This is a genomic window from Cupriavidus malaysiensis, from assembly GCF_001854325.1.
Classification (GTDB): Bacteria; Pseudomonadota; Gammaproteobacteria; order Burkholderiales; family Burkholderiaceae; genus Cupriavidus; species Cupriavidus malaysiensis.
In genome coordinates, this window is the sequence record NZ_CP017755.1 from 3,278,501 (window position 1) to 3,334,310 (window position 55,810).

The following is a 55,810-nucleotide window of genomic DNA, read 5'->3' on the forward strand; positions in this document are numbered from 1 at the left end:
GGCGGCGGCATCGGGCGCGATATCGCCCTGGCCATGGCCGCCGAGGGCGCCAAGGTGGTGGTCAACGACATCGGCACCTCGACCAACGGCGAAGGCCAGGATGCCGGTCCCGCGCAGCGCGTGGTCGAAGAGATCCAGGCCGCCGGCGGCCAGGCGGTGGCCAACACGGACAGCGTGTCGGAAGCCAACAGCGCGGCCCGCATCATCGCCTGCGCCGTGGACACCTTCGGCCGCGTCGACGGCGTGGTGAACAACGCCGGCATCCTGCGCGACCGCTTCTTCCACAAGATGAGCGTGGACGAATGGGACGCCGTGCTCAAGGTGCACCTGTACGGCAGCTACTACATGAGCCGCGCCGCCGCCAACCACTTCAAGGAGCAGGAGGGCGGCGCCTTCGTGCACATGACCTCGACCTCGGGCCTGATCGGCAACCTGGGCCAGGCCAACTACAGCGCCGCCAAGCTCGGCCTGGTGGCGCTGTCCAAGAGCATCGCGCTGGACATGCAGAAGTTCAACGTGCGCTCCAACTGCATCGCGCCGTTCGCCTGGAGCCGCATGATCGGCTCGATCCCCACCGACACGCCCGAGCAGCAGGCGCGCGTGGCCAAGATCCAGCAGATGACGCCCAACAAGATCGCGCCGCTGGCCGTCTACCTGCTCTCCGACGCTGCCCGCGAGGTCAATGCCCAGGTCTTTGCCGTGCGCAACAACGAGATCTTCGTCATGAGCCAGCCGCGCCCGCTGCGCTCCGTGCACCGCAGCGAAGGCTGGACGCCCGGCTTCATCGCGGAACACGGCATGCCGGCGCTCAAGGCCGCCTTCGTGCCGATGGAGCGCTCGGGCGACGTGTTCTGCTGGGATCCGGTCTGAGCCGACGCGAGCGGCAGGAACCACCCGGCAGCACCCGCAGCACCCGCAGCACCCGCAGCACCCGCAGCACCCGCAGAACCCGCAGAACCCGCAGAACCCGCAGAACCCGCAGAACCCGCAGAGCCCGCCAGCAGCACCAACGATCCGAGCCAGCGACCAGGAGGAGACACCCATGGCCATCCGCTACGACCACCTCAAGCAGCGCGCCTTCGCGCCCATCCGCCAGCACTACGCCGAGCGCGACACCATGCTGTACGCGCTCAGCCTGGGCCTGGGCAGCGACCCGCTGGACGAGGCCGCCCTGCCCTTCGTGTTCGAGGGCAAGGCCGGCGGCCTGCGCGCCCTGCCCACCCAGGCCGTGGTGCTCGGCTATCCGGGCTTCTGGGCGCGCGAGGCCGACACCGGCATCGACTGGGTCAAGCTGCTGCACGGCGAGCAGCGCATGCGCCTGCACCGCCCGCTGCCGGCCAGCGCCGACATCGTCGGCCACAACCGCATCACCCACCTGAGCGACAAGGGCGAGGGCAAGGGCGCCATCATGGTGACCGAGCGGCGCCTGGAAACCGCGCAGGGCGAACTGCTCGCCACCGTGCAGCAGGTCTCCTTCCTGCGCGGCGACGGCGGCTACAGCCTGCGCGACGGCGGCCAGCCCAGCGACGCGCCGCTGCCGGCGCTGCAGCCCGTGCCCGAGGAGCGCGCCCCGGACTTCACCGACACCCGGGCGATCCGCCCCGAGGCCGCGCTGCTGTACCGCCTGATGGGCGACTACAACCCGCTGCATGCCGACCCGGCGGTGGCCGCCGCGGCCGGTTTCGCGCGCCCCATCCTGCACGGCCTGGCCAGCTACGGCCTGGTGGGGCATGCGCTGCTGCGCCAGTGCGCCGGCGGCGACCCGGCCCGCCTGCGCGCGCTCGACATCCGCTTCGCCGCGCCGGTCTACCCCGGCGAGACGCTGGTGACCGAGATCTGGCGCGTGCCGGGCCAGCCGAACCACTTCCAGCTGCGCGCCCGCGTGGCCGAGCGCGACAAGGTCGTGCTCAGCCACGGCTGGGCCGAGCTTGCCTGAGCCGCTTGCCTGAGCCGGCCCGAACGCCGACACCGGCCGACACCGGGCGACAGCGGCCGGCACCGGCCGGCATTCCGCCCGACCGCCATCCCGCCGCCGGCCGCAGCCCGGCCGCCGGCCTGCCCCCCCTGCCCCCTGCCCCCTTAGGAGCTACCGTTCCGTGGACACGCAAACCCTGGCCTCGCGACTGCAGGCCCTGATCCGCCCCGGCGACACCGTCTGGTGGGGACAGGCCACCGCCGAGCCGCTGACCCTGACGCGCGCGCTGGTCGGGCACCGCCACGCCATCGCCCAGGGCGGGCGGCTCGGCATCTTCGTCGGCATCGGCCAGGCCGACACGCTGCAGCCCGCGCAGGCCGACGTGTTCGACTTCTTCGGCTACGCCGCCAGCGGCCCGCACCGGCAGCTGGCCAAGGCCGGCGTGCTGGACATCGTGCCCAGCCACTACTCGCACCTGCCCGGCCTGATCCGCGCCGGCACGCTGCCGGCGGACGTGGTGCTGGTGCAGGTGTCGCCCGCCGACGAACTGGGCCGCCACAGCCTGAGCGTGGTGCACGAATACATGCCGGCCGCGCTCGACCGCGCCCGCGTGGTCATCGCCGAGGTCAATCCCGCCCTGCCCTGGACCCATGGCAGCCGCTACCTGACGGCGGACGACATCGACCTGCTGGTGCCGGCGCAGTATCCGCCGCTGGACCTCGGCCGCGGCGCCCCCGGCGAGGCCGAGCAGGCCATCGCGCGCCATATCGCCGGCTGGATCGAGGATGGCGCCACCTTGCAGATGGGCATCGGCAACCTGCCCGAGGCGGTGGTGGCCGCCCTGCACGGCCACCGCGACCTGGGGCTGCACAGCGGCGCCGTCGGCGACGGCATCGCCGCGCTGGCCGAGGCCGGCGTGCTGACCAACGCGCGCAAGACCGTCGACACCGGCCTCGGCATCGGCGGCATCCTGATGGGCGGCGAGCGGGTGCGGCGCTGGGCCCACCGCAACGCAGGCTTCGAGCTGCGCGAGACCCGCTATACCCACGACCCCGAGGTGCTCGCCGCCAGCCACAAGCTGGCCGCCATCAACGCCGCGATCGAGGTCGACCTGACCGGCCAGGTCAATGCCGAGGTGGCCGCCGGCGTCTACGTCGGCGCCGTGGGCGGCGCGGTCGACTTCCTGCGCGGCGCGGCGCGCAGCCGCGGCGGCCTGCCCATCGTCGCCCTGCCGGCCACGGCCAAGGACAGCAGCCGCATCGTGGCGGCGCTGTCCGGCCCGGTCAGCACGCCGCGCGCCGACGCCGGCCTGATCGTCACCGAATACGGCGTGGCCGACCTGCGCGGCGCGACGCTGTCGCAACGCATGCGCCGCATGCTGGACATCGCCGCGCCGGCGCACCGCGCCGAGCTCGAACGGCAGGGCCATGCGCTGCTGCGCCAGTGCGGCGCGGTCTTCGTGGCCCAGCCGGGACCGGCGGCCGCGGCCTGACATGCCGGCCGCCGATCCCGCCTGACCGACCCAGCCCATTCCACAGACCTTCCCAAGGAGACTCCCATGCGCAGAGCCGCAATCGTCACCCCCCTCCGCACCCCCGTCGGCACCTTCGGCGGCAGCCTGCGACCGGTGCCCGTCGAGGAACTGGCCGCCACCACGGTGCGCGCCGTGGTGCAGAAGAGCGGCATCGATCCCGCCCGCATCGACGACGTGGTGTTCGCCCAGTCCTACGCCAACAGCGAAGTGCCCTGCGTGGGCCGCTGGGCCGCGCTGCAGGCCGGCCTGCCGGTCGAGGTGCCGGGCATGCAGCTCGACCGCCGCTGCGGCGGCGGCCTGCAGGCCATCGTCACCGCCGCGATGATGGTGCAGAGCGGCGCCGCCGACGTGGTGATCGCGGGTGGCGTGGAGAGCATGAGCAATATCGAGTACTACACCACCGACATGCGCTGGGGCGCGCGCTCGGGCAATGTGCGCTTCTTCGACCGCCTCGACCGCGGCCGCGAACGCTCGCAGCCGGTGGAGCGCTTCGGCAGGATCTCCGGCATGATCGAGACCGCCGAGAACCTGGCGCGCGACTACGGCATCAGCCGCGAGCAGGCCGACGCCTTCGCCGTGCGCAGCCACGCGCGCGCCGCGGCGGCGTGGGAAGCGGGCCGCTTCGCCGATGAGATCGTGCCGGTCCAGGTGCCGCAGCGCAAGGGCGACCCCGTCGCCTTCACGCGCGACGAGGGCTTCCGCCCCGATACCTCGCTGGCCAGCCTGGCCAAGCTGCGCGCGCTGATGCCCGACGGCACCGTCACCGCCGGCAACGCCAGCCAGCAGAACGATGCCTCCGCCGCCTGCCTGATCGTGGCCGAGGACAAGCTGGCCGAGCTCGGCCTCACCCCCATGGCCACGCTGGTGGGCTGGGCGGCCGCCGGCTGCGAGCCCTCGCACATGGGCATCGGCCCGGTGCCGGCGGTGAAGAAGCTGCTGGCGCGCCTGAACCTGACGCTGGAGCAGATGGACCTGGTCGAGCTGAACGAGGCCTTCGCCTGCCAGGTGCTGGCCGTGCTCAAGGGCTGGGACTGGCACGACCAGGATGCCATCGAGCACAAGCTCAACGTCAACGGCTCCGGCATCTCGCTGGGCCACCCGATCGGCGCCACCGGCGTGCGCATCCTGGCCACGCTGCTGCACGAGCTGCAGCGCCGCGGCGGCCGCTACGGGCTGGAAACCATGTGCATCGGCGGCGGCCAGGGTATCGCCGCCGTCTTCGAGCGCTGCTGACGCGGCGCCGTTCCCCCTGAAGCGCAGCACCCCGCGCCCGCGCGCCGGCCCGTCCGGCGGCGCGGCGGGCGCGGCCGTGCCTGCGTTTCCTGCGTTTCCTGCGTTTCCTGCGTTTCCTGCTTTCCGCTTCCTGTTTTCCGCTTCCCGCATTACGAAGGAGATTGTCTTGATGTCCGCTTCACGCCGCCGCCTCCTGCTGTCCACCCTTGCCCTGTGCGGCGCGGCGCTGGCCACCGTCCCCGCGCACGCGCAGGCCGGCGGCCAGCCGATCCGCCTGGTGGTGGGCTACGCCGCCGGCGGCCCTGCCGACCAGGCCGCGCGCCTGTTCGCCGTCGCGCTGGGCAAGAGCCTCAACGCCAACGTCATCGTCGACAACAAGCCCGGCGCCAACGCGACGCTGGCCGGCCGCGAGGTGGTGCGCGCCCGCCCCGACGGCAACACGCTGTGGTTCGCCGCCAGCGCCGCGCTGACCGTCGCGCCCAACATCATGCGGCACCTCCCGTTCGATCCGGCCAAGGACCTCACGCCGGTGGCACCGGTGGCGCGCTACTACAACATGCTGGTGGCCAACCAGAAGGAGCCGTTCCGCACCACCCAGGAACTGGTGGCCTACGCCAAGGCGCACCCCGGCAAGCTCAGCTACGGCTCGTCCGGCGTGGGCAGCTCCAACCATATCGCCGCGGCCCTGTTCGCCCGTCAGGCGCAGATCGAGCTGAACCACATCCCCTACAAGGGCAACGCGCCGGCCATGACGGACACCATCGGTGGGCAGATCGACCTGCTGTTCGACATCATCAGCACCGCCAGCTCCTACGTGCACGGCGGCAAGGTCAAGGCCATCGCCGTGGGTTCGCCCAAGCGCAGCCCCGCGCTGCCCGACGTGCCCACCTTCCGCGAGTCCGGCATCGCCGGACTCAAGGACTACGAGGCCGGCGGCTGGTACGCCATCTACGCGCCCAGGGGCATGGCTCCCGAGCTGGCCCGCAAGCTGGGCCAGGCGGTGCAGCAGGCCGTGGCCGACCCCGACCTCAAGAAGCGCTACGCCGACGTCGGCTACGAGCAGTGGAACGGCAACGCGCAGGACGTGGTGAACACGGCCGCGCGCGAGCGCGCCCAGTGGGCCACCGTGCTCCAGGGCGTGACGCTGGACTGAGCGCGCCGCCGCGACGTGCGGCGGTTCCGCCGGTACGAAGGGAGCCCGCAGGTCCAGCAGGTCATCATCGCGCGCAACATGGTGCGCGAAGCGCGCGGCGCCGCCCGGGAAGCGTCGCCCAAAGACCGCCTTCCAAAATCCCGAACTCAGGCGCACGGGCGCCCTCTAGCATGGACGCCCGTGCCTGCCGTGCCTGCAGGCTGCCCGTCCCGTTCGCCCCGACCGCCATGACCGACGCTTCCTCCGTCTCCGCCCCCTCCGCCCCCTCCGCCCCTGCCGGTGCCCCCGGTGCCCCCGGTGCCTTGAGCCACCTGCGCGTACTCGACCTCTCACGCGTGCTGGCCGGCCCATGGTGCACACAGAACCTTGCCGACCTGGGCGCGGACGTGATCAAGATCGAAAAGCCCGGCGAAGGCGACGACACCCGCCACTGGGGCCCCCCGTTCTTCGCCGACGAGGCCGGCGAGCCGACCCGCCAGGCCTGCTACTTCGCCGCCTGCAACCGCAACAAGCGCTCGCTCACCGTGGACATGGCGACCAGCGAGGGCCAGGCGCTGATCCGCGAGCTGGCCCGCCAGAGCGACGTGGTGGTGGAGAACTTCAAGACCGGCGGCCTCAAGCGCTACGGGCTGGACTACGACAGCCTGCGCGAGCTGAACCCGCGCCTGATCTACTGTTCCGTGACCGGCTTCGGCCACACCGGCCCCTATGCCGCGCGGCCCGGCTACGACCTGCTGATCCAGGCCATGAGCGGCCTGATGAGCATCACCGGCCATGCCGACGGCGAGCCCGGCGGCGGCCCGATGAAGGTCGGCGTGGCGGTGATCGACCTGTTCACCGGCATGTATGCCACCACCGCCATCCTGGGCGCGCTGGAGGCCCGCCACCGCACCGGCCGCGGCCAGCACATCGACATCGCGCTGCTGGACGTCGCCATGGCCGTGCTGGCCAACCAGGGCGCCGGCTTCCTCAATGCCGGCAACGTGCCGCAGCGCCAGGGCAATATCCATCCCAGCGTGGTGCCCTACCAGGACTTCCCCACCGCCGACGGCAATATGCTGCTGGCGATCGGCAACGACGGCCAGTTCGCGCGCTTCTGCGAGGCCGCCGAAGTGGACTGGGCGCAGGACGAGCGCTTCGCCACCAATGCCGGCCGCGTGACCCACCGCAAGACGCTGATCCCGATGATGATGGAGGTCACGCGCGGCCGGCCCACGGCGCAGTGGATCACGCTGCTGGAAGCCAAGACGGTGCCGTGCGGCCCGATCAACGACATCGCCCAGGCCTACGACGATCCGCAGGTGCGCCACCGCGGCCTGCGCATCGAGCAGGAGCGCTACCCGGGCGCGCGCCCGCCGGCGTCCGACGGCATCGCCCGGGTGGTCAGCACCGCCAGCCCGCTGCGCCTGTCCGACACGCCGCCGACGCTGCGCCATGCGCCGCCGGCGCTGGGCCAGCATACCGAGGAAGTGCTGCGGGACTGCCTGCAGATCGGCCCGGAGCAGTTCGCGGCGCTGCGCGCCAAGGGCGTCGTGTAACGCTCCTTCCCGCGGCACCGGGCGGCACCGGGCGGCACCGGGCGGCTCCGGGCGGCTCCGTGCGGTGCCGGCGGTCGCGCTCAGTGGCTGATCATCCAGGGCCGCGAGCCCGCCTGCCTGGCGCCCTCGGCGCGCCCCGCCAGCTTCACCGGCCCGCAGCAGCCGCAGCCCGGTCCGTGCCGCGCGCTTTCCTTGGGCGCGCTGGCGCTGCGCTCGTTGAGCGCGTGCGCCTGGCGCGTCGCGGCGTTCATGCTGGCCAGCGCGGGCGCGGCCACCCAGGCACGGGGCGCGTACGCCCCGCAGCCGGGGCAGCGCGCCGCCTCGTCGCGCCGCGCCATCGGCCGCATCACGGCGAAGTCGCCGCAGTCATCGCATCGGTAGTCGTAGGTGGGCATCGGTTCTCCGCAATGGTGGCAACGGTGGGGCGCGACGATCCGCGTCAGGGCAGGTCCGGCGACAGCGGCAGGTCCACGCCGCCCTGGATCATGCGCGCCGGGCCGCTGGCGCTCGGGCGGATGTCGAAGTCGAAGATCTGCGTCGGCAGCCACAGCGTGGCGCAGGCGTTCGGCACGTCGACCACGCCGCTGATATGGCCCTGCACGGGCGCGGTGCCGAGGATCGAGTAGGCCTGGGCGCGCGAGTAGCCGAACTTGGTCAGGTACTCGATGGCGTTCAGGCAGGCCTGGCGGTAGGCCACGTTCACGTCGAGGTAGTGCTGCTTGCCCGCCTCGTCCACCGAGATGCCTTCGAAGATCAGGTAGTCGTTGTAGGCCGGCGTGATCGGGCTGGGCTTGAAGATCGGATTGCGGATGCCGTACTTGGCCATGCCGCCCTTGATCAGCGACACGCGCATGTGGACCCAGCCCGCCATCTCGATGGCGCCGCAGAAGGTGATCTCGCCATCGCCCTGGCTGAAGTGCAGGTCGCCCACCGACAGGCCCGCGCCATCGACGTAGACCGGGAAGTAGACCTTGGCGCCGCGCGACAGGTCCTTGATATCGCAGTTGCCGCCATGCTCGCGCGGCGGCACCGTGCGCGCGCCGGCGGCGGCCGCCTGCTCGCGCGCGTCGCCCTGCAGCCGGCCCATGTGGGCGGTGGCGGCGAAGGGCGGGTTGGCCAGCCCGGGCACGCGGGCGGGATCGCTGGAAATCAGCTCCGCTTCGCGCCGGTTCCACGTCTCCAGCATGGCCTTGTCCGGCAGGCAGCCGATCAGCCCGGGATGGATCAGGCCGGCGAAGTTCACGCCGGGAATATGGCGCGACGAGGTGAACATGCCGTGGAAGTCCCAGATCGACTTCTGCGCCTGCGGGAAATGGTCGGTGAGGAAGCCGCCGCCGTTCTGCCTGGAGAAGAAGCCGTTGAAGCCCCACTGGCTGTCGGCCTTGGCGCCGATGTCGAGCAGGTCGACCACCAGCAGGTCGCCGGGCTCGGCGCCTTCGACGCCGACCGGGCCGGAGAGGAAATGCACGATCGACAGGTCGATGTCGCGCACGTCGTCGGCCGAATCGTTGTTCTGGATGAAGCCGCCGGTCCAGTCGTAGGTCTCCAGGATGAAATCGTCGCCCGGCTTGACCCAGCAGGCCATCGGGATGTCCGGGTGCCAGCGGTTGTGCACGTCGGGGTTTTCGTAGGGCGACTGGGCCAGGTCGACCTGGATCAGGGTGTCTGTCATGGCGATGCCTCCTGCTTGGGATGCCGGTGGTGGGAAGTGGGAAGTGGGAGTGGGAAGGCCGCTCAGACCGAGAGCAGCGCGCGGATATGGCCGACGTCGGTACTGTCGCGGGCGGTCTCGTGGACGAAGCGGCCGCCCTCGATGACCAGCAGCCGGTCGGCCACGTCGAGCGCGAAGCTCAGGACCTGCTCGGAGAAGACGATGGTGATGCCGCGCGTGCGGCGGATCTCGTCGAGCGCGCGCGCGATGTCCTTGATGATCGACGGCTGGATGCCCTCGGTCGGCTCGTCGAGCAGCAGCACCTTGGGCTCGGCGACCAGGGCGCGCGCGATCGCCAGTTGCTGCTGCTGGCCGCCCGACAGGTTGCCGCCCTTGCGCTTGCGCATCTCGAACAGCACCGGGAACATGGCGAAGATGTCCTCCGGAATGCGGCGCGCGCTGCCCTGCTGCATGCCGGTCAGGATGTTCTCCTCGACGCTCAGGTGGGAGAAGATCATGCGGCCCTGCGGCACGTAGCCGAGGCCGGCGCGCACGCGGCGGTAGCTCTCCTCGCGCGCGACGTCGCGGCCGTCGACGCGCACCTGGCCGGAACGCACCGGCAGCATGCCGATCATGGCCTTGAACAGCGTGGTCTTGCCCATGCCGTTGCGGCCCATGATGGCCACCGTCTCGCCCTGCGCGGCCGCGAACGAGACGCCGTGCAGCGCCTCGCTCTGGCCATAGTTGACGACCACGTTGTCGACGCTCAGCATGCGGGCTTCCTCCTGTCGCGTTGGATTGGGGCGGCCATCTCAATGGCCCAGGTAGACGTCGATCACGCGCGGGTCGCTCTGCACCTGCGCCATCGAGCCTTCGGCCAGGATCTTTCCCTGGTGCATCACGGTGACCTTGTGGGCGATCTGCTGCACGAAGTCCATGTCGTGCTCGATCACGATCACGGCGCGCCCCTTGCTGATGCGGCGCAGCAGCGCGGCGGTCTGCTCGCGCTCGCGCACGCTCATGCCGGCGATCGGCTCGTCCAGCATCAGCAGCTGCGGTTCCTGCATCAGCAGCATGCCGATCTCCAGCCATTGCTTCTGGCCGTGCGACAACTGCGCGGCCTCGCGCTCCAGCGCGTCGCCGAGGCCGATCTCGGCAGCCACTCCGGCCACGCGCCGGCGCACCTCGTCGGTGGTGCGGAAGGCCAGCGCGCCCAGCACGCCGCGCCCACGCGGGAAGGACACCGCCAGGTTCTGGAACACGCTCAGGTTCTCGTAGATCGACGGGGTCTGGAACTTGCGGCCGATGCCGGCGCGCACGATCTCGTACTCCGGCAGGCCGCTCATCTCGCGGTTGGCGAACTTGATGCTGCCGCCGCTGGCGCGCGTCTTGCCGCAGATGAGATCGAGCAGCGTGGTCTTGCCGGCGCCGTTCGGGCCGATGATCACGCGCAGCTCGTCGCGGTCGACGTAGAGCGTAAGCCCGTCGATCGCCTTGAAGCCGTCGAAGGAAACCGTCAGGTCCTCGACGGCCAGCATGAAGTCGGTATTGCTCATGGTCGCTCCCGCTCGGGTTCAGGCTCAGGCAGTCTTGGCAGGGATGCCGTCGGCGGGCTCCTGCGGTGTCTCGCCGGCGCGGCGGCCCAGGTACTTGCCGTAGAGGCCGGCCAGCCCGTCGGGAAAGGCCACCACCACGCCGATGAAGAGCGCCGCCATCAGGAACAGCCACAGGTCGGGAAAGCTCTCCGAGAAGTAGGTCTTGCCGGCGTTGACCAGCAGCGTGCCCCACACGGCGCCGACCAGGCTCATGCGCCCGCCCACGGCGGCGAAGATCACCATCTCGATCGACGGCACGATGCCGACGAAGGACGGCGACATGAAGCCGACCTGCAGCGTGAACAGGGCCCCTCCGACCGCCGCCAGCGCGGCCGCCAGGCAGAACACGAAGACCTTGAACATGGCGACGTCGTAGCCGGAGAAGCGCACGCGGTCCTCCTTGTCGCGCATGGCCAGCAGCAGCACGCCCAGCTTGGTGTGCTGGATCCAGCGGCACAGCGCCATGGCGCCCAGCAGCAGGGCCACGTTGACGAAGTACAGCACCAGCCGCGCGCCGTCGGTGCGGATGTCCCAGCCGAGCAGGGTCTTCAGGTCGGTGATGCCGTTGACGCCGCCGGTGTAGCCCTGCTGGCCGATGATCAGCACCGACAGGATCAGCGCCACCGCCTGCGTGATGATGGCGAAGTAGACGCCGCCGACACGGCGCCGGAACATGGCGAAGCCGACCACGAAGGCCAGCAGCACCGGGACGGCGACCACGCCGAGCAGCGCCAGCGGCAGGTGGCGGAACGGCTCCCACCACCAGGGCAGCGCGGTGAGCTGGTTCCAGTCCATGAAGTCCGGGATGCCCGGCGTGGACTGGATCGCGGTGCTCTTCGCATCCGAAGCCTCGAGCTTGAGGAACATCGCCATGGCGTAGCCGCCGAGGCCGAAGAACACGCCCTGGCCGAGGCTGAGCACGCCGCCGTAGCCCCACAGCATGACCAGGCCGACGGCGACGAAGGCATAGCTGAGGTACTTGCCGATCAGGTTCAGGCGGAACACGTCGCACGCCAGCGGCAGCACCACCAGCAGCACCAGGGCCAGCACGGCGTAGCCGAGCCATTCGCCGCGCAGCGCGGCCAGCGCGGCGCGGGGGAGGGATTTCGTGGCAGGCATCTGCAACTCCGGTTAGCGCCGCACCGCGGGGGCGAACAGGCCCTGCGGACGGATCATCAGGATGGTCACGATCAGCAGCAGCGTCAGCACGCGCGCCATCGAGCCGGTCAGGAAGAACTCGGTGATCGACTGCGTCTGCGCGATGCCGAAGGCCGAGGCCACCGTGCCCGCCAGGCTGGCCGCGCCGCCGAAGGTCACCACCAGGAAGGAGTCGACGATGTATAGCGAGCCGCTGGTCGGCCCGGTCGAGCCGATCGTGGTGAAGGCCGCGCCGGCCACGCCGGCGATGCCGCAGCCGATGGCGAAGGTGAGCCGGTCGGTGCGCCGCGTATGGATGCCGGCGGCATTGGCCATGGCGCGGTTGGCGGTGGTGGCGCGCACGCGCAGGCCCCAGCGCGAGCGGTACAGCGCCAGCCAGACCAGCCCCGCCACGCACAGCGTCAGCGCCATCACGAAGAGGCCGTTGATGGGGATGTCGAGGCCGGGCGCCGGTGTCCACGAGCCCATCAGCCAGTCGGGCAGCGTGGGGCTGACCTCCTTGGGCCCGAAGGTCGAGCGGAACACCTGCTGCATGCCGAGCGACAGGCCCCAGGTGGCCAGCAGCGTGTCGAGCGGGCGCCGGTAGAGGTGCCGGATCAGGGCCCACTCGGCCAGCCAGCCGGCGGCGAAGGCGATCACGAAGGCCGCGCCGATGGCCAGCGGGAAGTAGTACGGCATCCAGGCGGGCGCCAGGCGCTCGACCGTGGCCGAGGCCAGGAAGATGGTGTAGGCGCCGATGGTCATGAACTCGCCATGGGCCATGTTGATGACTCCCATCTGGCCGAAGATGATGGCCAGCCCGAGGGCCATCAGCAACAGCACCGAGAACAGGCTCAGGCCGGCGAAGCCCTGCATCAGGCCGATGTTCAGCATGTCGGAGAGACTCATGACCGGCTCCTCGGCTTACTGGTAGCCCTTGGGGAAGGGATTGGGCGGGATCAGCTGCGGCGACTCGGCCACCACCTTGAACTGGCCATCGAGCTGGGCCAGGCCGACGCGCGTCTTGCTCCACAGGTGGTGGTTCGGATCGACCTTGACGTAGCCCTCGGGCGCGCTCTTCAGCTCGATGCCCGGCGAGGCCGCCACCACCTTGTCGACATCGAAGCTGCCGGCGCGCTCGACGGCGGCCTTCCACAGCCAGGGACCGAGGTAGGCGGCCTGGGTGACGTCGCCGATCACCGACTTGGCGCCGTACTTGGCCTTGAAGGCGTCGACGAACTGCTTGTTGTTGGGGTTGTCGAGCGACTGGAAGTACTTCATGGCGGCGTAGAAGCCGGCGATGTTCTCGCCGCCGATGCCGAGCACCTCGTCCTCGGTCACCGAGATGGTCAGCAGGAACTGCTTGTCCGCGGTGATGCCGGCGGCCTTGAGCTGCTTGTAGAAGGCCACGTTGGAGCCGCCCACCACGATGGCGTAGATGCAGTCCGGCTTGGCCACCTTGATCTTGTTGATCAGCGAGTTGAAGTTGGTGTGGCCGAGCGGGTAGTACTCCTCGCCGACCACCTTCAGCTTGAGGAAGTTCTCGATGTGCTTGCGCGCGATCTTGTTCGAGGTGCGCGGCCAGATGTAGTCGGAGCCGATCAGGAAGAAGCTCTTGGCGCCCTTCTGCCTGGCCGCCCAGTCCAGTCCCCAGAGGATCTGCTGGGTGGCTTCCTGCCCGGTGTAGATCACGTTCTTCGACTGCTCCAGGCCTTCGTAGAAGGTGGGGTAGTAGAGCAGGCCGTTCTCCTTCTCGAAGACCGGCAGCACCGCCTTGCGCGAGGCCGAGGTCCAGCAGCCGAACACGGCGGCGACGCGGTCGTTGACCAGCAGCTTCTTCGACTTCTCGGCGAAGGTGGGCCAGTCCGAGGCGCCGTCCTCCTTGATCACCTTGATCTTGCGGCCCAGCACGCCGCCGGCGGCGTTGATCTGGTCGATGGCGAGCTGCTCGGCCTGGATCGAGCCGGTCTCCGAGATCGCCATGGTGCCGGTGGCCGAGTGGAGCTGGCCCACGATGACCTCGCCGTCGCTGACGGCCAGCCGGGTGGTGTTGACCGCCGCGGTGGGCGGGTTGGCGGCGCCGGCCTGGCCGGCCAGGCCCGCCAGCGACAGCGCCGGCAGGGTGGCGATGCCCTGCACCAGCCGGCGCCGCGGCAGCGATACGGCGCGGCCTTCGGCGGGAATGGGCGAGGACGGCGCGGGGCTGGCCCCGTCTCGGTTCTTGTCACGCATGGTCGATGCTCCTTGGCGGCAGGTGGGATAGGGATCGGGTTCGGGATCGGGATCGGTGCCGCGGCGCGGGGATGCTGCGGTGCGGCGTTGAGCGGACTATGCGGCGGCGGCGCCGGCGCGGCCATACGTCATTCAACGTACGCGGCACCGCGGCACGCTTCTTGCGTCGCGCAGCGGCATCGCCGATCGTTCCGACTTCCCGTCGGCCTCTTTCGTCCCTGTTCCAGTCCCTGTCCCGGTCCCTGCCCCTGTCCATGTCGAGCGCCAGCCAACCCGTCCAGCGCATCAGCAAGATCCGGCGCGACTACAACCGCTGGGTCGCCGACGAGACGCTCGAGGACTACGCGCTGCGCTTTGCACCAAGATCGTTCCGCAAGTGGAGCGCCTTCCGCGTCGCCAATACCGCTTTTGGTGCGGTGGCCTTCCTCGCGCTGGAGGCGATCGGCGCCGCCATCACGCTGAGCTACGGCTTCACCAATGCGATGTGGGCCATCGGCGCGGCGGCGCTGGTGATCTTCCTGACCGGCCTGCCGATCTCCTACTACGCGGCGCGGCACGGCCTGGACATGGACCTGCTGGCGCGCGGCGCGGGCTTCGGCTACCTGGGCTCGACCATCACCTCGCTGATCTACGCCAGCTTCACCTTCATCTTCTTCGCCCTCGAGGCGGCCATCATGGCGCAGGCCTTCGAGATGCTGTTCGGCCTGCCGCGCCCGCTCGGCTACCTGCTGTCCGCGCTGGTGGTGATCCCGCTGGTGACGCACGGCGTCACGCTGCTGTCGCGCATCCAGCTGTGGACCCAGCCGCTCTGGCTGGTGCTGCTGGTGCTGCCGTACGCGCTGATCCTGTGGCGCGAGCCGCACCGCTATGCCGACTTCCTGACCCTGAACGGGCGCCTGGCGGACGGCGACGGCTTCTCGTGGCACGCCTTCGGCGCCGCCGCCACGGTGGCCGCGGCATTGATCGCCCAGATCGGCGAACAGGTCGACTTCCTGCGTTTCATGCCGCCGCTGACGCGGCGCAACCGCCTGCGCTGGTGGGGCGCACTGATCGCGGCCGGGCCGGGCTGGATCGTGCTGGGGGCGGCGAAGATGGCCGGCGGCGCCTTCCTCGCCTTCATCGTGCTGCAGGCCGAGCTGCCGATCGCGCACGCGCTGGAGCCGACGCAGATGTACCTCGCCGGCTTCGCGCGCGGCCTCGGCGGCAGCTGGCCGGCCTGGGTCCCGGTGGCGCTGACCGGGGTGCTGGTGCTGGTCTCGCAGACCAAGATCAACATCACCAATGCCTACGCCGGCTCGCTGGCCTGGTCGAACGTGTTCGCGCGCCTGACCCACAGCCACCCGGGGCGCGTGGTGTGGCTCGCCTTCAACGTGCTGATCGCGCTGATGCTGATGGCGATGGGGGTGTTCGAGGCGCTCGAGCAGGTGCTGGCGCTCTACGCGCACCTGGCCGTGGCCTGGGTCGGCGCGCTGTTCGCCGATCTCGTCATCAGCAAGCCGCTGGGGCTGTCGCCGCGCGCCATCGAATTCCGCCGCGCCTACCTGTTCGACATCAATCCGGCCGGCTTCGGCGGCATGGCGCTGGCCTCCGCGCTGTCGCTGCTGGCGCACCTGGGCGTGTTCGGCGAGACCCTGCGCCCGGCCTCGATCGGCATCGCCCTGGCCCTGTCCATCGCCCTGCCGCCGCTGATCGCGCTGGCGACGCAGTCGCGCTACTTCATCGCGCGCGCGCCGGCCGACTTCGGCAAGCGCCATGCCGTCATCCGCTGCGCGATCTGCCGCAATCCCTTCGAGCAGGAAGACGTGGCCGCCTGCCCGGCCTACCGCGGCCCGATCTGCTCGCTCTGCTGCACCCTCGACGCGCGCTGCGGCGACCGCTGCAAGCCGGGCGCGAGCGCGCAGGAGCAGATCGCCACCGCGCTGGCGCGCGTGCTGCCGGCCGGCACGCCGCCGTCGACGGCGCGCCGCATCGGCCAGTTCGCGCTGGTGCTGGCCGGCATGGTGTTCACCTTCGGTACCCTGCTGTGGCTGCTGTACACGCAGGAACAGCTCTCCAGCCCGCTCGCCGTGCGCGGCAGCCTGTTCCTGAAGATCGGCGCCGGCCTGGTGCTGTTCGCCGCCGTGGCGGCGTGGTGGCTGGTGCTGGCCAACGAGAGCCGCACCGTGGCGCAGGAGGAGTCGGAGCGGCAGAACGTGCTGCTGCAGATGGAGATCGACGCGCACCGCCACACCGATGCGCTGCTGCAGAACGCCAAGGAGGTGGCGGAGCAGGCCAACCAGGCCAAGAGCCGCTTCATCACCGGCATGAGCCACGAGATGCGCGCCGGCCTCAATTCGATCCTGGGCTACTCGCAGCTGCTGCTGCGCGCGCCCGCGCCGCCGGCGGCGTGGCGCGAGGACGTGCGCACCATCGGCCGCGCCGGCGAGCACCTGTCCAGCCTGGTCGACGGCCTGCTGGAGCTGTCGCGCATCGAGGCCGGCAAGCTGCGCCTGGAGCAGGAGGCGGTCGCGCTCGAAGAACTGCTCGACGACCTGGTGCGCATGTTCCGGCCGCTCGCCGCGGCGCGCGGCCTGGCCTTCCGCTACCGCGTGGAAGGCACGCTGCCCTCGCACGTGCACGGCGATTCCAAGCGGCTGCGCCAGATCGTCATCAATCTCGTCAGCAACGCCATCAAGTTCACCGAGCACGGCAGCGTCACGCTGAGCGTGCGCCACCAGCGCGAGCTGGCCACCCTCAGCGTGGCCGACACCGGTCCCGGCATCGCCGCCGAGGACCAGGCACGCATCTTCGATCCCTTCGAACGCGCCAACCCGCACGACGATCGCGAGGGCATCGGCCTGGGGCTGGCCATCGTGCGCCTGCTGGCGGACCTGATGGGCGGCGATATCCGCCTGCGCAGCGCGCCGGGCGCCGGCAGCGAGTTCACCGTGCGGCTCTACCTGCCGGCCGTGGCCGCCGCCGCGCGGCCGGCCGTCGCCGCGGCCGCCGCCCCGCTGGTGCCGCACGCGCGCGTGCTGGTGGTCGACGACCGCGCCGCGCACCGCGCGGTGCTGCGCGGCTTCCTGGCGCCGCTGGGCCTGGCGGTGCGCGAGGCCGGCGAAGGCGCGGCGGTGCTGCCCGCGCTGCGCCAGTGGCGCCCGCAGCTGGTGCTGCTCGACCTGAACCTGCCCGATGCCTCCGGCTGGGACCTGTGCCGGCGCATCCGCGCCGAGCCGGCACCGCCGCAGGTCGTCATCGTCTCGGCCAACGCGCACCAGAACACCGAGGAGGCACGCCTGCTGCACGGCCATCTCGGCTTCGTCAGCAAGCCGGTGCGCGAGGCCGAACTGCTCGACATGGTGCGGCGCGCGCTGGCCGCGCCGCCGGCGCAGCTGGAAGCACGGCTGGAACCACCGCCGCCAGCGCAGCCGCCAGCACAGCCGCCCGCGCCCGACCTGCTGCGCGAACTGCTGCAACTGGGCGCCAGCGGCCGGCAGCGCGCCCTCGAAGCCCTGCTGGCCGAACTGGCCGACGGCGGCGGCGCGGTCGGCGCCTGGGCGCACCGCATGCTCGCGCTGGCGCGCAGCGACTGCGCGGCACTGAACGCATCCCTAGGCGAGGCCCTGCATGGCACCCGATCCTGATCTGCTCGACTCCTCGCCCGCCCTGGCTGGCGCGACCCGGGTCCTCGTGGTGGACGACAGCCCCGACGCGCGCGGCTTCCTGGCGCGTGCCCTGGGCGAGGAAGCCATGCAGGTCCACGCGGCGGCGAGCGGCGGCGCCGCCCTCGACGCGCTGGCCGCGTTCGCGCCCGATGCCGTGCTGCTGGACGTCGACATGCCGGGCATGGACGGCTTCGCCACCTGCTCGGCGATGATGGACCGCCACGCCGACCTGCCGGTCATCTTCATGACGGGGCTGGGCGAGACGCGGCACATCGTGCGCGGCTTCGAGGTCGGGGCCTGCGACTACGTGACCAAGCCGGTGGTGATCGCCGAGGTGGTGGCGCGCGTGCGCTCGCACGCCGGCAAGGCGCGGCTGGCGCGCAGCGCGCGCGAAGCCGTGCTGGCCAGCGCGGTGCCGATGTGCGCGGCCGGGCCCGATGGCCGCCTGCTGTGGGCCAACGCCAGCGCCACGGCGCTGCTGCGGGCGCACGGCTGGGCCTCGGCAGCCGCCGGGGCGCCATTGCCGCCCGCCTGGCGCGAGGCCTTCCAGCGCCTCGGCGCCGCCGCGCAGGACGGACAGGCCGGAGCCGATGGAGGGGACCGGGTGGACGGGCTCGGCGGACTACGCCTGCGCCGCCTGACCGGCGCCGGCACCACCGTGGTCGTGGTCGAACTGTCGCGCGGCGAAACCGCCGGCCCCGCGCTGACGGCGCGCGAAGCCGAGGTGATGATCTGGGTCGCGCGCGGCAAGACCAACCGTGACGTGGCGGAGATCCTCGGCATGAGCCCGCGCACCGTCAACAAGCACCTCGAGCACATCTACGAGAAGCTCGGCGTGGAAACCCGCACGGCGGCGGTGGCGGCGGCACAGCGCAGCCTGGGGTAGCGCGCCCCGGCGCCGGGGGGACGCGCCGCCGCCGGCCTGAGTCAGAACCGCATATACAAAGACGAAACGCTTGTTTGCCGGAGCGGCCCGGCGTTGCTAACGTGGTGCCTGGCCCGGCTCGGCGACGACCGCGCCGCCGCGCGCCAGCGCATCCAGGCGAAGCCGGCCGCGACACCATCGGCGGTCGCCGTCCAGCATCCACCCTTTCCACCTCCCTCTCGTGACACCTCATCGCCATGGCTGATACCGACAGCTTGCCGGCGGCGCCCGCCGCCGCGCCTCCACGCGCCCACGCCGGCGCCACCGCCACCGCCATCAATCCGCACCCGGCACCGCCCGGCCAGCCGCTGCCGCCCGCCGGCGACGCGGCCGCGCTGTTCCAGCGCGCGCAGGCCCTGCTGCCCCGCATCGCGCATGGCGCGGCACAACGTGAACGCGAACGGGAACTACCGTATGCCCTGGCCCGCGAAGTCGCCAACGCCGGCCTGCTGACCTTCCGCATCCCCAAGGCTTATGGCGGCCCCGGCGGCAGCATGCGCGACGCGATCCGCTTCCTGATCGACCTGGCCGCGGTGGACTCCAACCTGGCCCAGGCGCTGCGCCCGAACTTCGGCCTCGTCGAGGGCCTGCTGTTCGGCCAGGACAACGAGGCCGAGCGGCAGCTTTGGTTCCAGCGCCTGCTGGCGGGCCAGATCGTGGGCAACGGCGGTGTGGAACGCGGCGGCAGGCATGGCGAGATCCGCGCCACCATCCGGCGGCGGGGCGACCACTACGTCGTCAACGGCACCAAGTACTACAGCACCGGCGCGCTGTACGCCGACTGGATCAGCTCCATCGCGCTGGACGAGCACGGCAAGGAGACCCACTTCGCGGTGCCGCGCGGCCGTGCCGGACTGGAGCTGGTCGACGACTTCGACGCGATCGGCCAGCGCCTCACCGCCAGCGGCACCACGCGCTTCGCCGATCTCCGCGTCGAGGCGGATGAGCTGCGCATCAGCTACTTCCCGCGCGACCGCCGCAACCCGGTCACCCCGCTGTTCCAGCTATACCTGGCCGCCACCGAGGCCGGCATCGCGCGCAACGCGCTCCATGACGCGACCTGGTTCGCCCGCGAGAAGGCCCGCCCCATCAAGCACAGCTCGGCGCAGCGTTCGGTGGACGACCCCTATGTGCAGGAGACCATCGGACAGATCGCCGCCCTCGTCTTCGCCGCCGAGGCCACCACCCTGCGCGCCGCCGAGGCGATCGACGCGGCCTGGGCCGACCGGCTCAGCAACGCATCGCTGACCGAAGCCTCCATCGCGGTGGCCCAGGCCCAGTACTTCGCCGTCGATGCCGCGCTGAAGAGTTCGGAGTTCGCTTTCGACGTGGGCGGCGCCTCGTCCTGCGACCGTGAGTACAACCTGGACCGGCACTGGCGCAATGCCCGCACCGTGGCCAACCACAATCCGCGCCAGTGGAAGGCGGCGGTGGTCGGCGCCTGGCTGCTGAAGGGCGAGGCGCCGCCGACCACGGGCCTGTTCTGAGTGCGGCGGCAGGGGCGGCGGCCGCGCCGATCGCCGTGCCGGCGCGGTGCTCAACCACCGCCGGCTGGCCCAGGCGCTCGCCCCGGCGCGTCGGTGGCGCCGCCTGGCGGATCGGGCACCACGAGGCGGATCGGACGTGCCGGATAGGACTGCGCCAGGGCCGCGGGGAACAATCGAATCGGCATATCGATATGCCGGCAGATATGCCGGCATATATGGCGGCATAGGCCGGGCATGCCCGGGCCGGCATCAGCCGGCGCGGCGCCAGCGACGTGCGCAGTACCAGGCGCCGAGCACGCCTGCGGCGACGCAGAACGCCCCCAGGCAACGCAGTTCGGCCAGGCTGAGGCCGGCCAGCCAACGGTGGCCGGGGGGCGTGAACAACAGCCATGCCACGCCGGCGCTCGCCAGCACGAGCAAGGCGAGCGCGAACTCCTCGAGCAGCCGCATCAGCGCGGCCCTCCTGGATTCACCACGGCGAGCATCCCTCTTCATCACACTGCGGCACGGCGGCATGGCGCGCTCCCCGGTTCCCGCACGGCGCAGGCGCGCGCGCAGGCCCTGGCGATCGCTGCCGGTCCGGCCCCCTGTTCTCTGCTTCCGGTGATCTGCTTCCAGTCTAGTCTCCCGCCGCACACGCTTCAGGTCCGCAAGGAGGGACCGGGTGCGCGGCAGCGCCTGGAGGACGGACGGGCACTGCGGGATGGGCATTGCGCCACATGGGCAAGCCAAAGGACATGGCGACTGTCAGCGCTCTCGCCCGCGATGGCCCGGCCGTCTGGAAACGCACCAATGTAGGAGGTCGTCCGATACCGTACGGCACCTCCTTCACCTATAAGTTCGTTATGCAGATATCGACGATGCGATGCCGAACATGACGATCGCTACCATCCAAGTGGCGTGCGCGAGCAATGGTCAGTGGGAAGTGGTTTCCGATGGACCTGGCGGCGAACGCTGCTGCTTTACGTCCCGGGCGGCCGCCATTGCCGCGGGCGTGCAGCAGGCACGGGAACACGATGCCTTGCTTATCATCCGCGGCGTCGACGACCAGCTGACCGAGCGGGACCTCCAGCCTCCCACCGACCCGTACGTCCCATAGCGTAGCGTCGTTGCCCCCGACCCGCCCCCGACCGCGCGGCGCCAGCCGGGCCGCGCGCCTGCCCCGCCTGCGGTGTGCCTCCCGTGCAAGCAGGCGGGCAGGCCGCGCCTTTGTCCTTGCGCCCGCTACTTGCCGACCCGCATCGCGTCTTCCACCGACTTGACGCCTGCCACCGAGCGCGTCGCGTTGAGCGCTGTCAGTCGTTCGCTGTCGTTCTTCACCGTGCCGCTCAGGCGGACCACACCGTCCTGCGTGCTGACCTGGATGCCGGAGGAAGTCAGCCCCTTTTCCGCGAGCAGCTGGGACTTGACGTTCATGGTGATGGCGCGGTCGCTGGTGGCGCCGCTCATCTCGGCGGCCATCCCCATCGGAGCAGGATCGGCCCGCGGGTTCACCGGAGCCGCCGCGCCGCTCTGGTTGCCCGCAGGATATCCACCCATGCCCGGCGCACCTGCCGCAGGAGCCGTGTCACCCGGGCCGGCGACGAGCTGGCCGTTCCCTTGCCGTGGCGCGGCATGCCCCGCCACCGCAGTCATGCCGACGATCGCCGCTACCCATAGTTTCTGAACCGGTTTCATCGCAATCCCCTTGTCGCTTGTGTCGATCACCGCCGAGCGCGCTGTGCCGCCGCGCCCGCGGCATTGCGACCTCCCTGTGGAGACAGACCGCGCGGAACGCGCCGAGATTCGTCCGCACGGCCAAGGCTTACGGTTGGATACAGGCCTTACGTTTTGCCATCGAGCCGCCGGGCCATCGAGCCATGAACCAGGAGCCGGCCGCGCGGCGTGCCCGGCTCCGCAAGCGCTCGCGGCTGGCGTGCGCGCACGCTTCGCCTCCGCCAGGAAACGCCGCCGGCATGGAAAAAAAACCCGCGTGTGACGCGGGCGAAGAAGGAGCCGCCAAGACGGCGGTCTGGATCAGGACCACTACCGGCGACGCAGGATGGCGGTCGACGCGTCGCGCGGCATGCGTGCCGGCATCGGGCCGCGCGAAGCACCGTATCGATGCCCGGTTCGCGCGATCGGCTCGGCAGGCGGCACAGATGAGCAAAGACTATCTACAACATAGCTGGTCAGCCTTGCCCCACGCCACGGCTTTACACTTTGTTGCGCTATGGCGCGATGCGCCTTGCGGCCGGTGACGTGGCGCGTCTTCCGATGCCCGCGCCGCCGCGGCAAGGCCGGAACGCCCTGCCGGCCGCACTTTCCGCACTGGCCGCACTGGCCGCCGGATCGTGAGCGTGCCCGGATCGTGCCATGGCCAATGCCATCGCCAGCACGGAACGCTGCGCGCCGCATCGCGCCCGCCGTGACGCACGCGCCGGCGGCTCCGGGTCCTCCGGCAGTTTCAGCATGCACCGCCGCGACACTTCGCACATCGCCTCGGCATTCGCCAGGATGCGCACGGCCTGCGCATCCGGCTCCGCCGCCTGCACGGGCAGGCGCACCAGCCGCAAGCGCGGCAAGACCCTGGCGGCGGTCTGCCGGCATGCCTCGTCCGTGCCGAACGGGCCCAGCCGCCGCAATGCGGGGCCACATATCTCGACCAGTTGCGTGCCGCCTGATTGCAATGGATAAGTCGCTGCGAAATGCTCGCGTGATCGTTGCATCGTGCTTGCCTCCCGACTGTGCGGACAAGTCCGCCTTGGCAGAACATCGAGCCATGCGGCATGGCATGGCTCGACGGTCGTACAGGGTAGGACAAGGCTCAAAGCCATGGCGACCTGGGTTACATCCTGTTGCGCTGTGCCAAGGCCGACCCTTACACATTCTTACAGCAATCGCCTGCCTGCTTGACTAGCCTTACGATACTCGTGCTGGTTTTGCGGCCTCGCGGTTGCCAGCGCGAAACCAACGTGGCCGGAGGGCCAATCCAGTGACACGCCCCGGTGCTACGGGGCGAACCGACGGGCCGGTACGCCGGTCGTCCTGATCGTGCGTCGATGCGGCGATTCGCCATCGACATGCACATCACACAATAAGCGGAATGGGGACAAGCGGGCCAGTCTGCACAGTGCTTAAGCGCTGGGCCGGCTTGCGTCCGCGCCTTGCCCACCGCGCTGACCATGCGGCGCGCGGCAGGCTCTGCTTTTGTCATGCGCCACGCACCGGAGAATGTCATGCCCGATTCGCTCGAACGCCGCCAGGATGCCCGCCCGGACCGCCCCATGACGGCGCTCCACGGACCGACGCATGAGGGCCAGCTCGCCGATGCGCGCCGGCCCCTGGCCGCGCGGCCCCTGTGGCGGTTGCTGCCGCGCACGGCCGGCTACGGCTTCATCCTGTTCGTCGTCTGGGCGGTGCTGACGGTGATGTTCCCCAATGTGTTCACGCGCAGTTCCGAACGTGCCGTGGTCAACAGCCCGGTGACCCTGATCACCTCGCCGGTGGAAGGCGTGGTGACCGGGCAGCTGGTGCCGGCGGGCAAGCCCTTCCAGGCCGGCCAGGGCCTGATGGCCGTGCAGAACCCCAATATCGACCGCTCCCTGCTGGTCGAGCTCACCGGCAAGAAACTCGACAACCAGCAGCGCTACGACGCGGCCAAGGCCAAGCTCGAAGGCGAACAGACGCAGCTGGCCGCGAACACGCGCGACCTGCAGCGCTACCATGCCGCCGCGGAACAGGAGCATTCCGCCAATGTGCGCGCGCTGCAGGCGCGCCTGGCCACCGCCAAGGCGCAGGTCGACCAGCAGGAGGAGGTGGTCAACCGCAACCAGTCCATGCAATGGGCGGGCGCGGTCAGCGAGGCCTATACCAATGCCTCGCGCTACCAGCTCTCGGTGCTCAACAACGCCCGCGCCGCGGTCAAGGCCGAGCTGGACAATGCCGTGGGCAACAGCGAGGCCTCGAAGAGCAAGGTCTTCATCTCGGCCACCGACGGACCGGTGGCGGCGCTGCAGCAGCAGCATGTCCTGCTCAGCGCCGACATCGTGCAGCTGCAGGCGCAGATGCAGCAGCTGCAGGACTATAGCGCCTCGGTCGACAAGCTGATCGCCACCGAGCAAAGCAGGCTGGAGCGCTTGTCCAACCTCGAGATCCGCGCCACCGATGCCGGGGTGATCGAGGACGTCCTCGCCGCGCCCGGCACGCGCGTCGCCGCGGGCGCCACGCTGGCGCGCGCCAGCAACTGTTCGCAGACCCGGGTGGTGGCGGTGTTCCCGCGCAGCCTGAGCGATGACCTGCTGCCCGGCACCCGGCTGCGCGTCCATGTCGACGGCGTGCCGTTCGCGTTGCCGGCCGCGGTGGCCGATATCCTGCCGCGCGCGTCGGACGGCGAGCAGGCGCGCTATTTCGTGCCGTTCCCGCCCATCGAGAAGAACGAGATCTACGTGATCGCCAAGCTCGACAAGCCGCTGCCGGCCACACCCCGCCTGGCCACCGCCGACGCCGCGCAGCGCTGCGCGATGGGCCGCTGGGCGAAGGTGAGCCTGGCACGCAGCTGGCTGGGGATGCGCCTCTGAGGCGGGCGCGGCAAGCCACGGCACCAGGAGCCCGCCGTCATGTCCAGCCGCCACGCCGCCTCCATCCTGATGACCTGCCTGCTGGGCCTGGCCCTGGCGCTCCCGCCGGGCCGCGCGCCGCATGCCGAGGCGCAGCCGCCGCCGCAAGGCACGCCGCGCGCCGCGCTGTTCGCCGCCGGCTGCCTCACGCTGGCGCGGCTGGCCGACGCCGTCCCGGGCAGCGGCCCCCTGTTCCTGGCCAGCTACGAAGCCGCCCCCGGCGGCGAGCCGCTGGCCCCCGCGCTGCGCCAGGCGGCCTTCGTCTACGACAATGCGCTGGCGGGCATCGCGCTGATCGCCTGCGGGCAGGCGCAGCGGGCCCGCCGCATCGGCGACGCCATGCTGCAGGCCGGCGCGCAGGACCGCTTCTATCATGACGCGCGCCTGCGCAACGCCTACCGTGCCGGGCCGGTGCCGGCCGGACCGGTACCCTTGCCCGGTTGGTGGAACGAGCCATCCAGGCGATGGTTCGAGGATGCCTACCAGACGGGCACCGCGACCGGCAACGTGGCCTGGGCCGCGCTGCTGCTGCTGGCGCTGCACCAGGCCACGCGCGATCCGCGCTATCTCGATGGCGCGGCCGCCCTGATGGGCTGGATCGAACAGCACACCTTCGACGCGGCCGCGCCGGCCGGCTACGCCGGCGGCTTCTTCGGCGAAGAGCCGCGGCCGCTGCGCCAGGGCTGGAAATCGACCGAGCACAACGTCGACGCCTACGCCGCCTTCCACTGGCTGGCCCAGGCCTCCGGCGCGCCGCGCTGGATCCCGGCAGCCGCGCGCGCGCGCGGCTTCGTCGCGGCCATGTGGAATGCCGGCGACGGCCGCTTCCTGATCGGCACCGGCGAGGATGGCCGGACGCTGAACGCGGGCCCGTCCGCGCTGGATGCCTCCTTGTGGCCGCTGGTCGCCATGCCCGACGACGCCGGCCCCTGGCAGCGCAGCCTGGACTGGGTGGCGCGCCGCCACGGCGTGCAAGGCGGCTTCGGCTTCAAGGCCGACCCCGACGGCATGTGGACGGAAGGGACGGCGCAGGCGGCCCTGGTGCTGCTGGGCGCGCAGCGCCTGCCGCCGACCGACCCGCTGTGGCGCCTGCTGCAGGCGCAGCGCGCGCCGTCCGGCCTGCTCTATGCCACGCCGCAGGCCCGCATCAGCACCGGCCTGCGCATCGGCCCGACCTCCACCTCGGACGACTTCTTCTATTTCCACCTGCCGCACCTGGGCGCCACCGCCTGGGCAGTGCTGGCCGCGGCCGGCTGGAACCCCTTCCGTCCCGGCGGCTGCCTGGGCGCGACATGTCCCGCGCCGCCGCCCGGCCGCGCGGCAGCCACGCAACAGGAGTGACGATGCTGACCTCAATGTTCTCCTTCTTCCTCGACTACCCGATCCTGGTCGCGATCAACGGGGGCGTCCTGGTGGCCGTGCTCGGCCTGGGCCAGCTCGGCAGCCCGCAGCGGCGCGCCGACCGCATCCTGTTCGGCGCCGTCACCGCGGTCCTGCTGCTGGCCTACCTGGGCTGGCGCGCCAGCCAGACCCTGCCCGAGTTCCGCATGGACTTCGCCAGCCTCTGGGGGTACCTGTTCTTCGCCTTCGAGACCATGACGATGGCCTATACGCTGTTCTCCATCGTCGTGCTGAGCCGCACCAGCGACCACTCGCGCGCGGCGGACGCCGGCGAAGCCGCGTTGCGGCGCGCGCGCACGGTGCCGCGCGTGGACATCTTCATCGCCACCTACAACGAGGGGCTGGAGATCCTGGAGAAGACCATCGTCGCCGCGCTCGCCATCGACTACCCCGATTTCCGCGTGTGGGTGCTGGACGACACCCGGCGCGACTGGCTCAAGGCCTTCTGCGCCGAGGTGGGAGCGCACTACGTGACACGCGCCGACAACACGCACGCCAAGGCCGGCAACCTGAACAACGGCCTGGGCGTGAGCGCGGAGGCGGGCGGCGCGCCCTATATCCTGGTGCTCGACGCCGACTTCGCCCCCCACCGCAACATCCTGCTGCGCACCATCGGCCTGTTCTCCGATCCCGAGGTCGGCGTGGTGCAGACGCCGCAGTTCTACTACAACGCCGACCCGATCCAGTACAACCTGCGCTCGCAGGAATGCTGGGTGGACGAGCAGCGCGCGTTCTTCGACGTCATGCAGCCGGCCAAGGATGCCTGGGGCACGGCCTTCTGCATCGGCACCTCCTTCGTGGTGCGGCGCGACCTGCTGGGCCGCATCGGCGGCTTCCCGACCGGCACGGTGACCGAGGACATCCACCTGACCTACCGCCTGCTGCCGCTCGGCTACGTCACGCGCTGGCTCAACGAGCGGCTCAGCATCGGCCTGTCCGCCGAAGGCCTGCCCGAGTACATCAGCCAGCGCAGCCGCTGGGGCCTCGGCACCATCCAGGTGGCCTTGACCCGCGACGGGCCGCTGCGCGGACGCGGCTATACCTGGCGGCAGCGCCTGCACTATGTCCACGGCCTGCTGCATTGGCTGAGCCGCCCCTTCACGCTGATGCTGCTGGCGGGTCCGCTGCTGTACTGGTACTTCGACGTGCCGACCCTGTCCACCGCCGACCCGCTGCAGTTCCTCGCCTACGGCGCGCCGGCGCTGATCGCGTACTGGGCCTACAGCGTGTGGATCACGCGCTGCCGCGCCATGCCCATCTTCACCGAGGTCACGCAGATCGTGGCGGCGCTGGCCGTCTCCGTCTCGCTTGCCAGCGCGCTGTTCAAGCCGTTCGGCCGGCCGTTCAAGGTCACCAACAAGGGACTCGACCGCTCCCGCCTGGTGATCCACGGCAAGCTGGCCGCGCTCTACCTGGGACTGATGCTGGTGTCGGCGCTGGGACTCGCGCACGCCCTCGCCGCCGACCCCGACGCGCCCGGGCTGGCCTTCAACACCGCCTGGACCGCCATCGCCCTGACGCTCTACCTGGCCTCGATGCTGGTCTGCGTCGAGTTGCCGCGCCCGCGCAAGGAAGAGCGCTTCCCCTTCGCGGCGCGTGCGCTGCTGCGCGTCGGCGGCGTGGAGTACGACGTGCGCACGCAGAATCTCTCCTGCAACGGCGCCGCCGTGGTGACGCCGGCGGCGGCCGTCCTGCCGGTGCCGGCCGAGGGCGCGCTCTGGCTGCACCAGACCGGCTGGATTCCCTGCCGCATCGTGCGCCGGCAGGGCACGCTGCTCGGTGTCGCGCTGCATGCCGACCGGGCGGCACGCCACAGCCTGATCCGCCTGCTGTTCAGCGAACCCGCCCTCAACATCGCCACCACCGGCCGCCCCGGCCTGGCGATCTCGCGCCTGCTGCAGCGGGCGCTGTCCGGCTGATGCCACCCCGCCGCGCCCCGGTGCAAGCCCATGCTCCAGCACTTCCGATCCGCCCTTCTCCAGATGCCGCCCATGCCCCGACAGAACCGCCCCTCGCCCACCGCCGCGCGCTGGCTGTATGCCGCGCTCGCCCTGCCGCTGGCAGCCTGCACCATGGAGCCTGCCTACCATCGCCCGGATGCCCCGATCCCGTCCGCCTGGCCCGGCGGCCCCGCCTACGCGCCGGCCTCCGGCAGCGCCGCGCAGGCGGCGCCGCAGGCAACGCTGGGGGAAGTCGGATGGCGCGAGTTCTTCGTCGATCCGTCGATGCAGGAACTGATCTCACGCGCTTTGTCGGGCAATCGCGACCTGCGCATCGCCGCCCTCGCCGTCGATGAGGCGCGCGCCCTGTACCGGGTGCAGCGCGCCGCGCAGTTCCCCGAGATCGATGCCAATGCCGGCCTGACCAGCCAGCGCGTGTCGCCGCGGCTGCGCGCCCCCGGGCAAGGCGCCCAGATCAACAGCTTCACCGCCGGCATCGGCTTCACCGCCTATGAACTCGACTTCTTCGGCCGCGTGCGCAGCCTCAAGCATGCGGCGCTGGAACAGTACATGGCGACCGAGGATGCGCGGCGCAGCGCGCAGATCACGCTGGTGGCCGAAGTCGCGGATGCCTACCTGACGCTGCTGGCCGACCGCGAGCTGCTGGCGCTGTCGCAGGACACGCTGAAGAGCCAGCAGGAAGCCGCCGAGATGGTGTCGCGCGGGCAGCGCGCCGGCGCCCTGGCCAAGCTGGACGAACACCGGGCCCAGACCCAGCTGCAGACCGCCCAGGTCGGGGTGGAGCAGTACACGCGCCAGGTCGCCCAGGATGAAAACGCCCTGACCCTGCTGCTCGGCGGCCCCCTGCCCGACGGGCTGCAGCAGTTGCCGGCGCTCGACAGCCCCGACCTGCTCGCCCAGGTACCCGCCGGACTCCCCTCGAGCCTGCTCGAGCGGCGCCCCGACATCCGCGCCGCCGAGCACCAGCTCAAGGCCGCCAATGCCAATATCGGCGCGGCGCGCGCCGCCTTCTTTCCCAGCATCACCCTGACCGGCGCGCTCGGCGTGGCCAGCACCAGCCTGGCCGGCCTGTTCTCCGGCGGCCTGGCCTGGGTCTTCGCGCCGCAGCTGACGCTGCCGATCTTCAACGCCGGCCGCAACCAGGCCAACCTGGACCTGGCCAAGGTACGCAAGGACATCAACGTGGCCAACTACGAGAAGACCATCCAGACCGCGTTCCGCGAAGTCGCCGACAGCATGGCCGCCACCGGCACCTACGACCGGCAGATCCAGGCGCAGCGCACGATGATCGAGGAAATCCGCGAAACCGAGAGGCTGTCGCGCATGCGCTTCCGCAACGGCGTCGACGACTACTTCAGCGTCTTCGATGCGCAGCGCCAGCTCTACTCGGCGCAGCAGCAGCTGGTCGCCTATCGCCTGGCACGGCTCGACAGCGAGGTCTCGCTCTACAAGGCCCTGGGCGGGGGCTGGCGCGACGCGGACGGCGCCGCCGGCACGGCCGGCGCACGGCCGGCCGCCGCCGCTGCCGCCGGTGCCGCGCCGGGCACGGATTGAGCGCACGGGCTTGCGCCCGCCATCCCGCGTGCTGCGGTGAGCGTGGCCGCGGGCCTGCGCGGCCCGCGATCACCGCCGCCCGTCGCCGTCTGATTCGCACACGCGCCGAGACAAGGAGCGGAGACAAGGAGCGACGACAAGGAGCGGCAAGGGGCGGCGAGGGGCTTGCAGCGTCATGGCCCGCAATGGTCGCATTCCGGACATCGGCTTACCCCTCATCAGTTTCCCCATCGGCCGGTATGCTCTCGATGAGACAGCCACCTCGGACCGAATTGCCTCATGATCCCTACCCCCGACAGCAGGGCCGCATGCCGTCCGGTCCGGCTTCCCACCCGCCTCGCCGGCATCGACGTGCGAGCGCTCCCCGGCAGCCTCCGCGCCCGCGAATCCCATGAAGGCTAGCCTTGCCTGCGCCCGTCCGCGCCGCAGCCGGCCTTTCCCCCCCGTCACACGCAGGTCATTGCCGTGGCGTAATCACGAGTCTGTGCGTAGCCGATCGTCGCCGTATCCAGACCGATCGGCTCCCAAGCCCTGTCGCCTGACGTTTGCCGTAGCGCGGCCGGTCCCGTTCCGGGGCATGGCCCATGTCACCGTGGCCATCTGCCGTGCCGTGGCTGCGCGAGCCCGGCGGCGCCTGGTTCCTGGACTCTTTCCTTGACATGTCACCGATGACGAGGTTCGTGATGCCAGTCTTTGTCGCCCGCAGTCGATCCAATGCGATTCAGCACATCAACTCGAGAGTGATCGGCACGCTCGATCTCGATTACGAGAGTGCCTGGCAAGACGCGCTCGAGCTGCAGAGTCTCGGCGAGAAATACGGTATCAGGGTCCAGTACCGCACCATCGAGCATATTGCCGTGCGCAGTCCCGAAGCGCTCGTGCGCGGCCTGAGGGCGCCGAAAGTCACCTTCCGGCAGCGGCACCTGTATTGCCTGTTCGACCTGGCGATGCTCCCGGAGCAGAGCCTCAGCGAGCTCGAGGCGCTGGCGATCCGCTACGGCGACTACATCCTCGCCGGCCGCCTGCTGAGGGAAACGACCCTGGTCTGGGAATAGCGCATCGCCTCCCTTCGCCTGCTTCTCCGCCTGCTTCGCCGACGGCGCGAGGGGGCGATGCCCCGCAGGGCGTCGCGCCGCCTGGCATGGGTGGCGCACCGGGTCGCCTGGCGGCAACGCTGCATGGCTAGCCGGACCGCGATATCCGCAGGCGAAGGCCGGACACGACGTGACTGCCAGGGCGAGCCGAAGCGCGCGCCGGCTCGGCGTGCGGCACCGGCGCCGGGGGCGTCATCCGGCCCCCACCGGCAGCGTCGCCACCCATCCGAGCAGCGGGGCCAGCGCGGCCGCTATCCCATAGGCGAGCCCGGCGGCCACCACCATCGCGGCGAGCCATCCGTAATAGCGGATGCCATGGTGGGGCAGCTTGAAGCGATGACGCGCGCTGGTCCGCATGGTCTACGCCTCGCCCGGGTCAACGGGATCCAGGGAATCGACGCCGGCAAGCGGCTCGCCGCCGAGATGCCGGCGGCCCCGACGGCCTTCGGACAGCGCGCGTACGGCCGCCTGGCAGCGATGCCAGAAGCGCTTGCGCTGCGGCGTCCGCTGGCCGCGGATCACGACCCCCATCTCGGACTGATCGAGTTCGACCACGTCGTCCAGCTCCGGCCCGTGGCCGCCCAGCGCCGGCTGTCCTTCCCTGTCGATGGCGACGACGGTGCCGCGCCAGCATTGCGGACCGGCGGCGGCGCTCAGGTGGACGACATACTCCACGCCGCCGTCGAGCGAACGCACGATCGCGAAGTCTCCCGCGCGCACCGGCCTCGCTTCCGCGCCGGCCTCGCGGGTTGGTATGTTGACTCGCCCGCCCGAGGCGGCATGGATAGAGATGACGATCATGGGAATCAAGCCTCAGTCTCAGTGAAAAGCTCAGTGAACACCCGGGACTCCAGCATAGGGGGCGCCGATGCAGGCGTCAGCGCTTGTCGGCGCTCCGAGCCGGTACGGAACACACGCATTCCGGACAAGCGTGCGGCTTAGTGCGGCTTAGTGCGGCATCTTAGTGCGGCATGCCCGGCGGCACCGGCAAGGCATCGCCGTCGGCCCGTGCCGTGGCGGCCCCTGGCTCCTGCGGGCCTTGCAGCGCCTTCCTTCCCGCTTCGAGCCCCGCCTCGATATGCATGCCGATGGATTTCAGCGAGAAGTCGAAATCGCCCGTGATCGGCTGCTCCATCGCGGCTTCCCTGACAATGCGCGTAATGGTCGGCGCCTCCGGTGCGCCCATGACGTTCACATACGGCGGCAGCTGGCGGATCTGTGCCGCGGTGGCGGCATCGACCACCGAGAGAATGCCCTCCACCAGCTTTCTCGCATCGCGCAGCAGGCCGTGCTCGACGCCGGCCCGGCGTATCCGCTCGGCAAACACGATCTCGTCGCGCCTGGCAAGCACTTCCATCAGGTTCACGGGCAGCGGCTTGTTGCTTGCAAACAGGTCCACCACCACCACCCGCTTGCCGGCCGCGCCGCATCGCTCGACCACCTGGTCGAGCGGCGAATTGCTGACGATGCCGCCATCCCAGTAGTGCTTGTCGCCGATGGTCGTCCACGGAAGGCCGGGCGGAAGGCTGCCGCTGGCGAGCAGGTGGTCGACGGTGAAGTCGTTGACATAGCTATCGAAGATCTCTAGCTGTGCCGTTTCCACATTGACGGCGCTCGCCAGCAGGCGAACCGGACTTGCCTTGAGCGCAGCGAAATCGACATACTGCTCGAGCAGCCGCCGCGCCGGCGCAAAGTCGTAGAACGAGGTCCACGGGACCAGGTGGCCAGGCGTCGACGAAGCCCACGGTGCATACCATCGCGGCGTGAACAGCCGGGGCACACCGAACAGCATGACGAGCATCGAACTCAGCAGCCGCCGCACCGGCTCGTTGCCCACGGCGGGGGACACCACGGCCAGATCTCGCCAGAACGACTCCAGCGCCTGCGCCGCGTGCCTGGGATGGGTCGCTATGATCGCGCCGTTGATGGCCCCGATCGACACGCCAGCGACGATATCCGGATAGACGGCGCCCTCCTCGAGCGCTCTGACCACGCCGCATTCGAACGCACCCAGCGCGCCGCCTCCCTGCAGTACCAGCACGTTCTGCACCGGAATGTCGGTGAACACGAAACCCGCCTGGTCGAGCTTCGGTTCGAAGCGCTCGATATTGGTGCGGAAGCGGATCAGGCTCTGTATCGCCGCGGTCTCGAGCGCCGGGCGCCCCATGGTGAAGAGGGCCCTCGGCACCGAGTCCTTCAGGTACAGCAAGGCCCATGAATGCGTTTGCGGCGAACCCATGGCACGACGCTCGGGGGCGCCGCGGGCACGGCCAACGAACTGGAAACCGACGTCGAAGACCTGGCAGAAGAAGCTGGAAACCTCGTCGTAGGGCAAGCCCTGCCCGAGCATGTTGCGAGCGGCCAGCCGGCCTTGCTTGACCGCATTGTCCCAATGCTCGATGCGCCGGCGCAGGTTGAAAACGGGGTCGAAGAAACTGGCGACGTCGCCCGCGGCGTACACATCCGCGGCACTGGTCCGCAGGTGGCGGTCGACCACGATGCCGTCGTCCACCGTGAGGCCGCTGCCGCGCAGGAAGTCGAGATCGGGACGCACGCCGACGCCTACCACGACGAAGTCGCAGGGCAGCCGCCTGCCGTTCTCCAGCAGGACGGCCTCGACGGCCGCCTCGCCCTCGAAGCCGGCGATCCTGCTGCGCACGACGTCGACCCCATGCTCGGCATAGAGGGTGGAGAAGAAGTCCCCGATGGCGGGTTCCCGCAGTGGCGCGAACACCCCCGGTGCGCCCGCCACGAGATGGACCTCCAGCCCGCGCTGCCGTAGCGCCGAAGAGACTTCCATGCCGATGAAGCTGGCCCCGACGACGACCACCCGCCTGCCGGTGCGCGCGGCCTCATGGATGCCGTTGGCGTCATCGACGGTGCGCAGGTAATGGATGCCCCCCAGCGCGGCGCCAGGCAGTTCCAGCCGCACGGGTGCCGCGCCGGTGGCGATCAACAGCTTGCCATAGCGGACCGTGCCTGCGCGGTCGGTGGCGACCAGGTGGTCCTCGGGATGGACCTCGATCGCGCGTACGCCGCGCAGCACCTCGATACCCCATGCGCGATAGTCGTCCTCCTTCAGCACCAGCGACGGTTCCGATGGCTCCAGGCTCTTCAATATGCGTCCGGACAGCGGCGGTCGATGGTAAGGCAGGCGGTCTTCCGCGCTCACGATGACAATGGAGCCTTGCGCGCCTTCCTGGCGCAGCGTCTCGGCCGCGGTGGCACTGGCGAGCCCGCCGCCCAGCAGCAGGAAGTCGGCCGCCTGGGACGCGGGAGGGCTGTCAGGGCTCATGCCGCCCCCTTCGCGTGGCGTGCGGCCTGCGCAGATCCGATGGCGCGGCCGCCATCGTGCGCGACGCCCGTAATGGACGGTCGCGACCCCATCGGCATGCAATGGATCGACACCCGCGGCGGGTCATCGCGGGGCTATTTCTTGGCGTAGTCGAAGGGCGGAAGCGCCTTGACGGCATCCTTGGTCGCACCGGGCAGCACGATCTTCTTCTGTTCGAACTTGAACTGGCTGACAGGGATCGCGACGTCGTGACGCCCCAGCCCGACGAAACCGCCCGCGCCGACGATGGCGAAAGACACGGCCTTGTCCGGTGCGACGATCAGGTCGACCACGCTGCCGACCTTCTGGTCCGCTTCGTTGTAGACCGGCTTGCCCAGAACCTGCCGTTTCACGCTGACGCCGCGGATGACGGTCTCGAGTTCCGTGACCGAGACACCGAGTTGGGTCTGGCCTGCCACTTGGGCCGGGGCCTGGAAGGCATAGGCCAGGCTGACCACGGCGCATGCTGTGGTGATTGCTCGTTTCATCACGACTCCTCCCTGTAGCGTGGGCGCACGATCGCACGCAAAACTCACCGGCCGCCGCGGACCGGGCTTTCGCGGCGCGCGATGCGCACCGCACGGTGGACGGATTCATGATGGCGCGGCCCCACCTCCCCTGCGGCCAGGGCACCGTCCACGGCATCGCGTGGCAGCACGCCACGCACGACTCTGACTCTTCCAGCGATGGTAGGCCCGCCCTTGCCTTTCGGCGGCGTCCGGAATGCGTGGTTTGCGGGAGGCGCCGGCCCCTGCGTGCGCGACGGGCTGGCGTGCGGGAGCGGCGGCCGCGGAGATGGGCTTCGCACGGCGATCGCCCCACGCTCCCCGGGACCTGGCAATAACCGGCCATCGCTGGCCATCGCTGGCAACCGTTGGCGACCGGCCGATCGGCAATCATCGCAACAGCTCGGGCCCGGCTACGTCGATTCCAGCCTGCGATACTGGTTGAAATGCCGGATGGCGCGATGGGCATCGCCAAGCGCCTGATGCAGCCGGGCCACGTTGAAATGGGCGTCGGCGAAGTCGGGAGCGAGTCCGATACACCGGTGATAGGCGGATAGTGCTTCCGCGTCGCGGCCCAGGTCCTCCAGCGCCACCGCCAGGTTGAAGTACACGTGCGGCACGTCACCGAGGCGGACCAGCGCGTCCCGATAGAGTTCGACGGCCTCGCCATGGTGGCCGGCATCGCACAGCAGGCATCCCAGGTTGAGGTACGCGTCCAGATAGCCGGGTGCCTCGGCAATCGCGCGACGGTACGCCGTCTGCGCGTCGGCCGGGTTCAGCGGCTCCGCCGCGCGGCCGGCCTCGAACCAACGTACGGCATCGTCGCTTGCCGCCGCCGCGGGCTTCGGCATATCGCGAACCTCCGGCGCCATGAGGTCGGGTTCGAAGTCCATCAGGAACTGCCCGGTGTCCGCGTGCCATACGCCATGGGGCTCCCTGACGGCCAGATGGCTGCCCACGGCGGCGAGGCGCAGGCCACTGAGCGGCCGGTCGCTGCGCAGTTCGTGTAACCGCTTCAGCGCCCGGATGACCCGGCGGCGCGGAATGTGCGAATCGCGCAAGGAGTGTGCGGTGCGTAGCAGCACCATGTCCTGAAACGAGAAGCGCCACTCCCCCCGGGCTCCGCGCTCAGGCGCCAGGATCCCCGCGCGGATCAGGCCCGCGGCCAAGGAACGCTTGATACCGAGCAGGCGCTCGATGTCGCGCAGGCTGTATGTCTGCATCGTCTTCCACTACTTGCTTGCACTACTGGCTTGCACTACTGGCTTGCCCTACTTCTTCGCGGCGCGCCGGCTGCGCGCAGGCACAGGCGACGGTGCGGCCGCCCGCTTCGCGCCCTTGCGCTCGGCCGGCGCCGCTGCCTTCCCCGCCTCCGGACGCTTGCGCGCGAGGCTCGCGCGCAGCGCCCCCATCAGGTCGATCACTTCGGCGCCGGCAGATCGGGGCGTCTCTTCCGACACGGTGATCTTCTTGCCGGCAATCTTCTTGTCGATCGCGGCCAGGATGCGCTTCTTCTCCTCATCCTCGTAGGCCCCCGGGTCGTAGCCCTCCACCGCGTTCTGCCCGATCAGCTGCTCGGCCAGCTTCAGCTCGGCCGGGGCGACCTCCATCTGCTCGATGTGAAGGTCGGCGATCTCCCGGATCTCGTTGGCGTAGTACAGCTGCTGCAGCACCAGGCCGCCGCCGGCGGGCCGGATCTGGACCATGTACTGCTTGCCCTTCCACACCCAGGTTGCCAGGGCGCACATGCCGGTCTTCCGCATGGCCTCGGCAAGCAGGGAATACGGCTTGGCGCCACGCTTGTCCGGCCCCAGGTAGTAGGCCTTCTCGTAGAAGATCGGGTCGACAGTGCCCACCGGCAGGAACGCAACGATGTCGACGGTATGCCGCGCCGAGTCTTCGAGCGCCTTCAATTCGTCCGGCTCGAAGATCACGTAGCGGCCCTTGTCGAACTCATAGCCCTTGACCATCTGGTCGCGCTCTACCACGACGTCCTCCCGCAGGCAGACGTACTGTTGCTTCAGTCGCGATCCGCAGCCCTTGTGAAGCAGGTGGAAGGAGACGGCATCCTTCGATTCCGTGGCGGAGTAGACATTCACGGGGATCGAAACGAGACCGAAGGTCAGGGACAATGAAGCCATCGAACGAGCGGCCATGGCAGTGCTCCAGTGAACTGTTTCACGGTAGCACTTCCTGCAAGTTCTCCGCCAACCTGCTGCGTCGCCAAGCCTGCCGCATCACATTCCCCCGCTGCCCGGATGGCGTGGTCTCCATGTCCCTGAAAGATCCCCTGGAAGACGAACCGCGGTTGAGGCGGGCTGCCGGTCTCCATTGCGGTCTCCACGCAGGCAGCGCCCGCCCATCCGCCAGCGCGCAAGCAATGGAATGCCGGGGCGAACCGATACGGATCGACGATGGCGGCCCGCAAGCGAAATCGGACAAAGACGGACAGGCCTTTCAGCCTGCGCAGCAGGGAGAGCGCAAACCTGCCGCTGTAGATTCAAGGTACCCAGTCTCCTTCTATGAGGATGATCATGTCCCGACACTACGCAATTTGCCTCGCCCTCGGGGTGCTCGCGGGAGCTGCCTCCGCAGCCGCGCTTGCAGAGGAACGCGTCTACGTCGCGCCGGGGGCTCCCGTCTACGTCGAGCCGGCGCCGGCGCCAGCGCCGCCAGTCTATGAACAGCCGCCGGTGGTGGTGCGGCCGGAGCCGACCGTGATCATCGGCTGGCACGGCGATCGCTATTGGGACGGCAGCCGCTGGTGGGAACGCGAGGAGTGGAGGCGCCACCGCTGGCATGAGGAACACGAAGAGCATCACGGCCTGCGCGACCGCGACTGAGTCTTACGCCGGCTGTGCGGGCGGCGCGTGAACGGCGCGGCCGGTGATTCCGCGGAGATTCCGGATTGCCGGCCGCCGCGTGAGGCGGCGGTGAGGCAGGCGTCGGGGGTGCATGCCTCCGCTGTGGCGCCGCGGGCGGTCGGAGCGGCATCGTCGCCTGCAAGCCGCAGCGGAGGTCCCTTGCCGGCCCTTGCCGGCTATTCGTTGATCCAATAAGGCCGCTCGCCATAGTAGGCATGCACGGCCAGTCCCCATTCCGACTGTGCCATGGCCGGCCAGTGGTTCTTGTCGAAGCCCGGTGCGTTCTTGATGGCTTCGGATGGCTGATGGATGCGGAAGCACTTCGCATCCGTATCCAGCGTCAGCGAGCTCCAGGGCAAGGCGTGCAGCTTGTCGCCGATGCCGAGGAAGCCGCCGGTCGAAAGCACCGCATAGGCGATGCGCCCGCTACGCACATCCAGCATGATCTCGGCAATGCTGCCGATATCGACCCCATCGCTGGCGTAGACCTTGTTGCCTTCCAGCGTGGAGGCCGCCATCACGTCCGGGCCAGGACCTTCGCCCACTCCGCTGCCCGTAATCTCTGCACCGGAGGCGCCGGGCACATTGGCTGGATCTCGAATCGCTGCACCGGGAGCGCCGGGCACATTGGTTGGATCGTGTTGCGTCATCTTCCTCTCCTTGCTGCGGACCGTCCCGGCATCGTCCGACGCCGGCCCGGCGGCCCTGCGTGACGTCCGCCGCAAGCTATGTGCCATCCCGCTTGTGCCAGCGGGGCCAGGGCGGCGGGGCGTCTGCGGCGATACCGGCAAGACAGGCGCCTGCAATTCTTCCACGCCGGTGCGGAGATTTTTACCGCGCCCCTCGGCTTCCTCACCGGCTTCCTCACCGCCTTCCTCATGGCCCCCTCATGGCTCTGCCCCGGCTGCGATCTCGCCAGCCGCCGACAACGGCACGCCGCGGGACCGCGCTCGCCTTGGCACAGGGCACAGGGACCCGCCGGCCTCGCCGATGGATGGCGCAAGGGGTGAAAAAGCGGCCCGGAGTACCGTTCGCCGCTGCAGGCGGAAGCCCTGGCCCGCGCCTGGCCTGAACCTTGCGCGTTGGCGGGGGTCTCCCACTCCGGTACGGGCGCTGTCCCGTCACGCCAGCCATGCCACATTCCCTACGCCACGCGACCGGCGGCCGCAGCGGACGCCCGGCGCAAATGGCCGGCGCGCGCCCTCCTCGCCGGCGGGCCGCCGCCCATGACGCCACCGATGACGCCACCCATGGCACCACCCATGACGCCACCCACGACGCCACCCATGACGACCCCGGCCCGCCCTGCAGGATCAGTGTGGTGGTGCTGACCCATAACCGCTGCGACGCCTTGCGCCACACCCTGCGGCAATTGACCGAGTTGCCGGAGCGACCGCCCATCGTGGTGGTGGACAACGCCTCCTCCGACGCCACCGTGGCGATGCTCGCCGCGGACTTCCCGCAGGTGTCGCTGCTGCGCGCCCCGGCCAACCTGGGCGCGGCGGGCCGCAACCTCGGCGCGGCCGCTGCCTGCACGCCCTACGTCGCGTTCTGCGACGACGACACCTGGTGGCACCCCGGTTCCCTTGCGCTCTCGGTCGCACTGCTCGAGCGCCACCCCACCATCGGCGCCCTGAGCGCGCGCGTGCTGGTGGGCCCGGAATGCCGCGACGATCCGACCTGCGTGCGCATGGGCTGCAGCCCGCTGTCCTCGGTAGGCCTGCCCGGGCGCGCCATACTCGGTCTGATGGCGGGCGCCACCGTCTTCCGCCGCGAGGCCTTCCAGCAGGCACATGGCTACCATCCGCGCTTCTTCATCGGCAGCGAGGAAAGCCTGCTTTCCCTCGACCTTGCCGTCCTCGGCTGGACGATGGTCTATGTGCCGGAGCTGGTAGTCCACCACCATCCGAGCCCGTTACGCGAAAGCGAGCGCCGCCACCAGCTCACCTTGCGCAACGCCATCTGGTGCGCCTGGTTGCGCCTGCCGGCTTTCCAGGCCGCGAGCGCCAGCCTGCACGGCCTGCCCGAGCTATGGCGCCAAGGCGGCTGGGCCGCCTGCCGCGACCTGCTGCGGGGCGTGCCCTGGGTGTTGCGCGAGCGGCGCGTGGTGCCACCACGCGTGCTGGCCATGCAGCAACTGGTGGCGCGCTGAGCGACGCTGAGCGACCGCCCCTGCGCCGCGGCACGGCGCCCGCGCCCGGCAGGCCGCACAGCGGGCTGTGCGAACGCTTCGGCGCCTTCGGCTTCGGCTTCGGCTTCGGTGGCTTCAGCGGCCGGCGGCCTTGCGCGGCGGGCAACGCTCGCTCGACCTGGCGGGGGCAGCCGCGAGCGCCGCCTGGCGCGGCACGGTCACGGCCAGCACCACCACGCCGGCTTCCACCGTGCAGGCGATGGATTGGCGGCCCGCCTCCACCAGCATCCGCAGCACCAGCGCGCTGATGCCTTCGCGCTCCCTGCGCGCGGTCTGCTGTGCCTCGCGCTGGAAAAAGCGCGCCACCCCCTCGCACCACGCGGCGCAATGGCTGGCGCCCACGCCGGGCTGGATTTCCGCGCGCAGTACGAGATCGGCGCCGCGGATCTGCGCGCGGATCCGCAGCGTGGTATCCACGCCGGCTCCGGCAGCCGCGAAGCGCACGAAATGCCGCGCCAGCGCGTCGGCCCATTCCCGCGGCCACGCGACCGTGCCGGCGAGGCCGCTTTGCCCGCCTGCCGCACCCTCCCCGTCCTCGGCGCCGGCCACCTCGATCGCCACTCCGTGCCGCGCGGCGGCGTGGCGGGCCTCGGCCACGGCACCGGCCAGCACGCAGGCCATATCGAACGGCGCCGCTGGCGCCGCCCGGCGGCCCGCCATCAGGCAGGCCAGGGCTTCGATATCCACGGCCAGGTCGACCTGCTGCTGAATCGCACCACGCAGCGCCCCGCTGGCACGCGCAAGGGCCTGGTTGCCGCCCGCCTGTTCGAGCAGGTAGCACCAGGTCTGGGTGACGTTGACGGAAGAGCGCAGGTCATGCGCGATCTGCTCCAGCAGCCGCGCCAGGTCATCGCCGGACACCGGCAGGCCGGCAGGCTCGCGCACGCTGGGCGGCGGCGCATGGTTGTGGGATGTGGGCATCACGCTTGCAGGTTTGCTCCGGGCAGGTAGCGGGCGCGCAGGGCCGCCGGCCTCCGTTGCCCGGCCGGCAGGCGCGACGATCTCCTCGCCCGATTGATGGAGCTGCAAGGTTCGTTCCCGCCGGCGCCGGCAGCTGGCGTGATTCACGCACGCGCGGAACGAGCCGGTCTGGCGAGAAGGCGCGCGAGGCCAGGAAGGAAGCGCGGCAAGCATCGGGAAACGCGCGGCGGACCACGCCGGCGGACCCGCGCATCTGCGAACCCGCGACGCGGCAGGTCAGGTCTCCTCCCGCACGGCGAGACCGACCGAGGACAGCAGTGCCTTCAATTGATGCAGCTCGACCGGTTTCACCAGGTGGGCATGGAAGCCGGCGGCGCGCGTATCGATGTGATCCGAGGCCTGTCCGAAGCCTGTCATGGCGACGAAGACCGTGCCTGCCAGGCGCGCCTGCGCACGCAACGCATCGAGCAGGCGGAAGCCGTCCATGACGGGCATCGCGAGATCGATCAGCGCAAGCTGCGGTGGCGGGCCCGCGCTCGCCTCGATGGCACTGGCGCCGTTGTAGAAAACCAGGGCTTCCTGCCCCAGGGCCTGCAGCAGCAGGCCCAGGCTGTCGGCCGAATCGCGGTTATCGTCCACCACCATGACGCGCAGCGTCGAGCCGGTGAGCCGCTCGCTGATGTCGTCCTCCTCCGGGCGGGGCGGAATGTAGGGCAGGCGTACCACGAACGTGCTGCCGCGCCCGGCCCCCTGGCTGAGGGCGTGCACCGAGCCGCCATGCAGCTCCACCAGCGAACGGCACAGGGACAGGCCGACGCCCAGGCCGCTGCGTTCGCCGTCGGGCACCGTCTTGTGCTGCACGAACAAGCTGAAGATCTCTTCGAGCGCATCGGGATGGATGCCGCATCCCTGGTCCACCACGCAGATCTCGATCTGCTGGTCCTGGATGCGCGCTTCCACGCGCACCACCGTTCCCGGCGGTGAGAATTTTGACGCGTTGGCGAGTAAATTCTGCAGAACCTGGACGAGCCGGGTGAGATCGCCGCGAAACGGAATGCCGTCGGCCGGCAAACGCAGCGCCACTTCCTGACGACGCGCGTCGAGCATCGGCCGCGCGGCCTCGACGGCCCGGGTGACGATGTCATGCAACTCCACGTTGCGCACACGCAGGCCGATCTTGCCGGAGATGACGCGGCCGACGTCGAGCAGGTCGTCGACGAGGCGCGCGAGATGACTGGTCTGGCGATCGATCATGTCGCGGCACATGGCGACGTTGCCTGGCAGCCTGGGCTCCAGGCGCAGCAGGTTGACGGCATTGCGCAGCGGCGCGAGCGGGTTGCGCAGTTCATGCGAGAGCGTGGCGAGAAAGCCGGACATCCTGCGGCTGGACGTTTCCAGCTCCTCCAGCCGCTTACGGTCGCTGATATTGCGCACGACCTTGGCGAAGCCCTTCACATTGCGCTGCTCGTCGTAGATCGCCGTGATCGTCACATTGGCCCAGAACTGGGAACCGTCGCGCCGCACCCGCCAGCCTTCGTCCTCGAAGCGCCCGGCCAGCGAAGCCTGCTCGAGTTCATATTGCGGCCAGCCCTTGTCGCGCGCCTCCGCGGTATAGAAGATCGAGAAATGCCGGCCGATGATCTCATCCGCGCAATAGCCCTCGATCTGCTCCGCGCCGGGGTTCCAGCTCGCGACGTAGCCGCCTTTTCCCAAGGTGATGATGGCGTAGTCGCGGATCGCCCCCACCAGCGTCCGGTAGTGTGCCTCCACGGCGTCCCCGGGGTTCCCGCCTCCCTGCGCCCGCTTCGTCTTGTCTTTCGGATCCATCGTCGGAGCACCTTCGCCTGTGTTCGTCATTGGCGCTTGCCTCCCCCGCTTCGCTGACCAGGCAGTCGTTCCGCCCCGGCCAGCACGGAGCGGAACACCATCACCTCGCGGGAGGAAGCGAGGCCGGTCCCCGAGGGTCACGGGCACCACCCATCGGGACGAGCGCCCACCGGCTCCCGCGCACAGCCGGCTCTTTCCCTCATGTTCGAAGCAAGACATATTCCAGCGTTGCCCCTCGCCATGCTGGCATGCCCCTTGCGGAAGCCGGACACGCCGGAGCGAATGCCATGGCGGCAGCCGGGAACCGGGATCTTGCGCATGCGGTCAGCGAAGCGACGGCGTTCTGCCGTTCCTGGCCAGCGGCGCCGCCAGGCCCGGCAGCCCCGTTTCGCCCGCCATCACCGGCCTGCCCGGCAGTTGCGGCCAGGCGGCCCGATCCCTGCACCGGAGGACTACCATGACACCGACCCCCACCCTGGCACCCCGCCACGCCTTGTTCGCGACCACGCTGCCCCGGGATGCCGCCGAGGGCGTCTTCGCCCGCCTGAACCCGCTGCTGGCGGATGTGTTCACGCTCTATATGAAGACCAAGAACTTCCACTGGCATATGTCGGGGCCCCATTTCCGCGACTATCACCTGCTGCTGGATGAACAAGCCGCGCAGGTCTTCGCCATGACCGACGATATCGCCGAGCGGGTGCGCAAGCTGGGTGGCGCCACCCTGCATTCCATCGGCGACATCACACGGCTGCAGCGCCTGCGGGACAGCGAGCAGCACGGACTCGCCGCCGGCGATATGCTGCTGGAGCTCCACGCCGACAATCAATTGCTGGCCGCCTCGATGCAGGAGGCGCACGCGGTCTGCGAAAAGCTGGGGGACGTCGCCACCGCCAGCATGCTCGAAGTCTGGATCGACGAGGCACAGCGACGCGCCTGGTTCTTGCGCGAAGCATGCCGCTGAGGGCAGCTCCCGCCCCCCGGCATTGGCATCCCGCCCCGCAGGAGAGCTCCGATGGCACCATGGGAACGCTGGACGGTCCTTCTGTTCGGCAACGGCACCGATCTCGCTTGGTGGCAGTACGGTACGCGGACGGTGGTGGTGTTCGTGTGCCTGTGGGCGCTGTTGCGCGTCGCAGGGCGCCGCAATTTCGCCCAGCATACGTCCTTCGATCTCTGCGTCACGTTGTTGCTGGGCGCCATCCTGTCCCGGGCCGTGGTCGGCGCCAGCAGCCTGGCCGGCACCTTGGCGTCCTCGCTGATCCTGGTGCTGTTGCGGCGCGCGGCCGGCCTTCTCGTGTTGCGTTCCGCGCGCTTCGACGCCTGGTTCAGCGGACAGGCCATCGAACTCGAAGCGGCGCACCGGCTCATCGGACGTGGCTGCCGGCGCGGCATGGTCAGCGAGCAGGACATACTGGCCGGCCTGCGCCATGCCCTGCACACGGAAGACCTGGACGGCATCAGCCGCGTCGTACTGGAACGGGATGGCAGGATCTCCTTCGTGCGCGGGCGTGGCGCCCCCGGGCATGGCGCCCCGGCCGGCGCTTCGCCGCCGCATGAGACGCGCGCCCCCGGTCCTGCGAGTGGAATGGATCTTGCGCGCATGGGAGGCGGGTGCGCGGGGCCGGCAGATCCGGCGTGCCGACACGACAGCAAACAGGAGAACGCGATGCAGCAAGCGCAACAATCCCCGCAACCGGCACGCGGGACCAGGCCCTGCGTTGCCGATGCCATGACCCGCGATCCGGCCTGCCTCAGCGTCGAGGACACGGTGAGAAAGGCCGCGATGATGATGGCGGACATGCGCGTCGGTGCCATCCCGGTATGCGACGGCAGCAAGCTGGTCGGCATGCTGACCGATCGGGACATCATCGTGCGCTGCGTGGCCGGCGGCAAACCCGCCGATACCTTGATCGTGCGCGACGCCATGTCCGCGAACCCGCACTGCTGCCGCGAATCCGACCCGGTCGAAAGCGCCAGGCAGACCATGGAAAAGGCCCAGGTACGGCGGCTTCCGGTGGTCGATGCCGACCACCGGCTGGTCGGCATCGTGTCGCTGGGCGACTTGGCCACCCGTGTCGGCGACGGCACGGATTGCGGCCATACGCTGGCATGCATCTCCGCGCCGCCGGCACAGGCGGGCTAGCCCGCACGCCGCGGGAGAATTCCCGCCCTTCACGAGGAATCACCATGCAGGCAAGGCACGTACATGTCATCGCGGAACGCAACGTCGGCTGGAAGATCCAGACCGAGGGATCGTCACCGTCCAGCGAGGTCTTCGAAGACCGGGATGAAGCCATCAAGGTCGCCGGCGAGCAGGCCAGGCGGGAAGGAGTGGACCTCTACGTCCACGGCCCGGACGGGCGCATCCGCGACCATCGCTCCTATGCTCCGCTGCACCGGCCCTTCCGCAGTTAGTCCATTACGCCAGAGACCAACGCAGCCGAGCGCGCGGGCGAGCGGCGGTGCCCCCGGTCCGTGGGCCGGGCGCAAGGCGCGCGCATCGCCCCGCGATGGCGCGCCTTTGCCATGACGCAGGCGACCCGGAGGCGCGGCGGGACCTCTCGAATGACACCGTGGACTCGCCGTGGACTCGCCGTGGACTAGCCGTGGACTAGCCGTGGACTAGCCGTGGACTATGGCCGGCGCCAGATCCGGGCGCTGAGCCACACCCCGTACAGCGCGGCCGCCACCGCCACCGTGCCGAGCACGCAGTTGATCACGTCCCTGGTACGGCTGAGCAGCAGGATTCCCTCGCGCAGGGAGAACAGGACCAGCAGGGCGGTGACGATACCGTCGACCAGGCGGACGGGCTCCGCGTGCGCGCCGGTCGCCATCGGCTCGCCGGCAGCGCCGGCGACCGGGCCAGCCGGTTCCCCCTCGATCCACGGCTCTTCGATGCGCTCGTTGCCGGTCGGCGTTCGTGCCGGCCCCCCTTTCCAGTTGTCGCCAGGCCATGGTGCCGCCATCGCTGTCTCCCGCGGGGAATATCCATCGCCCGGGCCGGCGCGCCGCCCCTGCCGGCACGGCCCGCCCCGACGGCCGGCACGGCTCTGCGAGTTGCCGGCAGTACCAGCTTTGCAGCAAACGGTATGCCAAACGGCGTGCCAGAGGGTGTGCCAAAGGGTGTGGCAGACGCGCAGGACAAGGGATGCGCTCACCGGGTGTGCCGGTGGCCGGGCCGGCAAGCGTGGTGGCCGCCGTGCCGGCCACCACGCGGCTCCGCGCGCCTGCATCGGAAAATTTTCCAGGCCCCGCTTGCAAGGCTTTCCCGGCCTGCCGGAACCCCTGTGACCTCAGCCGTCCGCGCGCCTGGCTGGCCTGGGCGAAGCCCCGCGCCGGCCGCCACGCGCGCGCGCGGCCGGACATCGCACCTTGCCGGGCAAGGCGGGCGCGGGCAAGGCGGGCTCGCGCCCCGCGGCACGGAGTATGCATGCGCAGGGCGAAGGACCTTTCCATCACCGGCAGTGCAAGGAGACCAGCATGGCTCAAGATCACCGCAGCGCGTTCCGGAGGCACGAGAACGCTCCCCCCTACACCGGACAGGACGACGAGCAGGGCAATCAGTCCGCGCACAGGCCACATCGGTACAGCAGCGGCAGCTCCTACACGGACGAACGCGAAGGCGACTTCCCCGCGCGCGAGGCTTACGGCAGCGGTGCGGGCAGCGAATCGGGCTGGCCCGAGTCCCCGGCAGAGCAGGGCGGCCGCCGCCCGTATCCGTATCGCGACCGCGGGCGGGACTCGCGCGAGTACGGCCACGGCTACGACTACGAACGCAGTCCTTCCGGCTACACGCCTGGCTACACGCCTGGCAATACGTCCAGGCAGCGCGCGCGCCCCTGGTACGAGGAAGAAGGGTTGGACGAAGCATCGGGCTGGTCGGATGTGTCGATGGCGGTCACGCCTTCCGGCCCGCAGCGCCGGCACCCGGAGAACAGGCCGGGCCGCTGGCAGGAAACGCCACCGCGGCGCGTCGCGCCGAAGGGATACCAGCGCTCCGATGAGCGCATCCGCGAAGACGTATGCGAGCGCCTCGCGTACTGCGAGGGCATCGACGTCAGCGATGTTTCGGTCGAAGTCGACGGCGGCATGGTCACCCTGTCGGGAAGCGTCGCGCACCGCGGCGAGAAGTACACCATCGAAGACGTTGCCGACGACGTGTTCGGCGTCAAGGAAGTCAGCAACCAGATCCGCGTGCGGCGTGAGAGCGGCGGGCCGTCCGCGTCGTCGCGATGGGGCGCCAGCGCTACGTCAGCCTCGTCGACATCCCCGGGCAGCACGGCCAGCGGCCAAGCCGGCGGCCCGGAGGCTGGAAAGCACGACGTGCCCCCGCCCGGCCGCGACGCGGCGGGCAGCGCGACGCGGCCGGGCAAGCCGGTGTGAGCCACGCTCGCAGCCGCGCTCGCGAGCGCGGCGAGGCGGGCCCGGAAGGGCCGGCCCGCCACGCAGCAGCAATGTCATGGCCAAGACCTCTCCCAAGACTTCCACGCCCAAGGCCCGCAAGACCCTGAGGAAGCGCTCCAGCGCGGCCCGGACCGGTTCCGTCGCTTCCGATCCGGGCCCGGCCGGGCCGGATGACGTGGAAGAGGCCGCGCAACTCGAGGACGGCCTGTCGCTGCGCGACCACTTACGGCATCAGGCACCCGGCGACGACCCCTTGTTCGACGAGACTTCCCACGCCGCCGAAGCCCTTCCCGCCGATGTGCCGGTAGACAAGGCCGACCAGACCGACCGGAGGGTCGAGGTGCCACCGGCGGAGGCCGGGCTCGAGACGCAGGAGAGCCAGGTGGAAAGCGCACAGGGGCTGGAGGCCGAAGTCCGGGGCGAACCCGCGCCGGCAGGACCGCCGCGCAAGGCGGCGGAGGCGGATAGCGGCGCCGGCACCGGCGGGAAGGCGTCCACCGGCAGGCGCGGCGTACGCGGCGGCAAGCGGCGCCAGGCGCGCGCAGGTCGCCAGGCCCCCACGCACTAGGCGGGCAGGCTTGCCGCCTTGAATCGTTTCCAGAGGCAGCGCAGTTCCTCTTTGTCTGCGCCAACCCTTCCCGCGATACTGCCACGCGCATAGCCGCAGCCGGTCGCCAGCTTCCGCCGACCGGCCGCCAGGCGGCGCAGTAAGGTCTGCGCCACGGTCATGTCATTGAGCCAACCCAGGTCATCCTGCAGGTGCCCCAGATGCTCGCGGTAGCGTCCCGCCTTTTTCGCGGGCAGCAGTGCATCGAAGAACGCGGTCGCATAGCGCAGCTTCTTCGCCGCGATGCGGGCACGATGGCGCTTGTGCTCGTCGAGCTTTGCCATGCCCCGCCCGCGCTTGAGCAGCTTGCGTTGCCGTTTGCGCAGGATGGTCCGCGCAAAGGCCCTGACCGGCGCGGCAAGCTCGACACGCTGCGCCTCGCCGGCATCCTGGCGCCAGCCCGCGCTTGCCAGCCAATGGCTCAGCGTCAGGATCAAGCGCGTGTAGCGCTCGGAGTCCACCGCATGCGCGGCGACTTGCCGGTCATGGGCTGAAACCGCCTCTGCGGCGGCCACCACCGCGTCTGCGCCCACATCCTCCGGCGCGTCACTGAAGGCGTCAGGCAAGGTCGAAGTGGCCAGCACCTCCCAGTCCCGCGCGGGGCCCAGCTGGTCGGCGATCCACCTGAGCTCCGCCTCGAGTGCGGGCGGGCAGGCCAGCAGCGGCCGGAAGAGATCCAGCGCCGAGCGCAGGCGGCGCAAGCCGACCCGCATCTGGTGCACGCCCTCCGGATTGATGCCATGGATCACGCAGCGTTCGTTTCCCGAGATCTGCGCCAGGCAGTTGCGGGCGATGCGCAGGAAAGCGGCTTCCGTCGAGTCATCGTCGGCAAGCTTGAGAGGCTGGGCCCGGACCACGACATCCGGCTCGTCGACCACCAGCGCATAGCCGTGGTCACCCTTGCTGGCGCGGCTCAGCCGCATCGGCATCACATCGAGCAGTTGCAGGGCCAACGCGGACAGTTGGGCCGGCTGTCCGGCCTGGATCTCCAACTCGAGCTCGCGGATCGGCGCCGTGGCACCGTTCGCGCGGATGACCCCGCGGTCGACGGCCAGTTCGACCTCATCGCCCTGGCGCAAGCGCAAGCGCATGACAGTGCGCTCGACGTCCGTGATGAAGATCGGACTCAGGCAGCCGGCCAGGGCGCCATCGCGCAGCAGCATGCCAAGCGCGGTCCCCTCCGGCACTTCGTCGCGCAGCGCAGAAAGATCGGGGGTGCTGCCGGAGATGGCATGCTCGTATTCTTCCCGCTCGTAGACTCCGCCATGCTGCGTGCCGGCGGTCTTCAGCGTCTGCACGAAGTGTTTCCCCGCCTGCCGCACACGCAGCGACGCATGAGCCCGCCGGAAGTCCAGGTCCGGCGTGTCGAAGTACGTGCTCACGAGCCTGTCGCGGTGCGGCGGCTTCACGCGCGAGGAAGAGAGCAGGGGCAGGCCGAGCAGTGGCTCGACGCGGTCCTGCAGCAATTCGAGCTTCAATTCGCGTTCCACGTTGGCGCGCTGGGCCGGATCTCCGAGTTCGGCGAAGACGCGAGCCTGCACCGCGTTCATGACCCCGAGGATCTGATCGCTGGTCGGGCCGCTTGCCGTCACGCCCCTGGCATCCTTCGGCTTCGCGCCGGGCGGATCGAACACGAAGACCGTGTCGAACCTGCCGGCCGACTCCTTCTTCAGGCACCGGTTGAGCGCCTTCAGGTACCGTATCTTGACCGTCTTGGACATAGGTGCAGCCCCCCTGATGCAACATTGCTGGAGCCGGGTCCCGGCTCACTGTAGCGGCCGGTGGACCGCAGCCGGCACGCTTGCCGGGCCCGTCGGCTAGTGTTCGCCGGGGCCCTGGCGGGCGTGCAGCACCGCAGCCAGCCATTCATTGCCCGCTTGCGACAACCGGGCCATGTGCCGTTCCCGCGTTCCGCGCACGATCAGTTTGTGGCGTTCGAGCGTGGTGAGGTCGTCCGCATTGAGCCATGCGGCTTCGCCGCCGGATTGCAGAACCAATAGCGCGGCGAGTTCATGTGCGCTGATCATCGTCGTGTCGTCCTCCAAAGCCTGAATACCGAGCAATCGGCATGCCAGGCACTGCCGGCCGCCGGCCATGCCGTCCTGCCGGAATCGCGGCGCGCCGCGTGAGGCACCCGCCTGGCGGCGGGACATTCGATGGCGCGCCACGTGCGGAGCCAGTACCGGTAAATCTTGCCGCCGTCCCGGGCAATTCCTTCCGCCGGCCGGTGCCCCCCGCCCGCCCGGCACGGAGGGCCATCCCGCGCGGCGGCCCCTCGCTACCGGCGGGACTGCCGCTGGTATGACGGTTGCAGCGATGCAGGGACATGCCGCCCCGCCGCCCAGACCCAAGGAGAGCCCGATGAAGCCTCATGCCCTCGCCTGTGCGCTGTTGCTCGCCGCTGCCGCCCTGGCCGCGCGGACGCCGTGCGCGCAAACCGAGCCGCCCCGTACCGACCAAGGCCCCAAGGGCAGTCGCATCGTCGGCCCGCAAGCGCCCGGCGCTCCGCCACCGGCATCGCGCGCGGGCGCCTCCAATCCGGGCGGACTGGGCAGGACGGAGGCCGATATTCCCGTCGAGCCGGCCACCGGCATCAAGCCCGCTTCCGCAAGCGCCGGCCGCAACGATCGCGACGGCCTGCATGGCCGGGCGCGCAAGGGAACCGGCGGGGCCGCACCGGACCAGGTACGCGAACCGGATGCGCAGGGACGCTGAGCGCGGGAACGAAGCTTGCCTGTCCCATGGCCAGACGCGGTGCGCGCGGCCGACGCGGCACTGCGGATCGTTCGACCAGCAAGGAGACCGCTCCATGACCGAAAAGTTGAAGCAACACGACACTGCGCACCGCGCAAGCGACACCGGGCCGAGCCCGATCGAGCTGCAGCGCGCCCTGAAAGGGGTGGACTATCCAGCCAGCAGACAGGCACTGATCGAGCAGGCCACCAGGGCAAAGGCCGGCAAGCCGATCCTGCGCGAGCTGGAACGGTTGCCGGACAGGCGCTTCGAGTCGCCCGCCGAGGTCTCGCGCGAGATCGGCAAGATGCATTGAAGGCGCGCATCGGCGCAGCCTTCCTCCACCACAGATCATTGACCACAGATGCCGGAGCAGATGATGAGAATCCCGTATCGAATCCAACTTGCCACCTTGGCCGCATTGCTCGCCGTTGCCGCGGGCGCCTCTGCGCAGACGTACGGCGCTCCCGCCGACAACCGTAGCAGCGGCTACAGCAGCGGCACGACGGGCGCTGATGGCACCTCCGGCTCCAACCAGCCGATCACCGACAGCACCGTAACCACCAAGATCAAGACCAAGCTGCTCGCGACCAAGGACCTCAAATCGACCGGCATCCACGTCGTCACGAAGAACGGCATGGTGACGCTGACCGGCAGCGTGCCCAGCGACGCGGAACATGCGACCGCCTTGCAGGTGGTCCGTTCGGTCGATGGCGTGCGTGATGTGAACGACGAACTGAACGTGCAAGCGCGCTGAGGCGCGGCCGCCCGGGCGGCTGACCCGCCCATTGCGTCAGGGACGGCGCCATCCGTCCCTGCTGGCGTCTGCAGCCGGCGGCGGCGCGCGGCGCTCAGCCGGCCACCTCCCGCAGCGCGGTATCCCAGTCGGCGACAAAGCGTTCGATGCCGAAGCGCTTGCGCGCCGTGCGCATGCCCTCGCGCCCCAGTTCGCGGGCGAACTCGGGGTCTGCCAGCAAGGCGCGCATGGCCCCGATCAGCACTTCCGGCCGCGTGTCGGCAATGCCGTTGACGCCGCTGCGGATCACGGTCGCGACTTCCGTGACCGCCAGCGCCACCACCGGCATGCCGATCGCCATGGCTTCCACCAGCGCCAGGCCGAGGCTGGTATAGCGCACCGGATGGAAGAAGAAGCGGTAGTGCGACAGGAAGGCCGGCAACTCCGGGTTCGGAATCTCGCCAAGGCCGCCCTCCTCCTCCGACGCCATGCCGACCAGGTCGATCGGCACAGCCTGCCTGGCCGCACGGAACAGATCCACGCCCAGTCGCCGGCCGCGCCGGCCCAGATGGTTGACCGCGCACACACCCCGTGCCAGGCCGCCGTCATAGCGGACCGCGGGATCGATCAGCACGCCATGCTCGATCACGCGGGCCGGGGTCGGACCGCTGTCCCACATCAGCGCGTTGAAGGGGGTCACATGCACCAGCAAGGTCTGCGGGTCCTGCACCGGGTGCAAGGTGGCGGTGGGATGGGCCTGCGGCGGATCGTGTTCGAGATAGATGGCCGGCAGCCTGCGCTGGGCCGGCGTCAGCCACTCCAGGCGGTCGCGATGGTAGTGGTCGCGGTGCTGGTACAGCACGCAGTCCACCTCCAGCCCGGCGAGCCGGTCGGCCGCCACCTCGTGGACGTTCGGCCCCCAGGGCAACGCGCCGCAGCGCCCGGCATAACCCGGCGGGAATCCGGGCCGGGTGACCAGGTACAGCTCATGTGGAATCTGCGACAGGTAGTACAGGTAGTTGCCGTGGACATGCCAGGTGAGGACGCGCAGGCGCTTTTTCATCCTTCATCTCCTTGCCGCAGCAGTGCCATCGCCGCGCCGACCACCGCGGCCGGCTCGATGCGCAGTGCGCAGATGTGCCCGTACGGGCAATCGTGAAAGCCGCACGGCCGGCACGGCGGCTGGTCCGCCAGCACGATGTGGCGCCCGTGGTCGAGTGGCGCCCAGCGCGCGCTTTCGCTGCCGCAGGACACCACCACGCTGCGCCCGCCGACGGCGGCACTGAGGTGCGACACACCGGTATCGTTGCAGACCAGCAGGCGGGCCCGGCGCAACAGCACGGCCAGGCTGCCGAGCGAGGTCTGCCCGCACAGGTTGACCGTGCCGGCGCCGACCGCCGCGCACAGGGTGCGCGCGAGATCGGCTTCTTCCGCCGCTCCCGTCACCACGATCCGCCACGGCTTGCGCAGGCTGCGCGCCACGGCGGCGAAGCGGTCCACCGGCCAGCGCCGGGATGGCAGGCGCGCGCCGGGATGGATGCACACATAGGCGCCGGCCGCGAGGCCGTGCGTGCGCGCCAGTTGGTCCCAGCCGGTGAAATCGGCAGCCTGCAGCGGAAACTCGAGCCCGGCACCGCAAGGCCGGTAGCCGAGGCTGGACGTCAGCGCCAGCAGGCGCTCGATCTCATGGCCGCCCGGCCACGGCAGCAGCCGCGGACCCGGTGCCGCGCTGCCTGCATGCGTGCCGAAGCCGGCCCACGCTGCCGCGCCGAACGCCCGCACGATGCGATTGCTGCGCTGGCCGCTGCCGTGCATCTGCAGCGCGAGATCGAAGCGTTCTTCGCGCATCTGCGCGAGGAAGGCGGCCAGCCGGCCGGCTGGCGCGGCCTGCTCGGGAAAGCCCGGCGCGCCCGGAAAAGCCACGAAGCGGTCGACCAGGGGACGGTAGCGCTCGACGAAGGTGCGCGCCCACGGCAGCCCGACCAGTGCAATCTCGGCGCCGCCCTCTCCCTGCCGCAGCGCCCTCAGGGCGGGCACCGCGCACAGCAGGTCGCCGAGCTGCAGCGCACGGAACACCGCGATACGCCGCCCCCTGCCTGCCGTCTCCACGCTGGTCGCGACCATGACCGTTTCCTCGTTCGCTAGAGAAAGACCGTGCGGAAGGCCAGCCCCCCGCGCAGCCGCCAGTACACCGAACAGAGCGGGATCAGCGCCGACGTCGCGGCCATCTCCACGACATGGCCGGGGGCATGGCTGGTGCCGCGCAGCCGCCGCGCGCAGAACGCTGCGGTGAGCGCCGCCCACGCCGCCGCCGCCGCCCCGGCCAGCGCCGGCCGGCCGGCCAGGGCCGCCACCACCGTCAGCAGCACGCTGGCCGTGCTCGCGTAGTAATGCCACGGTGGCCTGGCCCGGATGCGGCGGCGGTAGAGGAGCGGATGCTTCTTGTAGAGCAGCGCGTCGAAGTAGACCTTGGACTGCTCGGCGATGCTGCTGCCCCAGCGCGCGGGCCGCACCGGATGCACGACCAGCGCCGCGCCGGCGGCTACCACCGGCAAGGTGTGTTCGAGCAGGCGATAGTGCAGGTCCGAATCTTCGCGCCAGGCGCGCTGGAAACGCTCGTCGAAGCCGCCGAGACGCTCCAGCGCGGCGCGGCGCACGAAGCAGTTGGCGGTCACGAACTCGGCGTCCATGAGCCCCCCCGTATTGCGCTCGTGATCGGTCGGCCGGCGCGAAAGCGGCACCAGCACCTTGCCGGCGGCGGCGGCGGCGTCGGGCACCGCTTCCAGTGTCTTCCATCCCTGCGCCAGCCAGGCCGCGTCCGCGATGGTGTCGTCGTCGGTGAAAGCGATCACCTCGCCGCGCGCCATGCGCCAGCCGGCATTGCGCGCCGCCGCCGGGCCCCGGGTGCGCGGCACCGCCAGGTATTGCCAGGCCACGGGCCCGGCGCCGCCCGGCGCGGCCGCCAGCGCGGACACCAGCCGCTCCACCTCCTGCTGGCAGCCATCGTCGGCCACTACCACCTCGTAGGGCGGGCAGCCGGCCTGGCGGGAGACGGCGGCCAGGCAGCGCGCCAGCAGCGCCGGCCGCCGGTACGTCGCGATGACCACGGAAAGGCGCACCGGGAGACTCATGGCGCCGTGCCCGCCGCCGGCTTGGTCACCAGGTAGGGACCGATGGCGAGAGCATCGAGCGGCGAGGTCCAGAAGCACGCCAGCGCATCGTGCGGCGTGCAGACGATGGGCTCGCCGCGGATGTTGAACGAGGTGTTGACCAGCACCGGCACGCCGGTGCGCCGCTCGAACGCCGCCAGCAGGTCATAGTAGGCCGGATTGTGCTTGCGCCGGATCGTCTGCACCCGCGCCGTGCCATCGACATGGCAGACGGCGGGGATGCGCGCGGCACGTTCGGGCCGGACCCGGTAGACGAAGAGCATGAAGGGCGCGCTGCCGTCGCCGGGACGCCCGGCCTCGAACCAGTCCCCGGCGCGCTCCTCCATGACAACCGGCGCCACCGGCCGGAAATCCTCGCGGTCCTTGAGCAGGTTCAGCCGCCGCTGCATGCCGGCGTCGAGCGGCGAGGCCAGGATCGAGCGCGCGCCCAGCGCACGCGGACCGAACTCCATGCGGCCCTGGAACCATGCGACGATGCGGCCCCGCGCCAGCAGCTCCGCCACTTCCTCGGCGGGCTCCGCCATGCGCCGGAACGGCTGCCCCGAGGCCTCCAGCAGGCTGCGGATCTCGTCCTCCCCATAGGCAGGTCCCCAATAGGCGTGCTGCATGGACCAGCGCCGCAGCGGCTGCGCGCCCTGCTCGCGGTCCACCAGCAAGGCCGCACCGAGCGCCGTGCCGGCATCGCCCGCGGCCGGCTGCACCCAGACCGCGTCGAACGGCCCGTGGTCACGCAGGCGGGTGTTCATCACGCAGTTCAATGCCACCCCGCCGGCCAAGGCAAGCTGCCGTTCGCCCGAGGCGTCCGCCAGCCAGCGCGCCATGCGCAGCACGGTCTCTTCGAGCACCTGCTGCAGCGAGCGGGCGATGTCGCAATGCACCGCTTCCAGCGGCGCGCCCCGCTGGCGCGCCGGCCCCAACAGCGGCGCCAGCTCCCTGGCCTCGGTGCGGTAGCCGCCCGCATCGTCCGCGCGTAACAGCTCGCGCAGCGCCAGCAGGTACGCGGGCTTGCCGAAGGAGGCCAGCGCCATGACCTTGTACTCGTCGGAGGAATGGAGGAAACCGAGATGGCGCGTGATCCGCTCGTAGAGCAGGCCGAGCGAGTGCGGCAGCTCGACCTGCCGCAGCCGGCGGTAGGCAAGGCCGTCGAAGACGCCGTAGCTGGTGCTGGTCCGCTCGCCGCGGCCGTCCATGGTCAGCACCGCGCAGCGGCGGAACGGGGCAGCGAGAAAGGCACTGGCCTCGTGGGCGCTGTGATGCTCGACGAAGTGCCAGTGAAAGCGATGCCCCTGGCGCGCGCCGGCGAAGCGTGCGGCGAGGTGATGCGGCGCGCCGTCGGCGAGCTGGCGCGGTGCGTTGACGATATAGGAGCGGAACAGGCCGTCCCAGGGCGATGCCGTGCCGGCTGCGCGCCGGCGGGCCGACGGCTCCAGCGGCAGCGTCACCACGTCCTGCCCCGGCTGTGCGCCCGGCAGCAGGTGCGGTGCCAGCGAGTAGGCCACGTGATCGACGTCGCGCAGCAGGATGCCGGCCTCGGCCAGGCAGTAGTCGATCGCGTGGTACGGCAGTTCCCAGGCCGAGAACGGCACCGGTCTCTTGCCGTGCTTGATCCGCGTGAAGCGCTCTTCCTCGGCCGCCGCGAGCACCTCGCCGTCGCGCACCAGGCAGGCGGCGCTGTCGTGGTACGCCGCATTGATTCCCAAGGTGTACATGGTGCCCTCCCCCGCTCAAGGCATGGCCGCCGCATCGGGCGGGGCCGGCCCGGCTGCCGTGGCGAGCGGGCGCAGCGGGGTCCACGCCGCAGCCGCAGGCATGGCGTCGGCGCCCCGCGAACCGCCCCCGCGCAGCAGTTCGATGCCCGCGGCGGC

52 protein-coding genes (2 of these 52 cut by a window edge) are annotated in these 55,810 nt (G+C 70.4%); 25 read left to right on the plus strand and 27 right to left on the minus strand.

The annotated features are described in order from the left end of the window. From BKK80_RS33995 to BKK80_RS34020, 6 genes are all read left to right on the plus strand, one after another. Window positions 1-870 carry the 3' portion of an SDR family NAD(P)-dependent oxidoreductase gene (locus tag BKK80_RS33995; RefSeq protein WP_418235926.1) on the plus strand. 36 nt of this gene lie to the left of the window's left edge, so 870 of the gene's 906 nt are visible here — the last part of the coding sequence; the start codon falls outside the window, past its left edge; the stop codon is at window positions 868-870. A 172-nt stretch (window positions 871-1,042) separates the two neighbouring features. Then, window positions 1,043-1,936 carry a MaoC/PaaZ C-terminal domain-containing protein gene (locus BKK80_RS34000; protein WP_071017767.1) on the plus strand — a complete coding sequence of 298 codons (894 nt, stop codon included), beginning with the start codon at window positions 1,043-1,045 and terminating at the stop codon, window positions 1,934-1,936. Window positions 1,937-2,096: 160 nt separating this feature from the next. Beyond that, the gene (locus tag BKK80_RS34005) at window positions 2,097-3,407 is read left to right on the plus strand and encodes an acetyl-CoA hydrolase/transferase family protein (protein WP_071039140.1); all 1,311 of its coding nucleotides are present in this window, start codon (window positions 2,097-2,099) and stop codon (window positions 3,405-3,407) included. 66 nt (window positions 3,408-3,473) lie between these two features. Beyond that, complete coding sequence (locus BKK80_RS34010) at window positions 3,474-4,682, plus strand: acetyl-CoA C-acetyltransferase (protein ID WP_071017765.1); 1,209 nt, start codon at window positions 3,474-3,476, stop codon at window positions 4,680-4,682. A gap of 169 nt (window positions 4,683-4,851) precedes the next feature. After that, a complete protein-coding gene (locus BKK80_RS34015) occupies window positions 4,852-5,835 on the plus strand; it encodes a Bug family tripartite tricarboxylate transporter substrate binding protein (protein WP_071073046.1) in 984 nt (327 codons plus the stop codon). Between the two features lie 227 nt (window positions 5,836-6,062). Next, window positions 6,063-7,373: a CaiB/BaiF CoA transferase family protein gene (locus BKK80_RS34020; protein WP_084545873.1), complete on the plus strand. Its 1,311-nt coding sequence runs from the start codon at window positions 6,063-6,065 to the stop codon at window positions 7,371-7,373. An 80-nt stretch (window positions 7,374-7,453) separates the two neighbouring features. Here BKK80_RS34020 and BKK80_RS34025 read toward each other — a convergent pair whose 3' ends face one another. The 7 genes from BKK80_RS34025 to urtA form a co-directional block, all read right to left on the minus strand. Then, entirely contained in the window at window positions 7,454-7,768 is a 315-nt protein-coding gene (locus BKK80_RS34025; protein ID WP_071039142.1) for an FmdB family zinc ribbon protein, read from the minus strand. A gap of 44 nt (window positions 7,769-7,812) precedes the next feature. Next, complete coding sequence (gene fmdA / locus BKK80_RS34030) at window positions 7,813-9,045, minus strand: formamidase (protein WP_071017762.1); 1,233 nt, start codon at window positions 9,043-9,045, stop codon at window positions 7,813-7,815. Window positions 9,046-9,107: 62 nt separating this feature from the next. Continuing rightward, window positions 9,108-9,797 (minus strand): urea ABC transporter ATP-binding subunit UrtE, encoded by a 690-nt coding sequence (urtE, locus tag BKK80_RS34035; RefSeq protein ID WP_071017760.1) that lies wholly within the window; start codon window positions 9,795-9,797, stop codon window positions 9,108-9,110. 39 nt (window positions 9,798-9,836) lie between these two features. Next, the gene (urtD, locus tag BKK80_RS34040; protein ID WP_071017758.1) at window positions 9,837-10,580 is read right to left on the minus strand and encodes an urea ABC transporter ATP-binding protein UrtD; all 744 of its coding nucleotides are present in this window, start codon (window positions 10,578-10,580) and stop codon (window positions 9,837-9,839) included. Window positions 10,581-10,604: 24 nt separating this feature from the next. Continuing rightward, window positions 10,605-11,738: an urea ABC transporter permease subunit UrtC gene (gene urtC, locus BKK80_RS34045; RefSeq protein WP_071039145.1), complete on the minus strand. Its 1,134-nt coding sequence runs from the start codon at window positions 11,736-11,738 to the stop codon at window positions 10,605-10,607. Between the two features lie 12 nt (window positions 11,739-11,750). Then, entirely contained in the window at window positions 11,751-12,665 is a 915-nt protein-coding gene (gene urtB, locus BKK80_RS34050) for an urea ABC transporter permease subunit UrtB (RefSeq protein WP_071017754.1), read from the minus strand. 15 nt (window positions 12,666-12,680) lie between these two features. Then, complete coding sequence (gene urtA / locus BKK80_RS34055; RefSeq protein ID WP_231908196.1) at window positions 12,681-13,988, minus strand: urea ABC transporter substrate-binding protein; 1,308 nt, start codon at window positions 13,986-13,988, stop codon at window positions 12,681-12,683. A gap of 254 nt (window positions 13,989-14,242) precedes the next feature. Between urtA and BKK80_RS34060 the strand changes: the two genes are divergently transcribed. The 3 genes from BKK80_RS34060 (at window position 14,243) to BKK80_RS34070 (ending at window position 20,044) form a co-directional block, all read left to right on the plus strand. Next, window positions 14,243-17,611 (plus strand): hybrid sensor histidine kinase/response regulator, encoded by a 3,369-nt coding sequence (locus BKK80_RS34060; RefSeq protein WP_071073051.1) that lies wholly within the window; start codon window positions 14,243-14,245, stop codon window positions 17,609-17,611. Continuing rightward, window positions 17,595-18,518 carry a response regulator transcription factor gene (locus tag BKK80_RS34065; protein WP_071039147.1) on the plus strand — a complete coding sequence of 308 codons (924 nt, stop codon included), beginning with the start codon at window positions 17,595-17,597 and terminating at the stop codon, window positions 18,516-18,518. Before BKK80_RS34060 ends, BKK80_RS34065 begins: the two co-directional genes overlap by 17 nt. Window positions 18,519-18,754: 236 nt before the next feature. After that, window positions 18,755-20,044, plus strand: coding sequence for an acyl-CoA dehydrogenase family protein (locus BKK80_RS34070; protein ID WP_084545874.1), 1,290 nt, complete (start codon window positions 18,755-18,757; stop codon window positions 20,042-20,044). A gap of 249 nt (window positions 20,045-20,293) precedes the next feature. On the opposite strand, the gene BKK80_RS34075 is transcribed toward BKK80_RS34070, so the two are convergent. Then, window positions 20,294-20,494, minus strand: a complete 201-nt coding sequence (locus tag BKK80_RS34075; protein ID WP_071017748.1) for a hypothetical protein — start codon at window positions 20,492-20,494, stop codon at window positions 20,294-20,296. A 424-nt stretch (window positions 20,495-20,918) separates the two neighbouring features. Here BKK80_RS34075 and BKK80_RS34080 point away from each other — a divergent pair, with 424 nt between their 5' ends. Then, a complete protein-coding gene (locus BKK80_RS34080) occupies window positions 20,919-21,143 on the plus strand; it encodes a DUF2188 domain-containing protein (RefSeq protein ID WP_071073553.1) in 225 nt (74 codons plus the stop codon). Between the two features lie 125 nt (window positions 21,144-21,268). Here BKK80_RS34080 and BKK80_RS34085 read toward each other — a convergent pair whose 3' ends face one another. Beyond that, window positions 21,269-21,751 carry a BON domain-containing protein gene (locus BKK80_RS34085; protein WP_157903392.1) on the minus strand — a complete coding sequence of 161 codons (483 nt, stop codon included), beginning with the start codon at window positions 21,749-21,751 and terminating at the stop codon, window positions 21,269-21,271. Between the two features lie 503 nt (window positions 21,752-22,254). Further along, window positions 22,255-22,752: a hypothetical protein gene (locus BKK80_RS36865; protein ID WP_157903393.1), complete on the minus strand. Its 498-nt coding sequence runs from the start codon at window positions 22,750-22,752 to the stop codon at window positions 22,255-22,257. 558 nt (window positions 22,753-23,310) lie between these two features. Here BKK80_RS36865 and BKK80_RS34095 point away from each other — a divergent pair. The 5 genes from BKK80_RS34095 (at window position 23,311) to BKK80_RS34115 (ending at window position 30,613) form a co-directional block, all read left to right on the plus strand. Further along, window positions 23,311-24,603 carry an HlyD family secretion protein gene (locus BKK80_RS34095; RefSeq protein ID WP_071073555.1) on the plus strand — a complete coding sequence of 431 codons (1,293 nt, stop codon included), beginning with the start codon at window positions 23,311-23,313 and terminating at the stop codon, window positions 24,601-24,603. 39 nt (window positions 24,604-24,642) lie between these two features. Continuing rightward, window positions 24,643-25,983 (plus strand): hypothetical protein, encoded by a 1,341-nt coding sequence (locus BKK80_RS34100; RefSeq protein WP_232346442.1) that lies wholly within the window; start codon window positions 24,643-24,645, stop codon window positions 25,981-25,983. A gap of 14 nt (window positions 25,984-25,997) precedes the next feature. Next, window positions 25,998-27,962, plus strand: coding sequence for a glycosyltransferase (locus BKK80_RS34105; protein WP_071022005.1), 1,965 nt, complete (start codon window positions 25,998-26,000; stop codon window positions 27,960-27,962). Window positions 27,963-28,025: 63 nt separating this feature from the next. Continuing rightward, a complete protein-coding gene (locus BKK80_RS34110) occupies window positions 28,026-29,558 on the plus strand; it encodes an efflux transporter outer membrane subunit (protein WP_084545877.1) in 1,533 nt (510 codons plus the stop codon). Window positions 29,559-30,241: 683 nt separating this feature from the next. Beyond that, window positions 30,242-30,613 (plus strand): PHA-granule associated protein 4, encoded by a 372-nt coding sequence (locus BKK80_RS34115; protein ID WP_071073557.1) that lies wholly within the window; start codon window positions 30,242-30,244, stop codon window positions 30,611-30,613. A gap of 231 nt (window positions 30,614-30,844) precedes the next feature. On the opposite strand, the gene BKK80_RS36870 is transcribed toward BKK80_RS34115, so the two are convergent. The 6 genes from BKK80_RS36870 to ku form a co-directional block, all read right to left on the minus strand. Further along, complete coding sequence (locus BKK80_RS36870; protein ID WP_157903394.1) at window positions 30,845-31,009, minus strand: hypothetical protein; 165 nt, start codon at window positions 31,007-31,009, stop codon at window positions 30,845-30,847. Between the two features lie 3 nt (window positions 31,010-31,012). Further along, window positions 31,013-31,462 carry a hypothetical protein gene (locus BKK80_RS34120; RefSeq protein WP_157903395.1) on the minus strand — a complete coding sequence of 150 codons (450 nt, stop codon included), beginning with the start codon at window positions 31,460-31,462 and terminating at the stop codon, window positions 31,013-31,015. 151 nt (window positions 31,463-31,613) lie between these two features. Continuing rightward, entirely contained in the window at window positions 31,614-34,049 is a 2,436-nt protein-coding gene (locus BKK80_RS34125; protein ID WP_205683733.1) for an FAD-dependent oxidoreductase, read from the minus strand. A 32-nt stretch (window positions 34,050-34,081) separates the two neighbouring features. Next, window positions 34,082-34,474, minus strand: coding sequence for a PRC-barrel domain-containing protein (locus BKK80_RS34130; protein WP_071073059.1), 393 nt, complete (start codon window positions 34,472-34,474; stop codon window positions 34,082-34,084). Window positions 34,475-34,905: 431 nt separating this feature from the next. Beyond that, window positions 34,906-35,715, minus strand: coding sequence for a tetratricopeptide repeat protein (locus BKK80_RS34135; protein WP_071073062.1), 810 nt, complete (start codon window positions 35,713-35,715; stop codon window positions 34,906-34,908). A 48-nt stretch (window positions 35,716-35,763) separates the two neighbouring features. Further along, a complete protein-coding gene (ku, locus tag BKK80_RS34140; protein ID WP_071073064.1) occupies window positions 35,764-36,648 on the minus strand; it encodes a non-homologous end joining protein Ku in 885 nt (294 codons plus the stop codon). Between the two features lie 378 nt (window positions 36,649-37,026). Between ku and BKK80_RS34145 the strand changes: the two genes are divergently transcribed. Next, window positions 37,027-37,335 (plus strand): hypothetical protein, encoded by a 309-nt coding sequence (locus tag BKK80_RS34145; RefSeq protein ID WP_084545936.1) that lies wholly within the window; start codon window positions 37,027-37,029, stop codon window positions 37,333-37,335. 197 nt (window positions 37,336-37,532) lie between these two features. On the opposite strand, the gene BKK80_RS34150 is transcribed toward BKK80_RS34145, so the two are convergent. Beyond that, window positions 37,533-38,006, minus strand: a complete 474-nt coding sequence (locus BKK80_RS34150) for a PRC-barrel domain-containing protein (protein WP_084545878.1) — start codon at window positions 38,004-38,006, stop codon at window positions 37,533-37,535. A gap of 482 nt (window positions 38,007-38,488) precedes the next feature. On the opposite strand from BKK80_RS34150, the gene BKK80_RS34155 reads away from it, so the two are divergent. Beyond that, entirely contained in the window at window positions 38,489-39,508 is a 1,020-nt protein-coding gene (locus tag BKK80_RS34155; RefSeq protein WP_236903885.1) for a glycosyltransferase family 2 protein, read from the plus strand. A gap of 114 nt (window positions 39,509-39,622) precedes the next feature. Here the strand turns inward: BKK80_RS34155 and BKK80_RS34160 are convergent, their stop codons facing one another. Beyond that, window positions 39,623-40,468, minus strand: coding sequence for a hypothetical protein (locus BKK80_RS34160; RefSeq protein ID WP_071073068.1), 846 nt, complete (start codon window positions 40,466-40,468; stop codon window positions 39,623-39,625). Window positions 40,469-40,744: 276 nt separating this feature from the next. Next, entirely contained in the window at window positions 40,745-42,436 is a 1,692-nt protein-coding gene (locus BKK80_RS34165; protein WP_236903887.1) for a PAS domain-containing hybrid sensor histidine kinase/response regulator, read from the minus strand. 316 nt (window positions 42,437-42,752) lie between these two features. On the opposite strand from BKK80_RS34165, the gene BKK80_RS34170 reads away from it, so the two are divergent. Genes BKK80_RS34170 through BKK80_RS34180 form a run of 3 tightly spaced genes read left to right on the plus strand, consistent with a single transcriptional unit; the run spans window position 42,753 to window position 44,710 of the window. Then, window positions 42,753-43,256, plus strand: a complete 504-nt coding sequence (locus BKK80_RS34170) for a Dps family protein (protein WP_071073071.1) — start codon at window positions 42,753-42,755, stop codon at window positions 43,254-43,256. Window positions 43,257-43,307: 51 nt separating this feature from the next. Next, window positions 43,308-44,438: a CBS domain-containing protein gene (locus tag BKK80_RS37665; RefSeq protein WP_236903890.1), complete on the plus strand. Its 1,131-nt coding sequence runs from the start codon at window positions 43,308-43,310 to the stop codon at window positions 44,436-44,438. Between the two features lie 44 nt (window positions 44,439-44,482). Beyond that, complete coding sequence (locus BKK80_RS34180) at window positions 44,483-44,710, plus strand: DUF2188 domain-containing protein (protein ID WP_071073073.1); 228 nt, start codon at window positions 44,483-44,485, stop codon at window positions 44,708-44,710. Between the two features lie 218 nt (window positions 44,711-44,928). On the opposite strand, the gene BKK80_RS34185 is transcribed toward BKK80_RS34180, so the two are convergent. Further along, window positions 44,929-45,261 carry a hypothetical protein gene (locus tag BKK80_RS34185; protein WP_071073075.1) on the minus strand — a complete coding sequence of 111 codons (333 nt, stop codon included), beginning with the start codon at window positions 45,259-45,261 and terminating at the stop codon, window positions 44,929-44,931. A 514-nt stretch (window positions 45,262-45,775) separates the two neighbouring features. Between BKK80_RS34185 and BKK80_RS34190 the strand changes: the two genes are divergently transcribed. Both BKK80_RS34190 and BKK80_RS34195 read left to right on the plus strand, forming a co-directional pair. Next, window positions 45,776-46,678, plus strand: coding sequence for a BON domain-containing protein (locus BKK80_RS34190; protein WP_071073077.1), 903 nt, complete (start codon window positions 45,776-45,778; stop codon window positions 46,676-46,678). A gap of 76 nt (window positions 46,679-46,754) precedes the next feature. Beyond that, window positions 46,755-47,267 (plus strand): hypothetical protein, encoded by a 513-nt coding sequence (locus BKK80_RS34195; protein WP_071073079.1) that lies wholly within the window; start codon window positions 46,755-46,757, stop codon window positions 47,265-47,267. Here the strand turns inward: BKK80_RS34195 and BKK80_RS34200 are convergent. Then, window positions 47,264-49,027 carry a CYTH and CHAD domain-containing protein gene (locus BKK80_RS34200; RefSeq protein WP_236903892.1) on the minus strand — a complete coding sequence of 588 codons (1,764 nt, stop codon included), beginning with the start codon at window positions 49,025-49,027 and terminating at the stop codon, window positions 47,264-47,266. The genes BKK80_RS34195 and BKK80_RS34200 overlap by 4 nt on opposite strands. 96 nt (window positions 49,028-49,123) lie before the next feature. Then, a complete protein-coding gene (locus BKK80_RS36875; protein ID WP_157903396.1) occupies window positions 49,124-49,459 on the minus strand; it encodes a hypothetical protein in 336 nt (111 codons plus the stop codon). 208 nt (window positions 49,460-49,667) lie between these two features. Here BKK80_RS36875 and BKK80_RS34210 point away from each other — a divergent pair, with 208 nt between their 5' ends. The 3 genes from BKK80_RS34210 to BKK80_RS34220 all read left to right on the plus strand — a co-directional run bounded on the left by BKK80_RS34210 (window position 49,668) and on the right by BKK80_RS34220 (window position 50,796). Continuing rightward, window positions 49,668-50,021, plus strand: a complete 354-nt coding sequence (locus BKK80_RS34210) for a hypothetical protein (RefSeq protein ID WP_071073085.1) — start codon at window positions 49,668-49,670, stop codon at window positions 50,019-50,021. Window positions 50,022-50,115: 94 nt separating this feature from the next. Further along, the gene (locus BKK80_RS34215) at window positions 50,116-50,355 is read left to right on the plus strand and encodes a DUF2795 domain-containing protein (RefSeq protein ID WP_071073087.1); all 240 of its coding nucleotides are present in this window, start codon (window positions 50,116-50,118) and stop codon (window positions 50,353-50,355) included. A gap of 60 nt (window positions 50,356-50,415) precedes the next feature. Further along, window positions 50,416-50,796, plus strand: coding sequence for a BON domain-containing protein (locus BKK80_RS34220; RefSeq protein WP_071073566.1), 381 nt, complete (start codon window positions 50,416-50,418; stop codon window positions 50,794-50,796). A 94-nt stretch (window positions 50,797-50,890) separates the two neighbouring features. Here BKK80_RS34220 and BKK80_RS34225 read toward each other — a convergent pair whose 3' ends face one another. The 5 genes in view from BKK80_RS34225 to BKK80_RS34245 are tightly spaced (at most 17 nt apart) and all read right to left on the minus strand, a layout consistent with a single transcriptional unit that may run on beyond the window. Continuing rightward, window positions 50,891-51,838, minus strand: a complete 948-nt coding sequence (locus BKK80_RS34225; RefSeq protein ID WP_071073089.1) for a glycosyltransferase — start codon at window positions 51,836-51,838, stop codon at window positions 50,891-50,893. Continuing rightward, complete coding sequence (locus BKK80_RS34230; protein ID WP_071073091.1) at window positions 51,835-52,899, minus strand: glycosyltransferase family 9 protein; 1,065 nt, start codon at window positions 52,897-52,899, stop codon at window positions 51,835-51,837. Before BKK80_RS34230 ends, BKK80_RS34225 begins: the two co-directional genes overlap by 4 nt. A gap of 17 nt (window positions 52,900-52,916) precedes the next feature. Beyond that, complete coding sequence (locus BKK80_RS34235) at window positions 52,917-53,906, minus strand: glycosyltransferase family 2 protein (RefSeq protein ID WP_071073094.1); 990 nt, start codon at window positions 53,904-53,906, stop codon at window positions 52,917-52,919. Further along, window positions 53,903-55,654 (minus strand): carbamoyltransferase family protein, encoded by a 1,752-nt coding sequence (locus BKK80_RS34240; protein WP_071073096.1) that lies wholly within the window; start codon window positions 55,652-55,654, stop codon window positions 53,903-53,905. The genes BKK80_RS34235 and BKK80_RS34240 overlap by 4 nt, the downstream gene beginning before the upstream one ends. Window positions 55,655-55,669: 15 nt before the next feature. Continuing rightward, window positions 55,670-55,810, minus strand: partial view of a glycosyltransferase family 9 protein gene (locus tag BKK80_RS34245; RefSeq protein WP_071073098.1) — the 3' end only. 1,053 nt of this gene lie beyond the right edge of the window; the window shows 141 of its 1,194 coding nt (coding positions 1,054-1,194); its start codon lies off the right edge, out of view; it ends in the stop codon at window positions 55,670-55,672.

What these genes read in the sequence shown, in the direction of transcription:
- BKK80_RS34000 (WP_071017767.1), top strand. Translation starts at nt 1,043, where the DNA reads ATGGCCATCCGCTACGACCACCTCAAGCAGCGCGCCTTCGCGCCCATC.
- BKK80_RS34010 (WP_071017765.1), top strand. Translation starts at nt 3,474, where the DNA reads ATGCGCAGAGCCGCAATCGTCACCCCCCTCCGCACCCCCGTCGGCACC.
- BKK80_RS34015 (WP_071073046.1), top strand. Translation starts at nt 4,852, where the DNA reads ATGTCCGCTTCACGCCGCCGCCTCCTGCTGTCCACCCTTGCCCTGTGC.
- BKK80_RS34020 (WP_084545873.1), top strand. Translation starts at nt 6,063, where the DNA reads ATGACCGACGCTTCCTCCGTCTCCGCCCCCTCCGCCCCCTCCGCCCCT.
- BKK80_RS34025 (WP_071039142.1), bottom strand. Translation starts at nt 7,768, where the DNA reads ATGCCCACCTACGACTACCGATGCGATGACTGCGGCGACTTCGCCGTG.
- fmdA (WP_071017762.1), bottom strand. Translation starts at nt 9,045, where the DNA reads ATGACAGACACCCTGATCCAGGTCGACCTGGCCCAGTCGCCCTACGAA.
- urtE (WP_071017760.1), bottom strand. Translation starts at nt 9,797, where the DNA reads ATGCTGAGCGTCGACAACGTGGTCGTCAACTATGGCCAGAGCGAGGCG.
- urtD (WP_071017758.1), bottom strand. Translation starts at nt 10,580, where the DNA reads ATGAGCAATACCGACTTCATGCTGGCCGTCGAGGACCTGACGGTTTCC.
- urtC (WP_071039145.1), bottom strand. Translation starts at nt 11,738, where the DNA reads ATGCCTGCCACGAAATCCCTCCCCCGCGCCGCGCTGGCCGCGCTGCGC.
- urtB (WP_071017754.1), bottom strand. Translation starts at nt 12,665, where the DNA reads ATGAGTCTCTCCGACATGCTGAACATCGGCCTGATGCAGGGCTTCGCC.
- urtA (WP_231908196.1), bottom strand. Translation starts at nt 13,988, where the DNA reads ATGCGTGACAAGAACCGAGACGGGGCCAGCCCCGCGCCGTCCTCGCCC.
- BKK80_RS34060 (WP_071073051.1), top strand. Translation starts at nt 14,243, where the DNA reads ATGTCGAGCGCCAGCCAACCCGTCCAGCGCATCAGCAAGATCCGGCGC.
- BKK80_RS34065 (WP_071039147.1), top strand. Translation starts at nt 17,595, where the DNA reads ATGGCACCCGATCCTGATCTGCTCGACTCCTCGCCCGCCCTGGCTGGC.
- BKK80_RS34070 (WP_084545874.1), top strand. Translation starts at nt 18,755, where the DNA reads ATGGCTGATACCGACAGCTTGCCGGCGGCGCCCGCCGCCGCGCCTCCA.
- BKK80_RS34075 (WP_071017748.1), bottom strand. Translation starts at nt 20,494, where the DNA reads ATGCGGCTGCTCGAGGAGTTCGCGCTCGCCTTGCTCGTGCTGGCGAGC.
- BKK80_RS34080 (WP_071073553.1), top strand. Translation starts at nt 20,919, where the DNA reads ATGACGATCGCTACCATCCAAGTGGCGTGCGCGAGCAATGGTCAGTGG.
- BKK80_RS36865 (WP_157903393.1), bottom strand. Translation starts at nt 22,752, where the DNA reads ATGCAACGATCACGCGAGCATTTCGCAGCGACTTATCCATTGCAATCA.
- BKK80_RS34095 (WP_071073555.1), top strand. Translation starts at nt 23,311, where the DNA reads ATGACGGCGCTCCACGGACCGACGCATGAGGGCCAGCTCGCCGATGCG.
- BKK80_RS34100 (WP_232346442.1), top strand. Translation starts at nt 24,643, where the DNA reads ATGTCCAGCCGCCACGCCGCCTCCATCCTGATGACCTGCCTGCTGGGC.
- BKK80_RS34105 (WP_071022005.1), top strand. Translation starts at nt 25,998, where the DNA reads ATGTTCTCCTTCTTCCTCGACTACCCGATCCTGGTCGCGATCAACGGG.
- BKK80_RS34110 (WP_084545877.1), top strand. Translation starts at nt 28,026, where the DNA reads ATGCCGCCCATGCCCCGACAGAACCGCCCCTCGCCCACCGCCGCGCGC.
- BKK80_RS34115 (WP_071073557.1), top strand. Translation starts at nt 30,242, where the DNA reads ATGCCAGTCTTTGTCGCCCGCAGTCGATCCAATGCGATTCAGCACATC.
- BKK80_RS36870 (WP_157903394.1), bottom strand. Translation starts at nt 31,009, where the DNA reads ATGCGGACCAGCGCGCGTCATCGCTTCAAGCTGCCCCACCATGGCATC.
- BKK80_RS34130 (WP_071073059.1), bottom strand. Translation starts at nt 34,474, where the DNA reads ATGAAACGAGCAATCACCACAGCATGCGCCGTGGTCAGCCTGGCCTAT.
- BKK80_RS34135 (WP_071073062.1), bottom strand. Translation starts at nt 35,715, where the DNA reads ATGCAGACATACAGCCTGCGCGACATCGAGCGCCTGCTCGGTATCAAG.
- ku (WP_071073064.1), bottom strand. Translation starts at nt 36,648, where the DNA reads ATGGCCGCTCGTTCGATGGCTTCATTGTCCCTGACCTTCGGTCTCGTT.
- BKK80_RS34145 (WP_084545936.1), top strand. Translation starts at nt 37,027, where the DNA reads ATGTCCCGACACTACGCAATTTGCCTCGCCCTCGGGGTGCTCGCGGGA.
- BKK80_RS34150 (WP_084545878.1), bottom strand. Translation starts at nt 38,006, where the DNA reads ATGACGCAACACGATCCAACCAATGTGCCCGGCGCTCCCGGTGCAGCG.
- BKK80_RS34155 (WP_236903885.1), top strand. Translation starts at nt 38,489, where the DNA reads ATGCCACATTCCCTACGCCACGCGACCGGCGGCCGCAGCGGACGCCCG.
- BKK80_RS34160 (WP_071073068.1), bottom strand. Translation starts at nt 40,468, where the DNA reads ATGCCCACATCCCACAACCATGCGCCGCCGCCCAGCGTGCGCGAGCCT.
- BKK80_RS34170 (WP_071073071.1), top strand. Translation starts at nt 42,753, where the DNA reads ATGACACCGACCCCCACCCTGGCACCCCGCCACGCCTTGTTCGCGACC.
- BKK80_RS37665 (WP_236903890.1), top strand. Translation starts at nt 43,308, where the DNA reads ATGGCACCATGGGAACGCTGGACGGTCCTTCTGTTCGGCAACGGCACC.
- BKK80_RS34180 (WP_071073073.1), top strand. Translation starts at nt 44,483, where the DNA reads ATGCAGGCAAGGCACGTACATGTCATCGCGGAACGCAACGTCGGCTGG.
- BKK80_RS34185 (WP_071073075.1), bottom strand. Translation starts at nt 45,261, where the DNA reads ATGGCGGCACCATGGCCTGGCGACAACTGGAAAGGGGGGCCGGCACGA.
- BKK80_RS34190 (WP_071073077.1), top strand. Translation starts at nt 45,776, where the DNA reads ATGGCTCAAGATCACCGCAGCGCGTTCCGGAGGCACGAGAACGCTCCC.
- BKK80_RS34195 (WP_071073079.1), top strand. Translation starts at nt 46,755, where the DNA reads ATGGCCAAGACCTCTCCCAAGACTTCCACGCCCAAGGCCCGCAAGACC.
- BKK80_RS34200 (WP_236903892.1), bottom strand. Translation starts at nt 49,027, where the DNA reads ATGTCCAAGACGGTCAAGATACGGTACCTGAAGGCGCTCAACCGGTGC.
- BKK80_RS36875 (WP_157903396.1), bottom strand. Translation starts at nt 49,459, where the DNA reads ATGTCCCGCCGCCAGGCGGGTGCCTCACGCGGCGCGCCGCGATTCCGG.
- BKK80_RS34210 (WP_071073085.1), top strand. Translation starts at nt 49,668, where the DNA reads ATGAAGCCTCATGCCCTCGCCTGTGCGCTGTTGCTCGCCGCTGCCGCC.
- BKK80_RS34215 (WP_071073087.1), top strand. Translation starts at nt 50,116, where the DNA reads ATGACCGAAAAGTTGAAGCAACACGACACTGCGCACCGCGCAAGCGAC.
- BKK80_RS34220 (WP_071073566.1), top strand. Translation starts at nt 50,416, where the DNA reads ATGATGAGAATCCCGTATCGAATCCAACTTGCCACCTTGGCCGCATTG.
- BKK80_RS34225 (WP_071073089.1), bottom strand. Translation starts at nt 51,838, where the DNA reads ATGAAAAAGCGCCTGCGCGTCCTCACCTGGCATGTCCACGGCAACTAC.
- BKK80_RS34230 (WP_071073091.1), bottom strand. Translation starts at nt 52,899, where the DNA reads ATGGTCGCGACCAGCGTGGAGACGGCAGGCAGGGGGCGGCGTATCGCG.
- BKK80_RS34235 (WP_071073094.1), bottom strand. Translation starts at nt 53,906, where the DNA reads ATGAGTCTCCCGGTGCGCCTTTCCGTGGTCATCGCGACGTACCGGCGG.
- BKK80_RS34240 (WP_071073096.1), bottom strand. Translation starts at nt 55,654, where the DNA reads ATGTACACCTTGGGAATCAATGCGGCGTACCACGACAGCGCCGCCTGC.